This window comes from Nostoc sp. DedSLP03 (assembly GCF_034530815.1).
In the GTDB taxonomy this organism is placed as follows: Bacteria; Cyanobacteriota; Cyanobacteriia; order Cyanobacteriales; family Nostocaceae; genus Nostoc.
In genome coordinates this window covers 1-57,671 of sequence record NZ_JAVRCK010000025.1, presented here as the reverse complement: position 1 = coordinate 57,671, position 57,671 = coordinate 1, and the positions used below count along the sequence as shown (strand labels likewise).

41 protein-coding genes and 1 pseudogene (1 of these 42 running past the window's edge) are annotated in these 57,671 nt (G+C 42.0%); 26 read left to right on the top strand and 16 right to left on the bottom strand.

Features of this window, described 5'->3' with window-relative positions:
• From RM368_RS14310 to RM368_RS14275, 8 genes are all read right to left on the bottom strand, one after another.
• Positions 1-186: the start of a GUN4 domain-containing protein gene (locus tag RM368_RS14310; RefSeq protein ID WP_322694671.1), read on the bottom strand. The gene continues 372 nt to the left of window position 1, outside the view; 186 of the gene's 558 nt are visible here — the first part of the coding sequence; its start codon is at positions 184-186; its stop codon lies beyond the left edge, outside the window.
• A 12-nt stretch (positions 187-198) separates the two neighbouring features.
• The gene (locus tag RM368_RS14305) at positions 199-1,497 is read right to left on the bottom strand and encodes a WD40 repeat domain-containing protein (protein WP_322694670.1); all 1,299 of its coding nucleotides are present in this window, start codon (positions 1,495-1,497) and stop codon (positions 199-201) included.
• 37 nt (positions 1,498-1,534) lie between these two features.
• Entirely contained in the window at positions 1,535-2,323 is a 789-nt protein-coding gene (locus RM368_RS14300) for a GUN4 domain-containing protein (RefSeq protein ID WP_322694669.1), read from the bottom strand.
• Positions 2,324-2,331: 8 nt separating this feature from the next.
• The gene (locus tag RM368_RS14295; protein WP_322694668.1) at positions 2,332-2,934 is read right to left on the bottom strand and encodes a hypothetical protein; all 603 of its coding nucleotides are present in this window, start codon (positions 2,932-2,934) and stop codon (positions 2,332-2,334) included.
• 74 nt (positions 2,935-3,008) lie between these two features.
• Complete coding sequence (locus RM368_RS14290) at positions 3,009-5,162, bottom strand: hypothetical protein (RefSeq protein WP_322694667.1); 2,154 nt, start codon at positions 5,160-5,162, stop codon at positions 3,009-3,011.
• 67 nt (positions 5,163-5,229) lie between these two features.
• Entirely contained in the window at positions 5,230-6,789 is a 1,560-nt protein-coding gene (locus RM368_RS14285; protein WP_322694666.1) for an Hsp70 family protein, read from the bottom strand.
• A gap of 119 nt (positions 6,790-6,908) precedes the next feature.
• Positions 6,909-7,568, bottom strand: a complete 660-nt coding sequence (locus RM368_RS14280; RefSeq protein WP_322694665.1) for a hypothetical protein — start codon at positions 7,566-7,568, stop codon at positions 6,909-6,911.
• Between the two features lie 11 nt (positions 7,569-7,579).
• A complete protein-coding gene (locus RM368_RS14275; RefSeq protein WP_322694664.1) occupies positions 7,580-7,792 on the bottom strand; it encodes a DUF2997 domain-containing protein in 213 nt (70 codons plus the stop codon).
• Between the two features lie 295 nt (positions 7,793-8,087).
• Between RM368_RS14275 and RM368_RS14270 the strand changes: the two genes are divergently transcribed.
• The 10 genes from RM368_RS14270 (at position 8,088) to RM368_RS14225 (ending at position 19,606) form a co-directional block, all read left to right on the top strand.
• On the top strand, positions 8,088-9,356 hold the full coding sequence (locus tag RM368_RS14270) for an STM4015 family protein (protein WP_322694663.1): 1,269 nt from the start codon (positions 8,088-8,090) through the stop codon (positions 9,354-9,356).
• Positions 9,357-9,419: 63 nt separating this feature from the next.
• On the top strand, positions 9,420-10,649 hold the full coding sequence (locus tag RM368_RS14265; RefSeq protein WP_322694662.1) for a hypothetical protein: 1,230 nt from the start codon (positions 9,420-9,422) through the stop codon (positions 10,647-10,649).
• 74 nt (positions 10,650-10,723) lie between these two features.
• Positions 10,724-11,953, top strand: a complete 1,230-nt coding sequence (locus RM368_RS14260; RefSeq protein ID WP_322694661.1) for a WD40 repeat domain-containing protein — start codon at positions 10,724-10,726, stop codon at positions 11,951-11,953.
• A complete protein-coding gene (locus RM368_RS14255) occupies positions 11,953-12,906 on the top strand; it encodes a HEAT repeat domain-containing protein (RefSeq protein ID WP_322694660.1) in 954 nt (317 codons plus the stop codon). Before RM368_RS14260 ends, RM368_RS14255 begins: the two co-directional genes overlap by 1 nt.
• 61 nt (positions 12,907-12,967) lie before the next feature.
• Positions 12,968-14,143 (top strand): STM4014 family protein, encoded by a 1,176-nt coding sequence (locus tag RM368_RS14250; RefSeq protein ID WP_322694659.1) that lies wholly within the window; start codon positions 12,968-12,970, stop codon positions 14,141-14,143.
• Position 14,144: 1 nt separating this feature from the next.
• A complete protein-coding gene (locus RM368_RS14245; RefSeq protein ID WP_322694658.1) occupies positions 14,145-14,945 on the top strand; it encodes an STM4013/SEN3800 family hydrolase in 801 nt (266 codons plus the stop codon).
• A gap of 111 nt (positions 14,946-15,056) precedes the next feature.
• The gene (locus RM368_RS14240; protein ID WP_322694657.1) at positions 15,057-16,454 is read left to right on the top strand and encodes an STM4012 family radical SAM protein; all 1,398 of its coding nucleotides are present in this window, start codon (positions 15,057-15,059) and stop codon (positions 16,452-16,454) included.
• An 81-nt stretch (positions 16,455-16,535) separates the two neighbouring features.
• Positions 16,536-17,810 (top strand): hypothetical protein, encoded by a 1,275-nt coding sequence (locus RM368_RS14235; RefSeq protein ID WP_322694656.1) that lies wholly within the window; start codon positions 16,536-16,538, stop codon positions 17,808-17,810.
• A gap of 35 nt (positions 17,811-17,845) precedes the next feature.
• Entirely contained in the window at positions 17,846-18,709 is an 864-nt protein-coding gene (locus RM368_RS14230; protein ID WP_322694655.1) for an STM4011 family radical SAM protein, read from the top strand.
• A gap of 138 nt (positions 18,710-18,847) precedes the next feature.
• Positions 18,848-19,606, top strand: a complete 759-nt coding sequence (locus tag RM368_RS14225) for a hypothetical protein (RefSeq protein ID WP_322694654.1) — start codon at positions 18,848-18,850, stop codon at positions 19,604-19,606.
• On the opposite strand, the pseudogene RM368_RS14220 reads toward RM368_RS14225, so the two are convergent.
• Positions 19,597-20,024 (bottom strand): annotated as a pseudogene (locus tag RM368_RS14220) (ISKra4 family transposase); the annotation flags it as partial. The gene RM368_RS14225 and the pseudogene RM368_RS14220 sit on opposite strands and share 10 nt — an antisense overlap.
• A 550-nt stretch (positions 20,025-20,574) precedes the next feature.
• Here RM368_RS14220 and RM368_RS14215 point away from each other — a divergent pair.
• Together RM368_RS14215 and RM368_RS14210 are read left to right on the top strand one after the other, a co-directional pair.
• Positions 20,575-21,990 (top strand): sensor histidine kinase, encoded by a 1,416-nt coding sequence (locus RM368_RS14215; protein WP_322694653.1) that lies wholly within the window; start codon positions 20,575-20,577, stop codon positions 21,988-21,990.
• Positions 21,991-22,066: 76 nt separating this feature from the next.
• Positions 22,067-22,858, top strand: a complete 792-nt coding sequence (locus tag RM368_RS14210; RefSeq protein ID WP_322694652.1) for a response regulator — start codon at positions 22,067-22,069, stop codon at positions 22,856-22,858.
• 88 nt (positions 22,859-22,946) lie between these two features.
• Here the strand turns inward: RM368_RS14210 and RM368_RS14205 are convergent, their stop codons facing one another.
• Both RM368_RS14205 and RM368_RS14200 read right to left on the bottom strand, forming a co-directional pair.
• Positions 22,947-24,146 (bottom strand): S8 family peptidase, encoded by a 1,200-nt coding sequence (locus tag RM368_RS14205; RefSeq protein ID WP_322694651.1) that lies wholly within the window; start codon positions 24,144-24,146, stop codon positions 22,947-22,949.
• 227 nt (positions 24,147-24,373) lie between these two features.
• Positions 24,374-24,760 (bottom strand): Nif11-like leader peptide family natural product precursor, encoded by a 387-nt coding sequence (locus tag RM368_RS14200; RefSeq protein ID WP_322694650.1) that lies wholly within the window; start codon positions 24,758-24,760, stop codon positions 24,374-24,376.
• A gap of 433 nt (positions 24,761-25,193) precedes the next feature.
• On the opposite strand from RM368_RS14200, the gene RM368_RS14195 reads away from it, so the two are divergent.
• The 8 genes from RM368_RS14195 (at position 25,194) to RM368_RS14160 (ending at position 37,973) form a co-directional block, all read left to right on the top strand.
• Positions 25,194-25,400: a bacteriocin gene (locus tag RM368_RS14195; RefSeq protein ID WP_322694649.1), complete on the top strand. Its 207-nt coding sequence runs from the start codon at positions 25,194-25,196 to the stop codon at positions 25,398-25,400.
• A 240-nt stretch (positions 25,401-25,640) separates the two neighbouring features.
• Positions 25,641-27,209 (top strand): cache domain-containing protein, encoded by a 1,569-nt coding sequence (locus RM368_RS14190; RefSeq protein WP_322694648.1) that lies wholly within the window; start codon positions 25,641-25,643, stop codon positions 27,207-27,209.
• Between the two features lie 49 nt (positions 27,210-27,258).
• Entirely contained in the window at positions 27,259-28,071 is an 813-nt protein-coding gene (locus RM368_RS14185; protein WP_322694647.1) for a MinD/ParA family protein, read from the top strand.
• Positions 28,068-29,237 carry a DUF7005 family protein gene (locus RM368_RS14180; protein ID WP_322694646.1) on the top strand — a complete coding sequence of 390 codons (1,170 nt, stop codon included), beginning with the start codon at positions 28,068-28,070 and terminating at the stop codon, positions 29,235-29,237. The genes RM368_RS14185 and RM368_RS14180 overlap by 4 nt, the downstream gene beginning before the upstream one ends.
• A 36-nt stretch (positions 29,238-29,273) precedes the next feature.
• Positions 29,274-30,350 carry a cyclic nucleotide-binding domain-containing protein gene (locus RM368_RS14175; RefSeq protein WP_322694645.1) on the top strand — a complete coding sequence of 359 codons (1,077 nt, stop codon included), beginning with the start codon at positions 29,274-29,276 and terminating at the stop codon, positions 30,348-30,350.
• 1,011 nt (positions 30,351-31,361) lie between these two features.
• On the top strand, positions 31,362-32,807 hold the full coding sequence (locus RM368_RS14170) for an NHLP bacteriocin system secretion protein (RefSeq protein ID WP_322694644.1): 1,446 nt from the start codon (positions 31,362-31,364) through the stop codon (positions 32,805-32,807).
• Complete coding sequence (locus tag RM368_RS14165) at positions 32,794-35,055, top strand: NHLP family bacteriocin export ABC transporter peptidase/permease/ATPase subunit (RefSeq protein ID WP_322694643.1); 2,262 nt, start codon at positions 32,794-32,796, stop codon at positions 35,053-35,055. The genes RM368_RS14170 and RM368_RS14165 overlap by 14 nt, the downstream gene beginning before the upstream one ends.
• Before the next feature lie 2 nt (positions 35,056-35,057).
• Complete coding sequence (locus RM368_RS14160) at positions 35,058-37,973, top strand: NHLP bacteriocin export ABC transporter permease/ATPase subunit (protein WP_322694642.1); 2,916 nt, start codon at positions 35,058-35,060, stop codon at positions 37,971-37,973.
• A 363-nt stretch (positions 37,974-38,336) separates the two neighbouring features.
• On the opposite strand, the gene RM368_RS14155 is transcribed toward RM368_RS14160, so the two are convergent.
• Together RM368_RS14155 and RM368_RS14150 are read right to left on the bottom strand one after the other, a co-directional pair.
• Positions 38,337-38,612 (bottom strand): hypothetical protein, encoded by a 276-nt coding sequence (locus tag RM368_RS14155; protein WP_322694641.1) that lies wholly within the window; start codon positions 38,610-38,612, stop codon positions 38,337-38,339.
• A gap of 365 nt (positions 38,613-38,977) precedes the next feature.
• Positions 38,978-39,223 (bottom strand): hypothetical protein, encoded by a 246-nt coding sequence (locus RM368_RS14150; RefSeq protein WP_322694640.1) that lies wholly within the window; start codon positions 39,221-39,223, stop codon positions 38,978-38,980.
• 522 nt (positions 39,224-39,745) lie between these two features.
• Here RM368_RS14150 and RM368_RS14145 point away from each other — a divergent pair.
• Positions 39,746-40,498, top strand: a complete 753-nt coding sequence (locus RM368_RS14145; protein ID WP_322694639.1) for an SDR family NAD(P)-dependent oxidoreductase — start codon at positions 39,746-39,748, stop codon at positions 40,496-40,498.
• Between the two features lie 278 nt (positions 40,499-40,776).
• On the opposite strand, the gene RM368_RS14140 is transcribed toward RM368_RS14145, so the two are convergent.
• Complete coding sequence (locus tag RM368_RS14140) at positions 40,777-41,109, bottom strand: VOC family protein (protein ID WP_322694708.1); 333 nt, start codon at positions 41,107-41,109, stop codon at positions 40,777-40,779.
• A 534-nt stretch (positions 41,110-41,643) separates the two neighbouring features.
• Here RM368_RS14140 and RM368_RS14135 point away from each other — a divergent pair.
• The 5 genes from RM368_RS14135 to RM368_RS14115 all read left to right on the top strand — a co-directional run bounded on the left by RM368_RS14135 (position 41,644) and on the right by RM368_RS14115 (position 53,686).
• Positions 41,644-48,483 (top strand): PAS domain-containing protein, encoded by a 6,840-nt coding sequence (locus RM368_RS14135; RefSeq protein ID WP_322694638.1) that lies wholly within the window; start codon positions 41,644-41,646, stop codon positions 48,481-48,483.
• 6 nt (positions 48,484-48,489) lie between these two features.
• Positions 48,490-49,119: a response regulator transcription factor gene (locus RM368_RS14130; protein WP_322694637.1), complete on the top strand. Its 630-nt coding sequence runs from the start codon at positions 48,490-48,492 to the stop codon at positions 49,117-49,119.
• A 250-nt stretch (positions 49,120-49,369) separates the two neighbouring features.
• The gene (locus RM368_RS14125) at positions 49,370-49,975 is read left to right on the top strand and encodes a DsbA family protein (RefSeq protein ID WP_322694636.1); all 606 of its coding nucleotides are present in this window, start codon (positions 49,370-49,372) and stop codon (positions 49,973-49,975) included.
• A 294-nt stretch (positions 49,976-50,269) separates the two neighbouring features.
• A complete protein-coding gene (locus RM368_RS14120) occupies positions 50,270-53,044 on the top strand; it encodes a PAS domain-containing protein (RefSeq protein ID WP_322694635.1) in 2,775 nt (924 codons plus the stop codon).
• 12 nt (positions 53,045-53,056) lie between these two features.
• Positions 53,057-53,686: a response regulator transcription factor gene (locus tag RM368_RS14115; protein WP_322694634.1), complete on the top strand. Its 630-nt coding sequence runs from the start codon at positions 53,057-53,059 to the stop codon at positions 53,684-53,686.
• A 205-nt stretch (positions 53,687-53,891) separates the two neighbouring features.
• On the opposite strand, the gene RM368_RS14110 is transcribed toward RM368_RS14115, so the two are convergent.
• Together RM368_RS14110 and RM368_RS14105 are read right to left on the bottom strand one after the other, a co-directional pair.
• The gene (locus RM368_RS14110) at positions 53,892-56,708 is read right to left on the bottom strand and encodes a hypothetical protein (protein WP_322694633.1); all 2,817 of its coding nucleotides are present in this window, start codon (positions 56,706-56,708) and stop codon (positions 53,892-53,894) included.
• Position 56,709: 1 nt separating this feature from the next.
• Positions 56,710-57,597, bottom strand: coding sequence for a hypothetical protein (locus tag RM368_RS14105; protein WP_322694632.1), 888 nt, complete (start codon positions 57,595-57,597; stop codon positions 56,710-56,712).
• Between the last annotated feature and the right edge of the window lie 74 nt (positions 57,598-57,671).

Here is a 57,671-nt window from a genome sequence, read left to right as displayed (position 1 = left end):
AAGACGACGCTTCACACCTTCGATTCCACCTAAAACTAACCCATCTACAAGAGGTGGTGATTGTCCTCCAAGTACAGCATCATATTCTCGCGGGTGATTGGGATTATCTGGTATCATTTTCTTCCTCGACGCTAATACCAGTGTGCCCATTTTAGGACATGCGATCGCACTTATTTGGAATCGCACCTATCCTTGATTCTATGGAACTCGCCATACTTGAATGAATTTCCCAACGTAACTGACAATAGTCTGTCCATCTGGACTAATAGTAACACTTGTGGCATCAGGAAGTTTAGCAAGTAATTCTTGTGTCTGCAAATTCCAGATATTAATATCACCGCCACAACTAACAAATATTTTTCCATCTGCACTCAAAGTAAAACATCTCAATGGATCGGTATTACTAAATAATTTATGAATTTCTTTACCAGTTATCAAGTCCCATATTCTGATGAGTTTTGGCATATGATGGTCGCTAGTTATTAAAGTTCTTCCATTCGGACTAATTGTCAACAATACACGATTAGAATTATAGTCAAAAGTATCCTCTCCTACCAATGTGTAAATTTCACTTCCAGTTCTAAAATCCCAGATTTTTATAGGTTTATCATAACTAGCGCTTGCGAGGATGTTTGTATCTGCATTAATAGCGACAGAAGTTATACGTTGTAAATGTCCTTTGGTAATGTCAATATTTTGTTTATTTTCTAAATCCCAGACAATAATATTACCAGCTTCATTACCGCTAGCTAAGATTTTGCCATCAGAACTGAGAGCAATAGCGGTAATAGTATTACGCCTTCGAGTTCCAGAGTCCCACAATGGTTGTCCGCTAATAACATGACTTAATTGCTCAGTATTGATATTCCAAATTTCAGTTCTAATGGTCTTGTCATGTTGATAACCAACTATCGCCAACGTTTGAGCATCGGAACTGAAAGTTAAATATTCTGGGTATTCCCTCATTCTTGTACCAAAGGTTTTATTGATGGTGCGAAGACTTTTTCCTGTTTTCAAATCCCACTTTTTAAAATCTAGATAAGTCCCACCAACAATACTGCCATCTCTTTGAGGTTCTTCAAAAGAACTACCGCCAGCATCGCAACATACTAGGGTTTTACCATCGGGATGAATGGCGATCGCTGCATCATAATACTTATTAAGTTCAATTGTATAAACACACCCAAAAAACCGATAGGGATTAAATTCTAAGATTGCCTGTTTTACTTTTAATTCTGAGATATCCCGCAATAATTTATATGCTGCTAGCTGTACCTTTTTTGATGGGTCTTTTAAAGCCTGAATTACTAAATCCCAGCCTTCTTGTCTATAGTTAATGAGTTGCGAAAGCGCTAAAACGCGGTAATTTTCATCACTGTTAGCGAAACTTCGTTTTGCGCCTTCCAATCCGCCTAAAACTACACCATCGACTGGCGCAAAATTTTGCCCGCCAAGCACTGCATCATATTCTCCGGGTTGTTTGGTATTATCTGGCATCGCTTTTTACCTGTTGCTAATACCAGTGTTCCCAAATTTAAGCTATTTTGCACTTCGCTAATTTCTCTGCAAGCGCAGACAGGGTTCTGCAACCTGTCCAAAAGTCACCTAACCCCCAACCTATAAATGCACCGCCACGGGGTAGGTTTCCCACCGGCGCACTCAAATCGAATTTCAAATCATTCCAATACCGCCAACCACCTTGAGAAAACCATCCTACACCTTTACCAAACCGACACCATGCTTCCCAGTCGGGATTTGATGTACCGCCAACGATTTGCCAGATATGGGTTTGGACAACAAAGCCAAAGCGTCCCTTGCTATATTTTTGCCAGAGAGTTTCAATGGTGCTTAAGTCTGCACAAGGGAATTTTTCGATGTCTGATGGATCTAATAATCCTTGTGATTGGCGATCGCACACGCCGAGCATTATACTAGCAGTCTCTTGGTCTGCATCTTTCCAGTTTCCGGAAGCGAGCAAATTTTGCAAACGACTGTAGTTGAAATCAACCGCAGAGATTAATGGTATTTCAGTGTCTAGATGGGACTGCACTTTTGCTAATGCTTGTTGTCCCAGGAGTGACGATATTGTAGATTGCAACTTTTCCGAGTCAGTATTTACAATCTCAAACACCAACTTGGTACCGGCTTCGCCATACTTTAAGGCTTCTGCAACGGCGAGAATTTGTTGTTGTGGAGATGTGGCGCTGCTTAAACGTCGTTTAACACCTTCAATACCTCCTAAAACTACGCCATCTTTTGGAGGTGGTACTTGTCCGCCAAGCACAGCATCATATTCTCTTGGTTGATTGAGATTTTCTGACATTGCTGTTTTTATTTAGAAAATGCTTGCAATTTATCAATACAGCCTTGGTTTACTGCTTCTTTTAAAATATTTTTTGCTCCCCGTCGTTTAAAATAAAGTGCTGCATAATTACGTTGTATCTGCGTACCGTTGAACAGGTAATGTTGAATTCGGTCTTGACCTTGAGAAGTATCAACTAAGCCCAGTGTAAAGTCAACTAACTTGTAGGTGGCGCTAGTGCGGTCATTTTCTAGATTCTCCATTAGTGTATCGATATCGGACACTCCGCCAGCACGCGCCATCGCTACGAAAGCATCATATCTATCAATTTTATGACTATAGTCCTGAAGTATTTCTTGTACTATAGGTTCTGGTCGAGAAGCTAGTAGTGAATAAGCTGCTTGGCGTACTTTCCATAATTTATCGTCTAACGCCCAGATTACCAATTCCAAACCTGCTTCGCCATACTTGAGTGCTTCTTCTAATGCAGCGATTCTTTGTTCAATTACCGGATTTGCCAAGCGTCTTTTAACACCTTCTAGTCCTCCTAATACTACAGCACCAGGAGGCGCTTTTTCTTGACCGCCAAGGACAGCATCATAAACTCTTGGGCGATTGGTATTTTCTTTCATCAGGTTTTTAATGTTGAGCTTACTACTTAGTATTCCCAATCACTGAGGTGAGGCGATCGCACTTTTTTCTACCCTTATGGCATTCTCCAGATTTTAATAGTCCCATCTACACTACCGCTAACAAGAGTTTGCCCATCAGTGCTAATAGCGACAGAACTAACCGCATCTGTATGTCCGTTGAAAATGGCTTTTCCCCGTCCTGTCTGTAAGTCCCATACTTTGATTGTGCAATCCCCGCAACTACTAATCAAATTCTGCCCATCTGGACTGATAGCAACACAAGAAATTCTACCAGAATGGGCATTTATGGTAAATTTTTCTTCTCCTGTACGCAAAACCCAAACTTTAATAATGCTGTCGCTATCGCCACTAACCAAAGTTTCTCCATCTGGGCTAATTGCAATGGAGTTAACACGCTGAGAATGCGCTTTTAGGGTACGCATTAGTTCTCCTGTCTCCAAATTCCATATATCAATGCGATTGACATCATTAGCATCTACAAGAATTTGTTTATTTGGTGTAATAGCGAGACAATGACTATGGGTACTATGATGAGGTTTTTTCAGGGTACGCAGTTCCTGTTGTGTTTGTAAGTCGCAGACTAAAATCATTCGTTGTTTAGTAATGCTACAAGCCAGCAAGTGACCATCAGGACTAATAGCAAAGCTAGCAGTTGCTGACATAGGAGGCAAAAGGTTGATTTCGGAGGAAGAATCAGCATCGTTTTTATGAGTAGCAAAAGAGAGAATATCTTTTTGTGTACCTGTCTGCAAATTCCACAATTTGATTGTTTCTCGGCAACTAGTAAAAACGCTTTGCCCATCAGGACTGAAAACAACGGACTGAATATAGTCTGAATGCCCAACGAGATTTTTTATGAGATAACCTGTTCTTAAATCCCAAAGTTTTGTGACTTCACCGTTTTTCTTTACAAGATCACTACTACCCCCACTACAAAATGTTTGCCCATCAGGACTAATGGCGATAGATTTAACTTTAGAACGATGCCCCTCGTAACTATGAACTTGCTTTCCTGTCTGAATATTCCATACCCTGACGGTCTTATCATGACTACCACTAACTAATATTTGCCCATCAGGACTAATAGCAACATCTTTAACCCATCCTTGATGTCCTTCAAAGGTATAGATTTCTTGTTTAGTCTGTAAATCCCATACTTTAATAGTCTTGTCAGCACTACCACTAATAAGAGTTTGTTCATCCGGGCTGAAGGTAAGAGATTTAACCCAGTCTGAATGTCCTGACAAAATGGCAACTTCTTGTTTTGTTGACCAATTCCACAGCTTTATTGTTTCATTACAAGCACTAACTAAGGTCTGTCCATCGGGGCTAAAAGTTAAAGATTTACTCCCACTTGAACACCCAGTAGGGAGGGTGTAAAGTTCCTGTCCTGTCTGAAAACACCATAGCTTGAGAGTTACATCAGCACTTTTACTAACAATAGTTTGTCCATCAGGGTGAAAAGTAACAGCATAAACACAATCTGAATGACCATATAAAGTACGAAGTAAATTTCCCGTCTGCAAATCCCATACCTTAACAGTATTGTCTGCACAACCACCGATCAAAGTTCGGCCATCTGGACTAATAGCTATCGCCTGAACTCCACCAGAGTGTGCTGTGAGTGTACGGAGTTCCTGTTTTGTCTGGACATCCCAAAGTTTAATCGTCTGATCGTAACTACCACTTGCAAGAATCCGCCCATTAGGATGAATAGCAATAGAATTTACGCCTCTGGAATGTCCTTGCAAAGTATAGATTTCCTTTCTTTGTGATAAACTCCATAGTCTAATTGTGTTGTCAACACTGCAACTAAAAATAGTTTCTCCATCGGGACTGATGACTACGTTATTAACAACATTTGTGTGTCCACTGATTGTTTGCAGACATTCAAAAAGTAGCCAAGGATTATACTCGCGCAGTGCTTGTTTTACTCTTGGTTTTGTGCGATGCGGGAAAAGCAAATTTTCAGCAGTTTGCTGTACTTCTGGTGATACATCTGTCAAGGACTGAATTAGTAATTCTAAAGCTGCTTCTCCATACTTGAGTGCATTTTCTAGCGCTGTAATTCTTTGTTCAAAAGATACACTAGCTAAACGCTGTTTAACAGCATCTATCCCACCTAAAACAACGCCAGCAACAGGTGGTGTAACTTGGCCACCTAACACAGCATCATATTCTCTAGGTAGATTCTGATTTTCTGGCATTGCAATTTACCAAATTACGGTAATTTTTTTAACGAACCGCCGAGGCGCAGAGGACGCAGAGAGAAGATTATTTGAGTTTGGCGATCGCCCCCCTTTCTACTAACATTTTCCCCGTCACTAAATCTTTTACAGTTACTACTAATACCCGTTGTTCGTTGACTTCAAATTGTGCTTGTATTCTGTCTACTCCTGTTTGTCCTGGCGGTTCGAGATGGGCGACACATACTTGTTGATGATGAGTTTCTAATGAACGATAGCTATCTTGTTTTATTAACTGGCTACTCGTCATTCTGCCTTGAACATCGTAAGAAACTTCTGCTTGCGAAACTTCTGCAACTTCGCCAATATCAAGGCGAATTTCTCGCTGTCCTTCGGTGGCTACTTGCAAAGTTAAAGCTTCAGAACGCGCCCCTGGATACTTTGCTCCTTTTTCAATCAAGGTAAAATAAGAATAAGTTTTGCTGTGGGGTTCCCAAAGCCGAATCGCGTAACTGTGGCGCAGGTAATCATCAACTGCTGTCATTTCGCTTAATGCTAATGCGCCATGTGCCACAGCTTCAAAGGGTTTATCTAATTTAACTTTTTGTTTGCCGAAATAGGAAATTACTAGTTGTTGAATCGCCGGAATTTGACAAGTACCGCCGACTAATAAAACCTGTTCGATGGCAGATTTAGCGATACCTTTGGAAAGGGCGATCGCTAATACTTCATCTATCGCTTGTCTTAACTGTTCTAATAATTGTTGATTTTCTAAAATTTCGCCTAAATCGTCCCGATGTAACTGCAATTCATGGGACATAAAATTTTCATCATCAAACCAAGCTTCTTTAGCCTCATCTGTTGTCGAAAGTTGAATTTTTACCCTTTCTGCTACTTCCAATAAATTCATAAAACCGATTTCTCCTACTTCAGCGCGGGAGGAACCGATTTTTTGCAGATAATGTTCAACAATCCAATTATCGATATCTACACCGCCAATAAAAGCATCAGATTTAGCAAGAACTTCAGCGCGTACTGCTTGCTGTTCGGAAGCGACGCTGACAGTCCGTACTAAACTTAAATCCAACGTTCCGCCACCAAAATCGATTACCAAAACCACAGTACCAGGACGCTTAATGGCATAACCAAGGGCGGCGGCTGTTGATTCATCGACAATTTGCACTGCGGGAATATTTAGCTTATCGGCTAAATTGCGAAACCAATCAAGATATCGCTCAAATGCACCTACAGGAACGGTAAAGATTACGTGGCTTGGCTGCAATTGCTGTTCAATTTGTTGCCAAATTTCTAACAAAAACAGTTCGGAAATAATCTCCGCACTATAACTATTACCATCCAAAAGTCGGGGAGGCGGCACAAAATCTGCTGCTAAATCGCGTTTGAAAGCACGAAAACTGCGTTCCGGCTGGGCAAACCCCAAGCGTTTGGCACGTACAGATTCACCAAACAAAATGCTATTTTGCCCTTCCACAAACACCAAACTCGGCACCACGCTAACTTGTTCGCCCCCAACCTCGAACCGCCGCGACATCGAATCAAATCGCAACGTCCGTGGTTTTTGCGTAATCAAATCAGTCGTACAAACAACAGTATTGCTAGTACCAAAATCAATTATTACTGTAGTCATTAGTTATTGGTCATTTGTCATTTGTCATTTGTCATTGGGCATTGGGCATTGGGCATTGGGCATTGGTTATTCTCCCCCTGCCTCCCCTACCTCCCCTGCTTCCCCTGCCCCTCATCTTCCTACTTCCCCCCTCCCGGCAAACTCCGGCTAACCTTAGCAGGGCAAAGAATTCTTCCTTGATGCTGATAGCCAATAAATCGAATGTAAACTAATTCACCTTCGGTAATATCAGCATTGTCTGGTTGATGGAGTTGGGAATTATAAGGGACTTGTTGCCAAGGTTTGCCTATCTGTTCGTAACCCCATTTACTAAGAAGATTATCTAGAGGAGTAAACATCGAAAGCAGATTTTTTACGGGCAATTCTGGTTTAACACTCACCATTTGGTGGATGCTGGGATAGTTTGTTAACAATGTCTGCAATTGCTCAAATGTGGAAGTGCGAAATTCTTCTGTTAGTTGTAGACGTTGCTGTTGCAACTCTTCATGGAGTCGCACACCTTCTTGATGCAATGCGGCTTTTTCAGAAATAAGTTGCTGTATTTTTTGCTCTAATTCTAAGTATTTTTGTTGAGATGCTTGGAGTTCGTCTTCTAATAATTTAATTTGCGATCGCGCCAACTCTAACTTATCAATTCGCTTGTTTAGTTGAGAAGCGATCGCAGCGTTAATTACTGGAATAATCAAAAGTAACGCCAAAAATCCGATTGCGATCGCTAAAATACTTTCCAGAGAAAACATTCCGCTTCCGTGGATGTCTGAGATGATGTCTGCAAGCATTTGTATCTCTCCTATTGTTGTTTGAGAGACTGTTGTTCTGTTCCTGTCACGTTTTCTTCTCCCTCGTAATATTCAGGAAGCAGTTCTTGAGTTTCTACGTCTCCCAATGCATCTTCAATTCCAGATGTTGTGTTGGTACAACTTGTGCCAGAAGCACCAATCACCGTTTCCGTAATTTTTCCATCTTTACCGATGCGATACTCAATTTTTTGATACTCAGCCATAAATAAAATATCTATATTTTCAAGGTTTTCAAGCAATACGCAGTTATTCCGTTGTATCACTTTTGCTAGTTAACTGCAATTACCATCTGGCATTAGCACAAACAAATAAATGTGTAAGGGCTTTACTAATTTAGTAAAACAAATGTACTATTTTTGATGAGATTACACAAGCCTCAAAGAAACGAGTCAAGATTATGAGTGTGTTAATTGTTACAAATTATGGGCGATCGCAACTTGAGCAAGCTTGGAACAAAGTTTTTGGGAACCCTAATTAAGACTTGAAAGGTAAAGCAACATGACTGACAATCAAAATCAACCCAGAGATTATGATGCTGTACTTGGTGGACAATCGCCGCCTCCTATAGATGGAGTTGTTCTTGGAGGAATTGAGGGAATTAAGCGTTGTTTATCAAATCCTGTAGCTAATGTGCGAATTGCTGCACTTAGCGAAGCTTTGAAATATGGTAATGCAGGATTGGATATTTTGATTCAAGCGTTGCAAGATAAATCGAAATTAGTACAGCGTTTTGCTTATCGACTATTAAAACAAAGAGTAGAACCGCAAGTTATACAAGCTTTGCAAACATATAAACCTTGGAATTTGGAAGAAAGATTTAACGAGTATCAAGGGTATAAAGGAAATAATGCTACTCAATTTGCTAATCGGCAAGTTGTAGAACTTGATGCAAATGTAAATATTACTGAACCTAGCAAAAAAGCTTACGCACTTAGATGCGAGCATTATGAATATGATGATGACTTACCCAGTAAAATAAATAAACTTCAGGAACAACATAACGTCCAAAAATTAGAAGTCTTAGTTTTAGGTTTATGGGCAGAAGCAGCTGAAAATGTAGATTCAAGTAACGTTATAGCAGCTTTAGTTAATGCAAGAGAATATTTAACAAGTCTCAAAGCTGTTTTTATCGGTGATATTGCTTCTGATGAATTCGAGATTTCTTGGATTAGACAAAGTGATATAAGTCCTGTTTTACGGGCTTATCCCAAACTCGAAATTTTGCAAGTTCGTGGTGGCGACGGTTTACATTTTAGTCCACCAGTACGGCACAATCGCCTCAAAGCTTTAATTGTAGAAACTGGGGGATTAAGTCGGGATACCGTCGCACAAATTTGTAATATGAATCTGCCAGCATTAGAACATTTAGAATTATGGTTTGGCAGTGAAGATTACGGTGGAGACTGTTGGATTGAAGATATACATCCGATTATTTTTGAAGATAAGTTTCCCAACTTAACTTATTTAGGTTTACGCAATAGTCAATTTACTGATGAAATAGTCAGTGCTATTGTGACTTCTCCAATTATTAATTCTATCAGCGTACTTGACCTGTCGATGGGAACGTTGAGTGATACAGGTGCTGAAGAATTGCTGAATTGTGAGGCTATCAATTATCTTGACATTCTCAATGTTTCAGAAAGCTTTTTGTCTCAGGAAATGATTGAGAAATTATCTGGTTTGGATGTGCGTGTTTTGGCAAGTAATCAGAAAGAGGAAGATGATGATAGCTACATTCATGGTCGCTATTGTTCTGTAGCCGAGTAATTTATCGCTAGGTGTACCGTGTCTAATTTTAAATATGAATCTAATAAATTTAGGAAATCTTAGATGAATAATAATCAAAATCAACCCGGAGAATTTGATGCAGTACTTGGTGGAGAGGCGCAAAATCGAAATTATGCTGTAGTTTTGGGAGGAATTGAGGGAGTAAAAAATCGTCTCAATAACGAAGATTCTGAAATCAGAATTGCAGCCCTTGAAGATGCAGTTAAATATGGTGACGAAGGGGTTAATTTAATTATTAAAGCGTTACATGAACCTTCAGAAGAAATACATAATTGTGCGATTTGGTTACTACGCAAAGCTGGTATTAAAGGCAAACAAGCATTACTAGATTATAACCCTTGGTTAGTTTTAACGACATTTGAAGATTGGAGAGTAAATCATCATGTTAGTATTGATGATCCAATAGGTAGAGCATATCGTGTATATAGTGAATATGAATTATTGCGTTTATTTAGTAATTCACAAGCCAAATATATAGAAGCAATAAAATGTGAAATCAACTACAAACCTAAAAGTTGTCAAACAGCTTTTAAGAAAATTACTAACAGACTTGTTAATGCTAGTGGATTATTGACGAATTTGAAAGCCTTATTAATTGGTGATATCAACAATATCACAAATATGAGATACAGGAATTCAAGCATGATAGTCTGGAGTATTCACCCTCTATTAAAAGCCTATCCTAATTTAGAATTACTTCACATACGCGGACGAATGCTTGAGGAAAATATTCTCAAACATGAACTCAATATCCTACAAGTTCGTAAGCAACAAAATAATTCTCCTATTCCAATTAAGCTTTTAAGACATGAGAGATTAAAAACTTTGATTGTTGATGCGGATGGTATATCTGATGATAATCTTGCGAAAATTTGTAAATTAAATTTACCTTCTCTAGAATACTTTGAATTATGGCTAAGTAGAAGCAATTTAAGCAATATTAATATAGCTAGTTTAACTCCTGTGCTTTTGGGTAATTCTTTCCCTAATTTAGCGTATTTAGCAATCAGGAAATGCGGAAATATGAGCGAGGTTGCTCAGGCTATTGTTAATTCTCCAATTATGAAAAATTTGAGAATACTTGAATTAACAGATGGAAATATAAGTAATGGTGATGTTTTATTAAAGTCTTCAGCAGTTAATTGTCTGTACACTCTCAATGTTTCTGGAAATCGTTTACATAAAAGTGCAATTGAGCAACTTTCAAACTTGAAATGTCGAATAATTGCAGATTCTCAGTTTAGCGATCGCTATTACTCAGTCTGGGAATAAACTAAAGCTAAAATCATCATTTGTCAATCTATCAAAGTAGCGAATATAAAAATATAAACGATATACAATCCAAGATGAACAACAATCGAAATCAACCTAGAGAATATGATGCAGTGCTTGGTGGAGAACTACCTCCTCCTGTTAGCGGTGTGGTTTTGGGAGGACTTGAGGGCGTACAAAATCGGTTGCAAAGTTCGGTGCTTGAGGCGCAAGTTTCGGCACTTTCTGAGGCGTTGAATTATGGCGATGCAGGTTTAGAGATAGTAATTAAAGCCTTACATAATCAATCAGGACAGGTTAGATTATCAGCTTATAATATTTTGCGTAGGCGTAGCCCGTCGCAGACATCGCGTCCTGAAGCATCTGTAAAACAAGCACTGCAAGAGTTTAATATTTATGAGTTTTTTCGGTGCGATCGGACATTACAAGCATATTATCCACAAGTTCATTCTCTAGCTATTAGCCCAGACGGCAAAACTTTAGTATGTAGTGCAGGTGATAACCGCCATCAAAGTATCAATTCGCCAAAGGTTTGGAATTTAGAAACAGGAGAAGAAAAATTTGATTTGCGCTTTAATCATCATCACATTGGGGATATTAATTGGATAGCCATTAGTCCTGATGGAAAAAATATGGTTAGTGCTGGGGCAGATAAAGTTATCATGCTTTGGGATATAAGTAAGGGTAAATATCTGGGTAAATTAAGCAAGCATTCAACTCTAATTTATGCTTTGCCTATACACCCTAATGGAGAAAGCTTTTTTAGTGCAGATGGGAATGGACGTATTAAAGTTTGGGGTTGGAATTGGGGTGAAAAAATTGCTACTTTAGAAGGGCATTATCGCTCAATTTATGCTCTTTGCGTATCTCCTGATGGCAAATTGTTAATCAGTGGAGGCGAAGATAAAGATATTAGAATTTGGGACATAAATTCTAGACGTGAAATTTGGAAAATTCAAGGACATTCACAGTCAATTCGTTCCCTAGCAATTAGTCCAAATGGGCATTATTTGGTTAGTGGTAGTGACCAAAGAATCAAAATTTGGGATATGCAAACCGGAAAACAATTATTTTCTTTTTATGGTCATGCTGACTGGGTGCGTTCTATTGTATTCAGTCCTAACAGTCAAACTTTTTTAACTGCTGGCGACCAAAATATTAAAGTTTGGGATGTAACTTCAGGTAAGAAAATATTTTCATTTTCAGCACATACAGGATTAATTCGTTCATTAGCACTTAGTCCCGATGGGCAAACATTGGTAAGCGGTGGTGTAGATCACAAAGTAAAGGTATGGAGGTTTTAATGTCAGAGAGTTATAATCAATTTTTTATTAAACTAGAAAATTGGAAATACCAAGAATTTAATCCTCAAGTTGGTATTACAGACCCTATAAGTTATGCGTATGCGATTCAGTTTCAAACAGAAAATCGCAGCCAAAGTATAAATTTAGAACCTTTTAATAGGCTCTTGCAAGATACTCAAATTATTCAACTTCAAGCTTTGATTTGCAAAATAGGATATAGTTACTCTAATGATAATACTTCATTTGGAATTGTCTTAGAAGCCATCTGTGATGCTTGCGAACAACTGCCAAATCTGCAAGCATTATTTATCGGAGACACAGAACAACACGAATATCGCAAATCCAAACTCGCAATTTTTGATATTCGTCCGATTTTAGAAGCATTTCCTAACTTGCAATTACTAAAAGTCCGAGGTCAATTTTATCAGTACCTCTTAGAATGCGAATCTTTCAAGCATGAAAATCTCAAAACACTAATTATAGAAACAGCAGATATTAATTCTGACAATTTTGCTCAAATTTGCGCTTTGGAATTACCAAATTTAGAATACCTAGAATTATGGTTTGGTAGACAGCTATATCACTCAACATTTGTTATGGATGTATTAACGCCAATTTTAGGTGGTGAAAAATTTTCCAAGTTGGCTTATTTGGGACTTCGTAGCAGTGAATTTTCTGATCTGCTTGCAGAGACAATAGTGCAGTCACCAATTATTGAACGTCTTTTAGTGCTTGATTTATCAAAGGGAAATTTAAGCGATTATGGAGCAAAAGTTTTGTTAAATTGTCCAGCGATAAATCAACTTCATACCCTCAACATTTCTAACAATTGCGTATCAGCAAGTATGGTTCAGCAATTGTTACAGCTTAATTGTCAGGTGATTGCAGACGATCAAGAGGATGAAATCGAGAGAGGATGTGGAGGATCGCGATACTCTGCTTTGCATGAGTAATGAAGAATCTGAATTTGCCGATCGCTATTCTGCACTCCACGAATAAAGAATATATCATAAAATGCTAAACTTCATCCTCATCGCCAACCCTGAAAATCGCCGTGTCGGTTTCCTCCAACAAGCACTAACTCATTTCAACTTACCACCAGCTACCGTAATAGATTACGCAGACTTAATTTCCGGTAAACAAACCCTCGAACAATTCAACGCACCCAACACCATTATCCGCTTCGATTCTCCAGAAAAGAACTTTGATATCGATAAAGCCATCATCGCCGCAGGTTTCAATGTATCAGATAACGGACAACATCAACGTATCAGTCCTAGCAAAGCTATAGAATTAGAATTCGATAAAGGACGCATCCTTTACCCGCGACAGTGGTATTTAGGCTGGCGATATCTCTTGCAAAAATGGGAATCTCAACTTACTCCTCTTTTGGGTGACTTCATGAACCATCCGCAAGATATTGCTGTGATGTTTGACAAACCAGCCTGTCACGAAAGATTCAGCCATCATAATATCCCTGTTCCTCGTTCTCTAGGTAAAATTCACAACTACGAACATTTGCGCGAACAAATGCAAACCCAGGGAATAGAACGAGTATTCGTCAAACTTTCCCACGGTTCCGCCGCTTCTGGAGTTGTTGCTTATCGCGCAAATTCCCGTTTTGAATCAGCCATTACCACCGTAGAACGAGTGCGAGAAAATGGCGAAACTCTGCTTTACAACTCCCGAAAAATTAGCCACTACACCCGCCGCGAAGAAATCGCCGATATCATCAATATCTTGACAGCAGAAGGCGTACAAGTTGAAGAATGGCTACCCAAAGCGCATTTACAAGGATGCGGTTTTGATGTGCGTGTCGTGGTTATCAATGGGAAAGCACAGCATATCGTTGTTCGCCTTGGTAAAAGTCCGATGACAAATTTACATTTAGGGAATGAACGAGGAGATACAGAGGAATTTTTAGCAAAAGTTGGTGCAGAAAATTGGGAGATGATGAAGCGAACTTGCGAACAAGCAGCAGCGTTATTTCCTAATAGTTTGTATTGCGGAGTTGATTTATTGATTTTACCAGATTGGAAAAATCATGCGATTTTAGAGATTAATGCTTTTGGGGATTTATTACCAGGGATTTTATGGAATGGAATGGATACTTATACGAGTGAAATTAAGGCAGTTTTGGAACGAACCGCAGAGGCGCAGAGAACACAGAGAATAAAGAGAAATTTTTAATATGTTTAATATGAATCAAATCTTGGGATCTCATGATATCTTATTTATCACTCTAGACACACTGCGTTATGACGTAGCTAAAAATTTACTCATACAAAAACGTACTCCTAATTTAGAAAAAGTACTCTCTAAAACAGGCTGGGAAGAACGGCATTCACCTGGAAATTTCACTTACGCCGCGCATCATGCCTTTTTTGCCGGCTTTTTACCCACACCTATAACGCCAGGAATTCACCCCCGGATTTTTGCATTAGGATTTGAAGGAAGTACCACCACAACTGATAAAACTTGTGTGTTAGATAGTTCAAATATTGTTAGTGGATTAGCTGCTAAGGGATATCATACAGTTTGCATTGGTGGTGTAGGTTTTTTTAACAAACGCAATCCTTTAGGTAACGTAATTCCTTCGATGTTTGCTGAAAGTTACTGGAGTCCAGAGTTAGGTGTTACTAACCCAAAATCTACAGAAAATCAGGTAAATCTAGCGCAACAAATTTTAGAAAAAACGCCACATAACCAACGGATATTTTTATTTATCAATATTTCGGCTTTGCATCAACCAAATTACTTTTACCTTCCCAACCCAAAGGATAAAATCGACACCATTGAATCTCACGCCGCAGCTTTGGAATATGTAGATGGTCAATTAGCCAAACTCTGGAATATTATACGCCAAAGACATTCTACTTTTTGCATTCTGTGTTCCGACCACGGGACAACTTATGGTGAAGATGGTTACACTGGACATCGACTTAGCCATCCTGCTGTTTGGACTGTTCCCTATGCAGAGTTTATTTTATGAAAACCTCACACAAAGGCGCATACTTCGACTTCGCTCAGTAACCAGAGGCGCAAAGAATTTCTCTGTGTCTCTGCGTCTCTGCGTGAAACTTAATTTTTTCTTTTAAATCCTATGCTAACAATTCAAAATCTCAAATCTAAAATTGCCCAGTCTCCGTATCAAGCATACGTTTATTCTTATCCCCACAAAACAGCTTATCGTCCTTTAACGCCACCGATATATCTCCCGGAACTTTGGACGCAGCAAGATAGACAGGCGCTATTTCTTTACATACACATACCGTTTTGTGAAATGCGTTGTGGTTTCTGCAACTTGTTTACCACAGTCAGCCACAATGAAGATTTTATCAGTCAATATGTCCGCACGTTACAGCGACAGGCGCAACGGATGAAAGCGGTGTTGGGTGATGCGTCATTTGCGAGGTTTGCTATCGGTGGCGGAACTCCAACTCAATTACCCATTGGACACCTCGAAACTGTTCTCGATATCGCTGAAAATACGATGGGTGCGAAATTACAGGAAATTCCCATTTCTGTGGAAGTTTCACCAGAAACCGCAACTGAGGAGAAGTTAAAACTGTTGCGATCGCACTCTATCGATCGTGTTAGCATTGGTGTCCAAAGTTTCATCGAGTCAGAAGTCTTAGCAACCCAGCGCCGTCAATCTAATACTCAAGTAGAAGCAGCTTTGGCAAGGATAAAAGAAGCTGAATTTCCGACTTTGAATATTGACCTAATCTACGGTTTACCCGGTCAAACTATCAATACTTGGTTGCAATCAATACATACTGCTTTGCGCTTTCAACCAGAAGAAATCTATCTGTATCCCTTGTATGTACGGCCGTTAACAGGTTTGGGACGCACAGATAAAGAATGGGACGATATTCGTTTAGCTTGTTACCGCGAAGGGCGATCGCTATTATTGTCACAAGGATATACGCAAGTTTCCATGCGGATGTTTCGACGGGTGGAAGAGGGACAAGGGGGACAAGGTAGACAAGGTAGCAATATCTCTCTCTTGTCTCCCCCCTCTTCCTTGTCTCCCTCATCTCCCCCCTCTCCCGTTTACTGCTGTCAAGCAGACGGGATGATTGGTTTAGGTTGTGGCGCACGTTCCTACACCAATACTTTGCACTACTCCAACGAATATGCAGTGGGAGCAAAGGGAATCAGCGAGATTTTACAAGCATATATTCAAACAGCAGATGAGTCATTTGACTACGCGCACTATGGCTTTCAGCTAAATGCTGAAGAACAACGTCGGCGGTATATTTTGTTATCTTTGCTTTCCGATGAAGGATTAAATTTTGTTAGTTATCGCCAGCAATTTGGTAGTGAAGTTTACGCTGATTTTCCAGAATTTTCAGAACTGCTTGCTTTGAATTTGGCGATAAAAGATGAGGATATTTTGCAGTTAACTGAATTTGGCATTGAGCGTTCTGACACTATTGGCGCGTGGTTATTTTCTGAGAAAGTGCAGGAATTAATGCAGGATTATGAATTGAAATAGTAGGGGTTCAAAAATATTTGTAGAGAAGCGATTAATCACGTTTCTATGCATATTTACATTACATCTACCATTAAGAAAAATATGACAAGCAATCAAAATCAACCCGGAGAATTTGATGCAGTACTCGGAGGAGAAGCACCGCCACCAGTACAAGGTGTTGTTTTAGGTGGGATTGAAGGTGTTAAAAGGCGCTTATCTAGTTCCAATATTGAAGTTGGAATTACATCTGTCAGTGAAGCATTAAACTATGGCGATGCAGGATTATATTTGCTAATTGAAGCTTTAAAAAATAAATCTAGAACAGTTCAAAAAGCAGCATTGAAAATTTTAAAGGATATAGAATACCCGCAAGTAGAATTAGCTTTAAAAAATTACCAATTTTGGAGGAGTTTTGAGAAAGTCTACAGCATTTATTGTGGTTATTCAACTACATTCGCTAACCGGAAAGTGATTGAATTTTATCCTACCACTAAGATTAGTGACACAGTTGATATAGCTTACGCTTTAAGGATTATCCCAGCAGAACGCTATGGAAAACCCGTTATGAGTAGTGTAGACAAGCTACAAATATTGTTGCAAAGTCCTCTTGCTAATCAGATTGAAGCTTTGGTATTCGGATTGTGGTACACAGGTTCTTTAGAAGATTACACTTTCCGTCCTGTTATGGATGCATTACTTAATGCTCATGAACAACTTAGTAACATTAAAGCTTTATTTATAGGAGATGTTAATGATTATGAATTGGGTTACTTGCCACTTGTATACAGTAATTTCAGTTATATTTTGTTAGCTTATCCACAATTAGAAGTATTAAAGATTCGCTGCAATAGTTCTTCGAGGTATTATAAATACTTAACCGGGCTACAATTCATTCCAGTTAAACATGAAAATTTAAAAGCAATTATTATCGAATCATATGGATTTTACCATTATGATGTGCTTGATGAAATTTGCCAACTAGAATTACCAGCCTTGGAATACCTTGAATTATGGCTTGACTCAAGTAATTGGGTGTATGACTTTGTTATTAAATTCATCACAGATTGTCATCATATATTTCCAAAACTTAAATATTTAGGATTACGTAATTGTTACTGTTCAGATGAACTTGCTTGTGCTATAGTAGATTCTCAAATTCTTGAAAATTTACTAGAACTAGATATTTCAATTGGAAATTTAGGATATGAGGGTGCAGAATGTTTACTTAATTCTCTATCTGTTCGTCAGCTAGATACTCTTGATATTAGTGATAACTGTTTAACTGGTGATCTTATTGAAAAATTTAATCAATTAAATATTAAAGTTATTGCCGACAGACAAAAAACACCATATAGATATTATTCTGCCACCGAATAATCAAATTTAACTAATATTGAATAATAACTATTACTATGCACCTCACTATCCTCTATCGCGGCCCTTTAATCAGCTGCAACTACGGCTGTGAATATTGCCCCTTTGCCAAACGCCAACAAACAGCCGCCGAATTAGCAATCGATAAACAATCTTTAGAACGGTTTGTCAATTGGATTTCCCAACATCCCCAACATCAATTTTCAATTATTTTTACTCCTTGGGGAGAAGCACTAATCCATTCTTGGTATCAACAAGCGCTGATAAAATTAACGCAATTGCCCAATGTTAATAAAGCTGCAATTCAAACTAATCTCTCTTGTCAGCTAGATTGGGTAGAGGAATGTAACAAAGATAAATTGGCGCTTTGGGCAACTTTTCATTCAGAATGGGTGTCACGCGATCGCTTTTTAGCAAAATGCCTTAACTTAGATTCTAAAAATGTTAAATTTAGCGTTGGAGTTGTCGGTTTTCCCAAGTTTAAAACAGAAATAGCCGCTTTACGCCAGGAGTTACCAAGCCACATTTATTTGTGGATTAATGCTGTGAAAGGTGAACTTCCTAATTTACCGCTAGCAGACAAGGGTTTTTTTCAATCTATCGACCCGTTATATGAATTAAATACTCATCATTATTCTAGCTTTGGGCATTCTTGCCGGGCTGGGAAATCAGCGATTTCTGTTGATGGTGACGGTACAATGCGTCGCTGTCATTTTATTAAGGAACCAATTGGCAATATTTATGATAGTGAATGGCAAACAGCTTTGTTGAATCGAGCTTGTAGCAACCAAACTTGTCACTGTTATATTGGTTACGTTAATCTAGATTATTTAAAGATGGATGAATTATTTGGTTCTGGTATTTTAGAAAGAATTCCTGATAAATGGCCTATGAAAATGTAAGGATATGAGGTAATTATTTTAGGTTATTGACATGAACAATTGCTATAAGAAGTACACTGTTATTGATTCCTTACAATAAAAAATAAGCCACATTATCATTGAGGGTACTGCCAACCCCAACCCTTTGGAATTGATATTGTGGGTTCCATTGACCGCTGTGAGTGGCAAGCGGTGGACGAAATATTACAGATGCGGGAAAAGCAACTTTACCGTGAAGCTGGTTATAAAACCTTCCAGCAATACTGCCAAGCTGAATTATCCGCCTGGGGTGGCTACCGGAGAATCAACCAACTGCTGGGAGCCAAGAAAGTTAGGGACACAGCCGATGAATTGGGCGAACACATCAAAAACGAACGTCAAGCCCGTTCACTGCTGCGATTGGTTAAGGAACCAGAGAAACTAAAACAAGCTGTTGCGATCGCACTCTCTGAAAACCCCTCCCCCAGCGAATCAGACTTCGCAGCTGCGGCTCAAAAAGTGGTTCCTCGCCTTCCACGCCAGAAAGTCACAGAACCAGTAGTTCCTAAAATTGAAGAACCAATGGTTTCCGAAATTCAGGAACCACTGGTTCCCTCTTCCCCTACAGTCACGGTTACGTCACCAACTCACCACAGGCATGGAGAATCAGGAACCATTGAAGCAGACCCACCCAACTACTGGCAGCAGATTGTTACTTTCGCTGATGGCAGTAAGGAACTGGTTAACAATGCCGATTTAGATGCCTCAAGCGTTCCATACCCCACTGAAAGAACTTACCCCCAAGAATACGTTGAAGCGATCGCCCAACTCAAACAACAGCACCAGAAGGAATTGGAAAGGCTAGAGCAAGAGTTGAGGATTGGGTTACAAACAGAAGCCTCGGCCAGAGCAGAAGAACAAGTACAAGAAACTTTATAAAGGTTTTCGCGCAAATGATACCCCAATCGAGGATCTCTAGTCGCGTTGAGGAACTGCCAATTTCAGTAAATAATTTCCAAACACCATCATGTCCATCCCCCAAGCATACTAATGGGGTGACTAGCCTTTGTGAGTTAACCCAATCCAAAAGGGATTGGGGATCATGAAAAAAAGTGCCATAATAAATTTTGCCTAAGCGTACCGCTTTATAATCGCGCCACTCACATTTTTGTCCTTTTGGTGTTCGCAACCGCACCTTACCCCCGTCCAAACTCACTTCAGAAACCGCTTGCAATGCCGATGGTTGTGGCAGATCCTGTCTGCTCACCAGTCGGTGTAGTGTGCTATGTCCGACTTTCACTCCCGTTAATGCTTCTAGTTCCAATTCGGCATTTTGGTAGGACTCATTGGTCTCTAACTCGAATGGTGATGTATTTTTATACAGGATTGCCGCGATTTCTTTTACTGCTGCTTGTAACCGTTCTTTTTCTTCGGGGGTCATGCCTATGGTTTAAGTAAGTATTGTGTTCTCCCCATACTACACTCATGAATCAGTATTTCTGCAAAAATGGGATGCTCCCGATATAGCCATTGCTTACTACATCTGGCAGTTCATCCCGTCGAACTCACGTTAATCTGTTAAAGCTAAGTAAACTTTTGTAACCAAAATCCGATACTCGCGTAAAAAAAGTTGCAGTAGCAAGAGAAACAAATAGGGGCTGTATCGAAACTACATAGGTTATGAGTATAAAAAACTCCACCCACAAAGGAATAGAGTTTACTGTCGCTTTCGATGAATTCGAGAAAACAAAGCCTGACTTAAAGGATTGAAATGCTTTTATAAGTTTGCAGGAAGCGGTAATTCTGGTTCGGTTTGACAAAAGTCGTATTAAACCAGATGCAACCAGCAGCTTAGTGATAAAAAGTCATTTTGAAAAGTTTATTCAGTAATTGCAGTGACTTGAACTATGGTTATTAGCAACCGCATTTTAGAGCAAAACAACTTTCTAATCAGATTGCTACTAGAAAAAAAATTACAGCATACTAAGTCCGTAATTGTTGATATGGAAGATGCAGTTTTCTGGGTAAAGCCAAATGCAGAGTTTCTCTACGCCAATGATGCAGCGTGCAGTTTGGTGAGATGTTCTCGTGAGGAATTACTCTCTATGACTATGTACGACATCAAACCAGACTTTTCGCCAACAGTCTGGTCAAAGCATTGGAGAACTATTAAAGAGCAAGGCTACCTATACTTTGAATCTTTATATAGAACTAAGGAAGATTGGACCTTTCCCGTAGAAATTACTATTATCTATTTGGAATACAACTCTAGCGAATATGGCTGTATCTCGATCCGCAATATCAGTCAACGCCAGCAGGCGTCTATGGTCTTACAAAAGGTTAATGAAGTATTAGATTGCAAAGTGCACCAGCTTGTAGCTCAATTAAGAGACGCTAATCAGCAATTGTACCGCGAGAAAGTTTTGCGCCAGCAGGTAGAGACAGCTTTAGAACAAGAAAAACTACTCACTGAACACAGAGCGCACTTTTTCTCTATGCTTTCTCATGAATTTCGCACTCCGTTAAATATTATCTCATTGTCCGCTAGTTTACTGAAACGTCATGTTCATCGGTGGACTGAAGAGAAAAAATTACAATACTTGCAACGCTTGGAAATGGCAGTTGAACAAATCAGCCAATTGATGGATGAAATTTTTCTCAACCATAAAACAGAAGCAGAAAAGCTCAAGTTTGAGCCAAAACCATTGAACCCGATCCAATTGTGCAGTGAGATATTGGCAGAAATGAATTTGAACCAAAGCAACGCCACTTGCTTGATGCCGGGAGACTCTTTTGACATTTCCTCCTGGGAAGAATCATGCCAGTTGCTACTACAGAGGGAATCCCCCTCTCCCAAGAGGGAAGTTTCGAGCAAAGAGAGCCTTTGCTCCAACAACTCTGGACAACACAATACCTTCCCAATACCTGCGTCACCGCAGACCCCTGACTACGCAGTCACTTTAATTAGTCAAGGTGATTGTACAGTCTGCGTAGATCAAAAATTGCTACAGCCTATTCTCAGGAATTTGCTCTCAAATGCACTTAAGTATTCTCCAAGTGGTAGCACGATTGATTTAATAGTTTCTTGCCGGGATGAAGAAGTGATTTTCCAGATTAAAGATCGAGGAATTGGAATTTCTGTAGCAGATCAACAACGACTATTTAAGCCATTTCATCGCGGTACGAATGTCGGCAATATCCCCGGTAATGGATTGGGATTAGCACTTGTCAAAAAGCTTGTAGACCTGCATGGTGGTCAAATTTCAGTTGCCAGCGAGGTTGGAGTAGGTACTACATTCACAATTGCCCTGCCAGCGCAGTGACAATCTCTGCAATAAAACAGCCAGAAAGTCTATGAAAATTGATAATTCATCTGACGCTTAACATCAAGGGGACACTATGACTAAAATTCTAGTGATTGAAGATGAGCCAGAAAGCCGAGATATATTTTTAGACAGTTTAGAAGCAGAAGGATTTGAAGCGATCGCTGCGGAAAATGGTCTTGTTGGCATTCAGCAAGCACAAGAACACTTGCCTGATTTGGTACTTTGCGACATTCTGATGCCAGAACTAGATGGTTATGGTGTTTTGAATACGTTGCGCCAAAACCCTTTAACAGCAACAATTCCCTTCATTTTTCTCAGTGCCAAATCTACTAAAACCGAGGTTCGTCAAGGGATGAATTTGGGAGCAGACGACTATCTTACCAAGCCATCAACAGTAGAGGAATTATTGGAAGCGATCGCAACTCGATTAGAAAAACAGGCAACCATGCGCCAGTGCTATGTTGCTCAGTCCCCACCAGTTTCAGAACTCCAAAGTACTGACACAGACACATCAGCAAATTCCCAATCACTCTTGCCTACTTGTCCTCAACTTAAAGAGGTTTTCGACTTTATCGAAGCCAATTATTATCAATCCATTACCCTGTGCGATGTAGCCCAAGCAGTAGGTTACTCCGCAGCTTACTTAACCGATTTAGTACGACGCCAGACAGGAAAACCAGTGAATCATTGGATTGTCGAGCGCCGGATGGCAGCAGTGCGTACCTTACTTTTAGAAACTAACCAATCCGCAAATCAGATTGCTGAGGTTGTGGGCTATCAGAATGAGGGTCATTTCTTTCGTCAGTTTCGCCAGTATCACGGGACTACCCCCAAAGCTTGGCGAAGGGCGCAGCAAATCCAGTAGTTAAAAGCTGAACTAGCGCCTCAGTAATCAGAAAACCCGTTTGTTGCTCAAACTAAAGGCTTTGAAGCCCCACCACTGACTGGGTTCACTATAATCTTGAACTTTTGCTAAGGAGTTTCAGGCGCAAACCAAGAATTAAAACACCGACACCTAGCAAGCCTAAAGTTGCAGAAGGTTCGGGGACTGATTTGGGTTCCACACCCAGTGCGACAATAGCCTTGTCTGCCTGGATCAGTCCGAAGCCAAGTCTGGAGTCGAAGCCTAATGAAGGGCTGTCAGCCGTATCTCTTAGAGCATCATAGATTTCAGTAGGTGTTGCGCTTGGATCGCCCTCTAGTAACAGTGCTGCAACTGCGGCTGTGAAAGGAGCCGATGCCGAGGTACCTAAAAAGGTGTAGAAGTCGGGGTTGGCATTAAGAGGAGAACTTCCACCTAAATTGAAGGAAATTGCTAGCCCATCCGGAGCCACAACATCCGGCTTGAAAGAATCCGGGTTGCCTTCTGAAGAAAATGGTTCTAGCTGACCCTGCTTTACAACAACATCGAACGTTCTGCTTGAGTAGGATTTTGCGTTCCCGTAGTACACTGCTCCAACGGTCAGCGTATTAGGGTTATTTGGATGCCCATATATTGGAATACCAGGCACTCGGCTATCGGGGGGAAGATAATTATTATCGGCACTAGTGAAGTAAGAAATCCCCCGGTTAACTACTGTGTTAATCGCCTGGTTAATTGGCCCGTCTGGAGGCTCCAAATCTAGTAGATTTAAAGGTGCATCAGGAGGAGCGATCGGAGGGTAAAAATAGCCCCAATCATCCACAATTATATCTGCATCGGCAGCCGCTAGAGCCTGAATGCCTTGACCAAAGCTATCCGTGTTGCTCAAGCTTGTGTGAAACGCTAAGTTAGCCCCTGGAGCCACAGCATGGATGATCTGCAATAAAGCGCGACCCTCATCCGTGGTACCAGGTTTAGCATAGTCCTTTAACACGTTAACATTAGATGGTAAGTAGCCATCGGCTATATTTGTAGCATAAGTATCCTGGTTGTTAGAGGTATCGAAGGTCTTTGCTGTGGCGAAGCTATCTGATAGTACACCGATAGTGATTCCAGTACCATCTAGACCGTAGCGATCGCGCAAAACATCAACCCCTGTAGCTTTAGCTGCTGCTTCAATTGGTAGAGTGAAGGTAGCCGCCTGAACCTTGGCAACAAAGCTCCCAAGTGCAGCAGTTGTCACTATCACCCCTGATGTAACGATTGTTTGAAGGAGTTTTAAATCTCTCATGGTGTTTAAGGACTTTCTCAAAATTCACTAGTTTAGAGCAGAAATGATTCGCTTGATATTGTGCCGCCCAAGCTAGGCTGTTACTGATGTTTAAAAACACTTTTTCAAAATTTATATTCAGAGTTAAAAAAGCACCCAAGTAGTTATGCTTGGCTGCTTTTTGGCTTAGTTGTTATTTAAAATCTCTACCGTCTACCAGAGTAGAACTACTTCCTGGAGCGATGGAGTTAGGATGGTCCCTGAGCACCACCTATAGCCCCAGCAGTACCCCAAGCAACCTGATCCTTAAGTATATCCTCTGAGGAAGACCCGTGGAGTTTCCCGGCTATTAACGCGCCAGTAGTACCTCCAAGAGCACCTAAAAGAGCACCTCCTGGTCCTGCTGCTCCTCCGGCAACTGCTTCTAACTCGGCCTCACTCAGACTGTTAGCAATAGCAGCTGCTTCAGTAATTTGATTGAGCAACTGCTGAGATTCTTCTGGAGTGAAATTATATCCTGCCGCTCTTATAGCTACAGCACGTTCCTCATTAGTTTTAGGGTCTTGAAGTTGGCTTCGGAAATTATCATCCGTAACGATCGCATTAAAAAACGCCTTAGCATCTTGGATAGACATATCTTTCTCCTTCAGTAAATAACATTCAGTTTGGTTACAGATTGAGTTGTTAACTCTAAGTTGCATTTTGATCGCTGTTCGTGATTCTCAGCAAACTTTGCTCAGACATTTCATCTTTTTATGCTTTAGCAATCAAGTTAGAAGTGCTGAACCTGTGAAAAGACTAACTGAGTTTTTAAGGTAATTACCATACACTATCTTTTGATGTAACTAATAATTTTTTTGATATCAAGGTAAAAAAAATTGTTAGTCTTACACAAATATTGTGTATTAAATTTAGCTTTTAGATATCTTAATCTATTAGATATTAATTTAACCTTCAGTTCGCTCAAATAAAAAGTTGATGAATTTAATGAAAAATGCAAATAATTAACTTTAGTCACCAATAGTATTTCGATAAAGTAAACTAAAAAATCCAAAAGAAAAATATACCATGATGAACAATTCAATTAATCATAAAAATAAAATTGATGTCCAACAGCAATCTAATGAGTTATCTGATGAAGAGCTTACTTCGGTTTCTGGTGGTATAGAATTAGGCAAAGTAGTAGACCCTGTTAAAGACTTTGTTACTGACGTTTACAAAGAGGGCAAAGACTTAGTTTCTGATATTGGGGAAAACCTTGATAAACATTTATAAAAGAATTTAATTCAATGTTTTAAAACTCAATGGTTGAATCTTTAAAAATCTGATTGTCAAATAAAGCAAAATAACTTTCAGGCATCTTGATTTTGAGGAATTTTTTTACCAAACTCAAGTCGAGTTAATGGTAATTGGTAATTCAAGCTTCTCTTCTATTGAATGAAGCGATCGCATCCAGTGGTCAGATAGCTGGCAGGATGAACCCAAATCTACTTACGCCCTAGCAAGAGGTGTAATATGAGCAAAACAACAAGTAATTCTCCTGCTTCAGAGAAAGAATCACTTCCCAACCAAGGAATCGAGAATGTTTCGGATGCTCAGTCTCCTATCCTACCGGGTTCTGGTTGGCAAAATCGGCAAGCCTTTTTAAAGGTTCTTGTTAAAGCGAAGCAGTCCCTATTTAACCCATCTGCCTGGTCTATCAGAACGAAACTCTCGGTAGCACTTCTCTGTGTTGCTCTTATACCGATGAGCTTCACCACCTATCACAACCTCCAAGAAAGCCTTAAGAGTGCAGAGGACAGCGAATATCGCAAACTGGAACTCTTAGCCACCAGTAACGCTAGTCGCCTCGACCAGTTAATTATCGATATCCAGCGTGTTGCAGTCCAAGTCAGTACTGATAAGGATGTAGTGGGTTTTCTGTCTGCTACTAGTCCTCAGAAGCAAACAGCCTTCCGTTCTTCGATGCAACGAACGCTAAATAATGTCTTTAGCTCTAACCCCGACTATGATGTTGTCTACATTATAGATACAAAGGGGCGCTGTCTTGCTGCCACTGACCCCACATTCATTGCTCAAAACTATGCCTTCCGTGAATACTTCCGCTTTAGCATTCAGGGACGCCCTTACGTTTCCAGCATTATAGTTGGTACAACAAGTGGACGGCCAGGCATCTATTTCTCCAATCCTATACGGTCTGAGGGCGGCAAGATTGTCGGTGTGGCGGTCTTAAAAATCAAGGGAGAAGACATCTGGGCGATTGTAAATGCGTTGCAGGCTGGCTCTCAAAGTTATGCCTTCTTGGTTGACGAGCGTGGCGTAATCATTAGCCATCCTGATAAATCGCTGCTTTATCATAGTCTAGTCCGCTTGCCAGCTAACAAACAACAGCAGGGCGAAACCGATAGGCTTTATGGCGTCGAGCAAATCAAAAGCTTGGAAATTCCAGAGTTAGCAGATGCGATCGTTGGAGCTAAACAGACAAGTCACACTAGCTATTATTCCCCAATTGAGCAGACACGCCAGATGATCGGCTTTGCTCCCTTACAAGAGCAACCTTGGGTGCTAGGGGTGAACAAAGCTCACGCACAATTTGATGCTCCCTTGAATCAACTCATTTGGCAGAACAGCTACAGCTTACTGGCAGTAGGAGCGATCGCAACAATCATCGCCTTGATTTTAGCGCAAAGTATTGCCCAACCGATTCGTGCCCTGACAAAAGCAGCACAATCACTGGTAGAGCAGGATGATTTTGATACTCATCAGTTAGCTAAAGTGTCTGACGCGAATGATGATATTGGTCAACTAGTGCGCGTTTTCCTGCAAATGGCTCGAGAAGTGAAGGCGCGAGAGCAAAAGCTGAAACAGCAAGTGATGGAATTAAACGTTGAAATCGACGAAGCGAAAAAGGCACGTCAGGTAGCTGATATCACACAGACAGATTACTTCCAACAACTGCATCAAAAAGCGCAAAAAATCAAGGGGCGAATGACCAAAAATGATGAAACAGAAACCGATTACTTCCAGCAGTTACACCAAAAAGCACAAAATCTTAAAGGTCACGTTGCAAAAGAAGCTGATTAAAGAAAGACACAAAGTTAAATAAATTTACACATAGCAAGGGTATGCCATTATGTCCAAAATTGTATCTATTCACTCGTTTCGTGGTGGTACGGGAAAATCAAATTTAACTGCTAACTTAGCCGCTACTATTGCACGTCTTGGAAAACGTGTAGGTATTATTGACACCGATATTCAGTCACCAGGGATTCATATTATTTTCGGTCTAGACGAGTCAAAGATGAATCGCTCCCTCAATGATTACTTATGGGGGCGCTGTGTAATTAAAGATGCTGCCTACGATGTCAGTCATACTTTAAATATGGAAGGGGAGACATCTGTAAGCAATGGCAGCCTCTACCTAATTCCTTCCAGTATTAAAGCAGGAGAAATTTCCCGTATCTTGCGCGAGGGTTATGATGTAGGCAAACTCAACGACGGCTTTGAGGATCTAATCCGCTATCTCAACCTAGACTATTTGTTGATTGATACTCACCCTGGTTTGAATGAAGAAACCTTACTAGCGATCGCTATCTCTGATATTTTAATCGTTATCTTACGTCCAGACCACCAAGACTTCCAAGGTACTGCGGTAACGGTGGAGGTGGCGAAAAAATTAAAAGTGGACAAAATGCTGCTGGTAATTAATAAGGTGCTACCAGCAATGGATTTCAACGCTCTGCGAGAACAAATGGAAACAATCTACAACACTCCAGTGGTCGGTATTGTGCCTCTTTCTGAAGAGATAATTCAGTTAGCCAGCAGTGGTTTGTTTTGCTTGCGTTACGCTGATCATCCATTTAGCCAGACGGTGCAAGAAATTGCTCGGCAGATTATGGATAGGGTTGAGTTAAAGAAGGTATTGGTGGGAGGCGATCGCACTTGAACCAACACCAACTTCGTGCTCATGTACTTGCTTCCTATGGCGCTACTGCCTTGGAGACAGAGGAATTACTTGCTTACAATCAAAACATCTTCGATCGCAGCTTTTTAAAACTCCCCGCCAAGTTTCCCCTTCCACCCGAACCTCATGTACTCGCCTGGGAAGAATACGCCACTTTTGCTAAAGAAGTAGGAGTTTTTCAAGCTTTATCAACCAAGTTGGTACAGTTACAGTTCCCCATACTCGAAGGCATCAGCCAAACAGAGGCATACCGCTCTGCTACTCGTAAGGGTGTGACAGTAGATAGTATGGTTGAAGCGACTGGTCTGATTTTGCAGCAACCCGAACAACTCGAGTTGATCCTACATCAAAGCTTGGCTGGAGTCATCCCGGTTTTACTCACCAGGAATCGAGAAGACTTTGTTTCTTTGGTACAAGCGCTAACAATGCGGAATGAACCCAAACCAATTCCTGCTTCTATGGGAGCTTGCATGGTTAGTGGTTTCAACAACTGGGATCGGGTTCGCCAATATCGCCAACAATGGTCAGTTAGAAATTTTGGTAACTGCTCCGAAAGTAGTTGGTTAGAAGAATTTGGGCGACTAATCCCGCAAAAGCAGCTTTATCAAGATCGGTTGATTATTTTGAGTGACGGTTTTTATAGCAATGTTTCAGCCAGCGACATCGGACTTTCGGAAGTAGAATGGCGGCGTATTTCCCTAAATATTCGGCTGGAACATGAATGTACGCACTACTTCACACACCGCTTATTTGGCTCCATGCGGAATAATCTACTCGACGAATTTATTGCTGACTACAGAAGTATTGTGGCGACTATCGGACACTATCGGGCTGATTGGTTTTTGCGTTTTCTGGGGCTGGAGTCATTTCCAGATTACCGAGAAAGAGGGAGATTACAAAATTATCGAGGTCAACCGCCGCTTTCAGAGGGCGCATTTAAGATTCTGCAAGCATTGGTGAAGTCTGCTGCTGAAAATTTGGAACGCTTTGATGCTGAACATGGAAGCGAGTTAAGAACTTTTAATAGTCAACTGATTATGTTAATAGCTTTGACTTATTTGACATTAGAAGAATTGGCTGACTCTCAGGCGAATTCGTATATCCAAAAAATTCTAGACCAATTGCCGACAACTCTCACAAAGGGGTAAGTCGAGTATCCAAATAAAGTTAAATTTATATGAATTATGACAGAAGTTTTACTAAAGGAATTAAGTAATAGTGACATCAATTGGATGATCGCTACGGGTCAAAAAAAGGAAATACTTGCTGGCACTATCCTTGTGCAGCAAGGAAAAACCCTGGATACCCTACACATCATACTGGATGGAACATTCACAATTACTGTTTCGCAAGCTACAAACAATCCTCTAGATCGAGCTTTTGCGGCGATGGAGGATAGCGAAATATTAGGACGAGAGATTGCACGGGTTTCAAGTGGTGAGATAGTAGGAGAAATCCCGTTTATTAATGTCCGCGCAGCTGTTACCACTGTTGAAGCAGCTGAAAATTCATTGGTAATATCGATTTCTCGGCAGCAATTGACCGCAAAATTGCAGCAGGATATTGGTTTTGCATCTCGATTTTATCGAGCGATCGCTATTCTACTAGCAAACAGAATCACTCAACTTGGTCATAGCAAACTTGTTAAGAGCAATACGCTCAGAGATATGCTGTTTATTTTGGAACAATTGCATGATAGTGACATCGATTGGATGATTGCTACAGGTACTAGCCAAAAAATTGCCGCTAACACAGTACTCATTCGTGAGGGAGGGCCTGTGGATGCACTGTATATCCTACTGGATGGAACAATGACAGTTTCTGTTTCTGAGGATGAACGTAATCCTTTAACTCGCGCCTTTGCGGCTTTAGAGGGTGACGAAACTACAAGCAGAGAGATAGCAAGATTATCAAAAGGCGAAATCGTCGGAGAAACAGCTTTTATTGATACCCGTTTGCCTTTTGCAACTGTCAAAACTACTAAAGACTCACTTGTGTTGTCAATTCCTCGACAACAATTAGCAGCAAAATTACAGCAGGATATAGGTTTTGCGTCTCGATTTTATCGGGTAATTGCTACGCTGCTTGTAAATCGATTACAGGAAATGTTCAGTCGGCTTGGTTATGGCAGACGCATTTATAGCAAAGGTCAATCACTAGATGAAAATGTTGAATATGAGGATGAACTAGATTCTCATGTTTTAGATAACATGGCACTGGCTGGAACCAGATTTGATTGGATGTTGAGTCGTTTGAGATAAAATTAAATTTATTATCATAGAGTGTAAAGTGTTAGGTTTTCGCTTAACACCTATTTTTGTATTCATAGTTTTTTTTAAGTTTTCAACATTTATTTCAAAATTTTTATTGTCTAATATAAGAGGTATTATCCTCGTTACTGCAAACTAACTATTTTATATTTAGTATACACAATTCAGCACCTAAAACCAAAAAAAATGTTAGTACAACCGAAAAATAGTTGATTGTAACCTTAATTTTTACTAGATAAGCTTATATCAATAACCTGAATTGAGGTTCTTAAGTGTACTCTCTTTTTACAAGAACTTGTTTTCTTGTAATTACACCTTATAAATTCTCATTCAACGTTATATGTAATAATTTAAATCTAAGGAAATAAGTCACATGACTGAACAAAAGAAAGTCCGTAGAGAACTTGAATCTGAACTGATTGCCAAATAAGTTTCTAAGTGACCTGAAGTATGAAAGCCTTCCTGATGATTTCCAACTATCAACTAATTTAAAAAAAATTAGATTTTGCTACGATTCCTATCTCAATGAGTTAGGTGAAATTATACACAAGGGGAGTAAAACTGCTAAAGAGATTGCTTCTATGTTTGACACCCGTAGTATTTTGCCTGCTTATACATTTCACAATTTTAATCTCATGTTAGAGAAGGGAGTTTTAGAGGATGTCTGAGAAGTATCAAATATTTATTGATCCCCCCTAACCCCCCTTAAAAAAAGGGGGAATAAGAATCTTAAAGTCCCCCTTTTTAAGGGGGATTTAGGGGGATCTCCAAGGGTTAGATGTATATAAAAGAACTTTTCAGACATCCTCTTAGACGATGAGCCGAAACCCAAAGCTTAAAGATAAGAAAATATTGTTAGTCTTCCCTTAAAAATTGTGTATTGAGAGCTGATGTTCCACTCTCTAAGTTACTAAGTACAAATCTCTATTTAGAAAACTTGAAATATTTAAGCTACAGAAAAAGGGAGATTTTTTCGCACAAATGATTGTCGAGGCATCCTAAATGGTTGAACACAAGCAAAACCTATTCCGAAAAGAGTCATTAGAGCGTTTATCTTCACCTGAAAGATTAGACCAATTAATGCAGGTAGTTAGCCCTAAAAGCTGGCTACCTTTAACCGCCTTGGGTTCTTTGGTAGCTGTTGCCGTGGTCTGGAGTATCTATGGACGCATTCCGATTACTGTGGAAGGTCAAGGAGTACTGATTTATCCGCGTACAGTTGTGCCACTACAGTCGAAAAGCGCAGGGCAGTTAGTTGCTTTAAATGTAAATGTTGGGGATGTGGTCAAAAAGGGAGACGTACTGGCAACAGTTGACCAAGTTGACCTGCGTAAGCAATTACAATTAGCACGGGCCAAACTAGCCCAACTAGAGGATCAGGATCGCAACGCTAGTTTGTTACAAGGGCAGCGTCAGCAGCTTGACACAAAGGCAATCCAAGAGCAACGCTTAACTCTTGAGCAAAGACTCAAGATTGTGCAGGATTTGACACCCGTGTTGCGGGAGAAAGGACTAGTGTCAATCGGGCGCGATCGCCTCAACTTACAGCGACGCTTGCAAACACTCAAAGGGCTGCTTCCTACGCATAAAAAGAGGCTAGAAAACCGCCAAAAGCTTTTAAAAGAAGGAGCGATTCCTGATGATGTGGTCTTAGAAGCACGGCAACAATACGACGATGCCCGTGCAAGCATTGATGAAGCACAATCTCAGTTGAAGCAACTAGACCTTAAGGAAGCAGATGCACAACAGCAATATCTCTCAAATCTGAACGAAATCAAAAACATTCAAGCTCAGTTGCAAGAACAGAACAGTAAAGCAGCAACTCTCGCTCAAGAAGACCTGCAAACTGCAACTACCCGCAAAAATGAGATTCAAGAAGTCAGGCGAGAGATTGCCAAACTAGAACAACAATTAGGTAATAACAGCCAGATTATCTCTCAACACTCAGGACGTATTCTTGAAATCACTGTGACAACGGGGCAAGTCATTAATGCTGGAACCCGTTTAGGAAGCATAGATGCAGAAAATCCATCTAGAAAAATGGTTGGCATCACCTATTTTCCAGTTGGAGAGGGCAAAAAAATTCAACCAGGTATGACGCTGCAAATTACACCCCAAACCGTGAAGCGGGAACGCTTTGGCGGTATTGTCGGTAAGATTACCACTGTCTCACCATTTCCGATTACCAGAGAAGCAGCCGCTAGTGTAGTAGGTAATCCTGAAGTGGTTGCAGGTTTGGTGGGGGAAAAGCAGGAGGCAGTTATCCAAGTATTTGCTGATTTGCAGCCAGATTCTACTACTTTTAGCGGTTATAAGTGGTCTTCTTCCGATGGGCCGCATTTAAAAATTTCTTCTGGAACGACTACATCTGTGCGAGTCAAGGTGGAAGAGCGATCGCCAATTACGTTTGTTTTACCTATTCTGAGGTCTGTCAGTGGTATCTACTAATCCATCATTAGTGGCACCGATTAATCCTTTGCACTACCTGCAAAACCTGCTGAAAAATCCTCTCAAGCGGGTAAAGACACCCACGCTTTTGCAAATGGAGGCAGTAGAATGTGGTGCCGCAGCTTTGGGAATTATTTTGGGTTACTATGGTCGGATTGTGCCTTTGCCAGAACTGCGTCGAGAGTGTGGAGTCTCCCGCGATGGCAGTAAAGCTTCCAACGTCCTCAAAGCTGCCAGAAGCTATGGACTCCAAGCAAAAGGCTTTAAGAAGGAACTGGATCAACTTCCAGACCTTAGCCCTCCCTATATTGTGTTTTGGAACTTCAACCACTTCTTGGTAGTAGAGGGATTTAGTTCTAATTGGGTCTATCTTAATGACCCAGCCACTGGGCCGCGAAAGGTGTCTCAACAGGAATTTGACGAGGGGTATACCGGAGTGGTGCTGGTTATGGAACCAGGACCAGAATTTGAAAAAGGGGGTCGTAAACCTAGCCTGATTTTATCGCTGTGGTCACGACTAAAGGGTGCTATTGGTGTCTTAATTTACTGTCTAGTCGCAGGGTTTTTGTTAACACTTGTCGGGCTGGCGGTACCAGTATTTAGTCAAGTGTTTGTAGATGAAATCCTGGTGCAAGGACGGCAGCATTGGCTACGTCCGTTGTTATTGGCAATGGCGATCGCAGCAATCCTACAAGGAGTATTAACACTACTGCGGTTGCGTTATCTGCGCCGTTTGAAAGTCAAGCTGTCTGTGGGAATGTCCAGTCGTTTTCTCTGGCATATCCTGCGTTTACCAGTTGGTTTTTACGCCCAACGGTTTGCAGGTGAAATTAGTAACCGCACTAGTCTCAACGACCAAGTTGCTGATGTGCTTTCAGGGCGATTGGCGACCACAGTCATTGATGCGGTAATGGTAATTTTTTACGCTTTAGTCATGCTCCAATATGACTGGGTACTGACTTTGGTTGTAGCTAGTTTTGCTGCTGTAAATGTCTTAACCTTGCAATGGATCTCCCGTCAGCGCGTCGATGCTAATCAGCGATTAATTCAAGAATATGGGAAAGCGGCTGGCGCATCCATAGCGGCTCTCCAAAGTATAGAAACTCTCAAAGCATCAGGGTTAGAATCAGATTTCTTTTCGCGGTGGTTAGGGTACTACACCAAGGCGATCAATTCTCAGCAAGAACTAGGGGTGACAAACCAGACTTTTTCAGTATTACCTACACTTTTGTCTTCGCTCTCATCAATGGCTTTATTAGTTGTAGGTGGTTTACGAGTGATGGATGGACACCTCAGCATCGGAATGCTGATAGCCTTTCAAGGACTGATGCAGAGCTTTTTGCTCCCTGTTAACAATCTCGTCAATTTCGGCAGTACCCTCCAAGAAATGGAAGGCAATTTGATTCGCTTAGATGATGTGTTGGATAACCCAATTGAGGGAGTAGGGGAGCAGGGGAGCAGGGAGCAGGGAGCAGGGGGAGAAAAAATCTTTTTATCTGACTCATCTTTTCTGCCTAGATTACAGGGGTACGTCGAACTAGAGAATGTCACATTTGGCTATAGCCGCTTAGATCCGCCTCTGATTGAAAACTTTAGCCTCTCGGTCAAGCCTGGAGGGCGAGTAGCTTTAGTAGGCGGGAGCGGGTCTGGCAAATCTACTATTGCCAAACTAGTAAGCGGACTCTACGAACCTTGGGAGGGAGAAATTTGCTTTGATGGTCAACCTAGAAAGCAGATTCCGCAATCGATATTAACTAACTCCGTCGCTTTGGTGGAGCAGGATATTTTGATGTTTGGCGGAACTGTTAGGGATAATTTAACTTTATGGGACACTACAGTACCAGATAAAAATTTAGTGCGAGCTAGTAAGGATGCTGCCATTGATGATGTAATTTTCTCCATGTCTGGCGGATTTGATGCAGAACTAATTGAAGGAGCCGCCAATTTAAGTGGAGGTCAACGACAGCGATTAGAAATAGCCCGCGCCTTAGTTAATAATCCTTCAATCCTGATTATGGATGAAGCTACCAGCGCCCTAGATTCCGAGACGGAAAAAATTATTGACCAAAATCTGCGGCGACGTGGGTGTACCTGCCTAATTGTTGCACACCGATTAAGCACGATCCGCGATTGTGATGAAATCATCGTCCTTGAACGTGGAAAAGTAGTGCAACGAGGTACTCACGAAGAATTATGGCAAGTAGAGGGGGTGTACTCACGGTTAATCAGCAGTGAAGAGGGAGCTTAATTATGGTCATTAACCAAATCAGAGGCAAAGACTTACAGGGGCAACTATACAGCCTAAAAGGCAATGAGCCAATACTGCTAGACGACCCGCAGACCATTTGGGTGGTGCAGTCCGGCTCTGTAGCGTTGTTTGCTGTCACTATTAAAAATGGCATCACCCAAGGAAATCGCCGTTATTTGTTCACTCTTCATCCCGAAGAAGCACTTTTCGGAACGGCTTTTGACTGCATTCATCAGCACCGCCAATTTCTTGCAGTGCCAATGGGAGAAACAGAATTGCTGAAGGTAGACCGAGAATACTTTGAGGAGTTAGTTGTTGATGCGGATACTAGAATAGTTTCTTTGATGGAGGGTTGGGTAGAGCAAATCAACACTACACTTTCCCATATCGCCACTCCAGCAATTCAAGTCCGGGCTGTGGGAGAAGCGCGATTTTCTCTAATTGATGGTCAAACTCTCCAGCCAGAACCAGATGCGATCGCTTGGGTACAAATTCAGCAAGGAAATTTCCACTGGATGGGGCTTGAGGAACTAACTCTAGATCCGACATCGGGAATTTTCCCCCTCAGCGATGGTATCTGGTTACAAGCTGTAGGGGAGGTTCAGCTTGCCACTCAAACCACAAGCGCCATCCGCAATGCAGATATCCTGCTTGAGGGACTTTCCCAGTTTCATACTCAACTGCTGGAATATATCAATTTTCTAGAACAGCAGGAAACCCAAGAAGAACTACAACGCCTGACTGAGCGGGAACGTCTCAATCGTCAGGTGACAGCAGAGGCTTTGGGCGAACTGGCATCTTCTTTAGGAACTCAAGAAGCAAATTTTTTTCTGGAAGGTGCGCCGTTGTTAGCTGTTGCTGGTGCTGTGGGCAGGTCTTTAGGTGTGAAAATTCGCCCCCCAGCTAAGTCAGAGAACCTGAAGCGGGTGAAGGAGCCATTGGAAGCAATTGTTAGAGCTTCGCGGTTAAGGATGCGACAGATTTTATTGCGGGACAACTGGTGGCAAAAGGACTGTGGCCCTTTGGTTGCCTACACCCAAGAGGATAACCGACCAGTGGCACTCCTGCCCGTTTCTGCTACTCGCTATGAAATATTTGATCCAAGCGATGACACTCGTCTGACCGTAGATGCCTTTATTGCTTCTACACTAGCGCCCGTTGCTTATATGTTTTATCGGTCTTTGCCCGATAAAGTTCTTAACGCTAGCGATTTATTTCGGTTCGCGCTTAAGAATCGTGGCAGAGATATACTAATCGTTTTTTTAACTGGGATTGCCACGACACTGCTGGGTATGCTCACACCCCAGGCCACCGCCATTTTAATTGACAACGCCATTCCAGATAGCGATCGCGGATTATTACTACAAGTTGGTTTGGGGTTGCTGGTTGCAGCTTTTGGGACGGCAGTATTTCGGCTGGCTCAAGGACTCGCACTTTTGCGCGTGGAAACGATTTCAGATGCCTCTACTCAAGCTGCTGTGTGGGATCGACTACTAAACCTACCAGTATCCTTTTTTCGCCAGTACACCACAGGGGATCTTCAATCTCGCGTCACATCAATCAGTACAATTCGTCGTTTACTAAGTGGCGCAACCCTGATTACTCTAATTACAGGTCTGTTCTCATTATTAAACTTGTTGCTTTTGTTTTACTACAGCTGGAAATTAGCTTTAGTTGCTGTAGCTGTGGCAATAGTTGTTGTAGCTGTGACTACATTCTCTGGTATGCTCCTCGTCCGCAAAGTTCGCCCACTGCTGGAAATAAAGGGAAATATCTTTGGGCAGACAGTACAACTAATCAACGGCATTTCCAAACTGCGTGTCGCTGGAGCCCAAGAGCGCGGTTTCGCTTCTTGGAGTAAAAACTACAGCCGACAAATAAAACTGGAACTTAGCACCCAGAACGTTGAAGATGGTGTTGCCCTTTTCAATACAGTCATGCCGACGGTAACTTCTGGCATCCTGTTTTGGTTTACTATGCAACAACTTCAGGAAGCTCAGACAACAGGTGCGATCGGACTAACAATTGGGACTTTCCTGGCTTTTAACAGTGCGTTTGGTACTTTTATTAAAGGTGCCACAGATGTAAGTAATACAGTTACAAGCACTTTGCAAGTTGTCCCTCAGTGGAAACGCGCTCAACCAATTTTAGAAACTATACCAGAAGTGGCTCTGAGCAAAGCTGATCCTGGTAAGCTCATAGGCAAAATCGCTGTAGATCGTGTCACATTCCGCTACCGACAAGATGGCCCTCTGATCCTAGATGATGTCAGTCTGTATGCCAAGCCTGGGGAGTTTATTGCACTTGTAGGCGCTTCTGGGAGCGGTAAATCTACTATATTTAGATTGCTATTGGGGTTTGAAGCTCCTGAAGATGGCACTATCTATTATGATGGTCAAGATTTATCCGGGTTGGATGTTGATGCAGTACGCCGACAGTTAGGTGTCGTTCTGCAAAATGGCCGGATTATGTCGGCTTCTATTTTCGACAATATTGCTAGCGGCGCTCAGATTACACTTGATGAAGCTTGGGAAGCAGCGCAAATGTCTGGGTTTGCTGACGATGTTGCAGCTATGCCAATGCAAATGCATACTGTGATTAGTGAAGGAGGTGGCAATCTCTCTGGAGGACAACGACAACGGTTATTGATTGCCCGTGCTTTAGCATTAAAACCGCGCATTTTATTATTCGATGAAGCTACCAGTGCGCTAGATAACAGAACCCAGGCGATTGTCAGCGAAAGCTTGGATAAGTTACAAGTTACCAGAATAGCGATCGCTCATCGACTGAGCACCATCCGCAACGCTCACCGTATTTATGTACTGCAAGCAGGCCGGGTTGTACAGCAGGGAAATTTTCAAGAACTAGCTACTGTTGAAGGTCTATTTGCCCAGTTAATGGCTCGGCAAATGGCGTAGTTATTTGAGATTTATGAATAATATGAATACATGGTTTCCCTTACACCCCCACCAATCAATCGCATACCACAGACCTACACCCGCTCCCAAACTCGGCTTTATCATTCAACGCACGGCACTTTTGAAGAGTATTGTTAGGACTTACGCACTATACAAATCAACCAAAACGTGTATTACGGTATTTAGTCTTTTCAGAGGTTTCAGATAACCCTGATTTATTCCGACATTTGCGTAGGCGTAGCCCGTCGTAGACATCGCTGGATGCAAAACATGGCTAAAATACCCAAATTGTGTTTAGTACTTATGTAAGATGCGTAAGTCCTAGAGACTATTGTCTCAAAATTCAAGTTCAATTTTTGGTGGTTAATTGACACTAAATACCAGAGGCAGCACTTGCTCGGAATGCAACAACCTGCGACCCGATATCACAAACCTGGATGTCACGACGAGAGACAATTTGCAACTCGTGAGGGTAACGCGGACGCGGATCGGATCGTTCACCAACCAGATTGGAGGAACCATCGTGGTTTCATAGTAATCAATCTGATGCAAAACCCCAGGATTATTCTTGAGTTCTACCACTGTCCCAGGCAAATACTCAAATATTTCATCCCAATCAATAGCCGAATCGACGTTCATCACACTCAACCTGTTTAATACCTGAATTACTTACTTGCCCATACCAGCCAGACCTTGACCAAACAATTCGCAATTCGCAGTGACGCTCCTTCTCTGCGAGACGCTACGCGAACGTCGCTAACGCTGCGCTAACGCAATTCGCAATTATGGATGTAATTGAAAATTGGTTCATTCAGGGTGCAAGCCCCCAACTTCAGTTGTGGGGTTCTTAAAAAGCGAATTGCTCTCTTCTCTACGAGACGCTGCGCGAACGGAGCGGGGCGTTAGCCCATTGCGACTTGCGAATTGGAGATGACCTTACATTGTTCACCTGGCAAATAAAACATTAGCGAAATAGCTGGTGGGTATATCAACCGTGCTTTTGATTAGCAATAGAAATCACTGCGATCGAGTAGCACTTCACCGTAATCTGGCACCCAGGCAACCCAGGTCATTGGGGATTCCTGGCAGAGCAACTTGGCTTCCTCAAAGGCATAGTCACTGGGTGGTTGGAGCAACTTTACCCAGGTATCTCGGTTGTACGTGATGTGGCAGACGGGGTTCCAACCTGAAGCGATCTGGTTTGCCAGAGTCGGGGCAGTCGAATTAACCGAAACTATTTGATGGGGCATAGGCTTTGTGTGTCTGTAATCTATTAAAACTTGCAAGCATTACTCTCTCCAACTAGACCAGAAAGAATAAACCAAATAATTTCTGTATCTATATTTACAAAATTGGGGGTAAATAGCTCAATCATCCTGAATAAATTAACAAATCCTGACATAAGAGATAATAAGTCCTGATTTATTGCTTCTGATGCTGTTCAAAATTCTGGTTATGCTGCATACTTTGGGAGCCACCGTCTGGACGGGTGGGCATTTGGTGCTTGCCGTTACGCCCCATCGTTGATATCTCGGCTCAAACACGACCAGCCAAATTTTGGTTTCAGACTGCTTTATTGCTTAATAAGCTCAAATATAATTGCATTAAGCTATATTTGTTGATAGCAGCTTAGGCGTTAGCCTAGCCTGCCGCAGGCATTGCTTTAAGGCTTGAAAAATAAATCAAACGAGAAATACTAACTTTTTCTTTGGTTTTTATGGTTGGCCGCGAGCAAGAGTAATTTAGATGCGTTTGCTCTGGGGGATAAGCCAGTGACCGAGTTCGCAAACAAGATAGCTATTGTCACTGGTGCAGCTAGAGGTCTTGGCGAAGCCATTGCCGTCAACCTGTACGAAAACGGTGCGCGGGTCGTTCTGGCAGACATCAATGCCGAAGGAGCGCAGGAAGTAGCTAGGCGGTTAGATTCATCTGGCAAGCGGACACACGTTATTGAAACTGATGTGTCTGACCATCGCGCTGTGGAGGCAATGGTAGCCGAAACGGTGGAGCGATTTGGCGGGTTGAACTTAGCAGTCAATAATGCTGGCTTTACCGGGCCGCATGGGATTAATACCGCCGATTATGAGATTGAATGGTGGCATCGTGTGATTGCGACTAATCTTAATGGCATTTTCTTTGGACTGAAATACGAAATTCCAGCCATGATCCAAAGTGGTGGTGGGGCAATTGTGAATATGTCATCTGCCGCGGGTGCGGTCGGAGTGGCGGGTATTGCTCCCTATGTCACTGCCAAGCACGGCATTATCGGTCTGACAAAGGCGGCAGCATTGGAATATGCAAACCAGGGCATCCGGGTGACTGCAATCGGGCCAGGTTATGTTGATACACCCCAGATGCAAGAGTTGCCAGAGTCAGCGCGAAAGCAGATGGCTGACTTGCACCCTTTAGGTCGCCTTGCACGAACCGAGGAAGTCGCGGACATGGTTAGCTTCCTCTTGTCGAAGCAAGCCTCTTTCGTCACTGGCAGCTTCCACCTGATAGATGGTGGTTACACTGCTGTGTGACTACTAATCAATCGACTTGCGTGCGATCGCAATACATAATTTTTTCTTCTGCGATCTATTTCTCTAACTGCCTATTTTTAGCCCAATACAGTTCAGTTAAGCTTTTTTCTCTCCCCCTGCTCCCGAAGCCTCCCCTGCTCCCCCTGCCTGCCTTAACAGATAAATTTGCTTAACCCAAGCGTATTGCACCATAGATGAATTGCTTTACCACTAGCAATTCAATCACTGCAAAGTTGTAGCAATTACTGTTGTTCAGACAGTGTGGGCAATGGTAGGGACTAAACTTTATTAGGGTTATGAAACTCACTATTGGGCAATGTTTGCAGAGGATTAAGAAATTCTTTTAATTCGTCCCACCGGAACTCCAATGCTTGACGGACAGATGTTTTGGCGACGATTTCCAGTCTGATTCCGTCTGGATCATCAAAAAATATTGCGTAATACTCAGGATGGTATTCGGGATACCGTTTGGGTTGGCTGACTTTGATTCCTACTGATCTGAGTTTCTCAGAGCATAAGTCTACGTCAGTCATTGTCTTTACCTGAAAGTAGAGATGATGCAAACCAGGAGCATAGGGATCGTGTTTTTGTGCTGACCTTGCAGGTCGAATCGTTAACTAAAATTGCGGCCCGAAGTAATGAGCGTGTGGTTCTTCAGCAATAACTTTATCCCCCTTGTGTTGTCCGAGTTCTCGCATTACCAAGTTGTAGAATTAATTGTTTGCAATTATCTATATCATTGGGAAATCCTTTTTAATTTTTATTAGGAAATAAGATGCGTTTTTCCTGAAGCAATAGATGCCTTGAGAACGGCTATGACAAGATTGATTTTTCGATTGGTTAACACTGAATCGTGATTTGTGTGCCTCTTACAAAGCCAGTTTTGGCTACATTTGACTTAATTTTTGTTTAAGCCCCGCTAATGAAAGTGCATTCGAGAAACTTTTATCCAAATATCATTTCTTGTGGGTCAGATCCTAGAGGGCATTTCAAGAAATTATTTCGAGAAATTAATGAATGTTAACCATACCCCGCTCCCAGTAGTAATTATAATAAACATGAAATAGCGGTAGGCGTTCGCTATGACGATGTGAGTTTGGCTACTTGTTAGACCTAAGGCATGACCCGATCGGGAGAGAATTTAAATGATTGCCCTGCCTGGAGTTGCGATTCAACGCAAAATCTACGAGAGTTCGGCATCTTTGGTGTATCGGGGCATCACAGAAAAAGATGGCAAAGCGATCGTCATCAAGCTACTGAAGCAAGATTATCCTTCTCCTCAAGAGTTAAGGCGCTACAGACAGGAATATGCGATTACCCGTTTTCTGAATCTGGAAGGCGTAATCAAAGCTTACAGCCAGCAAGACTATCAGCGCACGCTCGTGATTCTGCTTGAAGATTTTGGGGGGGAGTCTTTGGATTACTGGATGCGGCAGCAACTAGACTTCTGTCCCATGCCCTTAACTATTTTTCTAAGACTTGCCATCGACCTGACAGATATTCTGGGCAAAATCCATGCCGCCAACATCATTCACAAGGATATTAATCCTGGCAACATTGTTCTTAATCCCGATACGGGCGTTGTCAAAATCATTGACTTCGGCATTGCCACTCAGTTCAACCGCACCAGTCCGACGTTCAAAAGTCCGCATGTTTTAGAAGGTACTCTCGCCTATCTCTCTCCAGAGCAAACCGGGCGGATGAACCGGGCGCTCGACTACCGCAGCGATTTTTACTCGCTGGGTGTGACATTCTACGAACTGCTGACTGGACAACTGCCGTTTTCCACTACAGATATCCTTGAACTCGTCCATTGCCATATTGCAAAGCCACCCATACCACCACAGAAATTGAATGCAGCAATCCCCAAAGCCGTTTCAGATATCATTCTGAAATTGATGGCGAAGAATGCAGAAGATCGCTATCAGAGTGCCTGGGGAATCAAAGCAGATTTGGAACTGTGTGCTGAACAACTAGCAGCAAGCGGTCAAATTGGTTACGTTCAACTGGGTCGGCAAGATGTCGCAGAGCACTTTCAAATTCCCCAAAAACTATATGGACGGGACGCAGAGATCGCAGCATTATTAGCGGCCTTTGACCAAGTGGTAAGAACGGGGAATAGAGAAAATTCTCACAATGTCGAAATGATGTTGGTTGCTGGCTATGCTGGTGTTGGCAAATCAGCCTTGGTGCAGGAACTCTATAAACCTGTTACTGCAAAGCGCGGCTATTTTATCTCAGGTAAATTCGATCGACTTCAGCGCAATATTCCCTATAGCGCGCTCGTGGACGCACTGCGAAAATTGTTGCGGCAACTGCTGGGCGAACCCAATGAGCAAGTGCAACAGTGGCGATCGCGTTTGCTCGCTGCGTTGGGCAACAACGGACAACTTATAATTGATGTCATCCCTGAAGTGGAATTGATTGTGGGCAAGCAGCCGCCTGTCCCAGAAGTGGAAGCTGCGGAAGCTCAGAATCGTTTCAATCGCGTCTTTGAGCAGTTTATCCGAGTGTTTTGTTCCAAGGAGCATCCGCTAGCAATTTTCCTAGATGATTTACAGTGGATTGACTCCGCGACGCTAAAGTTAATCGAGTTGATGCTGCTGGATGAGCAAAACCAATTCCTGTTTTTGATTGGAGCCTATCGAGACAATGAAGTGACTCCAACGCATCCACTGCTCTTAACGCTAGAGAGGCTGCGGAAAAAAGGGGCAGTGGTTCAAGAGATGATCCTGACACCTTTAAAGCTGGAACCGTTGAGTCAGTTGATTGCCGAAACACTACATCGGGATGTAGACACTGTTCGTTCCCTTGGTGAGTTGGTGCTGCGTAAAACTCAGGGCAATCCTTTTTTTGTCAGTGAATTTTTGAGGATGCTGTATAGCGAAAATCTGCTGACCTTTGATAGGTCACACTTAAGCTGGCAATGGAATATTGCTCAACTTCAAACCCAAAATATCACTAATAATGTTGTGGAGTTGCTGCTCTTGAAGTTGAAGAAACTACCAGAAGAAACCCAGCAAATTCTCCGCTTAGCCGCTTGTATCGGAGCTGAATTTGATTTAGAGACGTTAGCGATCGTGTGTGGCAAATCACCCAAAACGGTTTTTCAGGATTTATTACCAGCGATACAAGAAGGATTCATTCAAACCCTGTCTGAATTAGACGAAGACTTGTTAGTTCAAGAGTATAAATTCTTGCATGACCGAGTACAGCAAGCCGCCTATGCTTTGATTTCTGAGGATCGAAAGCAAGTAACGCACTACTGCATTGGACAACTCCTGCTGAACAAGCTCTCTGAGGTCGAACAAAGTGAAAGGCTTTTTGATATTGTCAACCACATCAACTATGGTCAATCCCTTTTGACACAGAAAGATGAAAAAGAGAAACTAGCACGACTCAACTTGGCTGCCGCTCAAAAAGCCATCACCTCTACTGCCTATGAAGCTGCGATTCGGTATCTTGAGACTGGCATTGGCTTGCTCAAAGAGGAGGCTTGGATGAGTCAGTACGACTTGATGTTCCACCTGTATCGGACTCTCTGCACAGCACAGTTGAGCAATGCTAGCTATGAGCAATTAAGCGCCACAACCAAGGTTGCTTTAGAGCACATTTCTTCTGCTGTCGATCGCGCAGATATTCGTGTATTTCAAATCACTCAATATACCTTACAAGGCGAATGTGAGAAAGCAGTTCAAACAGGTCTGATCGGATTGCACGAGCTGGGGATTGAAATTAAGGGCAAAAATTTAACAGAATTAGTCCGTGAAGAGTTTGCTGCTGTTGCCAAAAGCTTAGAAAATCGCTCAATTTCCTCACTTTTAACTTTACCAACTGCGAGCGATCCGGTCATCCAAGCAGTGATTAAATTGGTCGTTGTAGATATATCACTCTACCATACGGCTAATATTGAACTTTTCAGCTTTGTCAGTTTAAGAGTAGTTCGTCTTTCCATTGAACATGGAAATATTGCTGAGTCGATTAAGGCTTATGCAAACTATGGTCTTCTTCTAAGTTTGATGGAAGGGCAACACCAACGAGGCTATGAGTTTGCAGATTTAGCAGTGCAACTTAGCTACAAGCTAAACAGTAAATCTCAGCAGTGTAAGGCACAGATGTTGTTTGGAGGCTGGATTCACGTTTGGTCAAAACCTATAACAGGGGCAGCTACGATCAATTACAAAGGTTTTCTGGCAGGCATGAAGTCGGGAAATGTTCAATTTGCATCCTATAACTTGTTGGGTAACATTTTTAATCGTTTATTTCAAGGAGAAAATTTAATAACCGTTGCAGAAGACAACGAAAAATATCAGTTGGTGGTAGAGCAGATTCAGGACGAGCGTTCGAGGGTGGCACTGGCTGGAGCTAAATTTTTTATCGCAAAACTTGCTTTAGGGCAAGCGTCACAGGAGAGCGATCGCTCGCTCAGGGAGACAAAAAAAATAGTCGATCGGGGTGAAACCTCACAAATACGGTCTTCAATTTGTCTTTATTACATCCTCAGAATGCATCTTTCCTGTTTAACAGCAGATTTTGAGCAAGGCTGCCATTATTTCGTTGAAGCGGGGAAGATCCTAAATTCTATCGTAGGGTTTACAACCTATAGTGGTTATTTCTACTATGGTTCTCTGATTCTACTCAACCTGTATTCCAGTCTATCTCAAGCAGAACAAAGTCATACTTTGGAACAGATCCGATTAAATCAGGAGCGTTTGAAGGCATGGTCGGATAGCTGTTCAGAAAATTTTTTACACAAGTTTCATCTCGTTGAGGCAGAGAAAGCACGAGTCTTAGGGCAAGTTCTTGAAGCCGAGGAGTTCTATGAACAAGCCATTCAAGGAGCCAAGGACAACGAGTATCTGCAAGAAGAAGCATTAGCCTATGAATTAGCCGCCAAACATTACTTAGCTCGTGGGAGAAAAAAGTTTGCCCAAACCTACATGAAGGAGGCTCACTATTGCTATAAACGCTGGGGAGCAATGGCAAAGGTTAAAGATTTAGAAACTCGTTATCGTCAACTATTTCCTCAGTCGTCTAACGTAGTTTATACACCAGTTCGCACCACGGCTGGAACCGCCTCAAATACCTCACATACTGCTCTCGACTTAGCAACGGTGATGAAAGCAGCTCAAGCAATTTCAAGTGAGATTGAATTGGAGCGATTGCTGAGTTCTCTAATGCAAATTTTAATTGAAAACGCGGGGGCACAAACTGGATGCCTGCTTTTGGAGAACGCAGGCGAATGGGCGATCGAAGCGGCTTGCGAACTCAATGAGGGCGAGCAGGTCTATGCGACGCAAGTGCTGCAATCGATTCCAATGACAAATCGCGTACCTAAATCCATTATTCAATATGCGATCCGAACTCATGAATCTGTGATTTTAAGTGATGCAACTCGTGAAGGGAATTTTATCAACGATCCCTACATCCGACAAAACCAAACACAATCCCTGCTCTGTTTGCCGCTGTTGAAACAAAGTAAGCTGGTTGGTGTGTTGTATCTGGAGAATCAAATAGCAACTGGGGCATTTACACCAGAACGATTCTCCGAAGGAGACGCTACGCGAATGCAAGTGTTACATCTGTTATCCACTCAAGCAGCGATCGCGATCGAAAATGCCAAACTCTACTCGAAACTACGCGCTAGCGAAAGTCAGATAAATCAATTCCTAGAAGCGGTTCCAGTGGGAATTGGGGTCTTGGATGCAACCGGTCGCCCTTGCTATGTCAATCAGCAGGGAATTGAGCTGATGGGTAAAGGCGTCGATCCTACCGTGACACCAGATCGTCTTGCAGAGGTTTATCAAGTTTACCTGGCTGGAACGGATCGAAACTGTTCCCCTGAGGACATGCCAATCGTCCGAGCGTTAAAAGGCGAACCTACAAGAACGGATGATTTAGAGATTCACCAAGGCGAGACTATTATTCCCATTGAGGCATGGGGAACGCCAGTCTTTGATGAACAGGGTAAGGTAGCTTATGCGATTGTAGCCTTTCAAGACATCACCGAGCGCAGACAAGCCGAGCGACTGCTAGCCGATTACAACCGTACCTTGGAACAACAGGTCGCAGAACGAACAGCAGCGTTACAAGAAAGCGAAGCAGCACTACGCTACAAAGAACAGGAATTACGACTGATCGCTGACGCTCTCCCCGTTTGTATCAGCTACGTGGATGCCGATCGACGCTATTGCTTTGTCAACCGCACTCATGAGGTCTGGTTTAGCCGTAGTCGAGAGCAAATTCTGGGCAAGCATATCCGTGAGATTCTGGGTGAAAGGGCTTATCAACTGGTTGAACCGTATATCGCTCAAGCGTTTGCAGGGCAAACTGCAACTCTAGAGGTAGAAATGTCCTTGCCAACTGGCAAGCGATATATTAGTGTTACCTTAATCCCCGATTTAGATGGCAATCTTCAAGTCAGAGGATTCTATGCTCTAAACACAGATATTAGCGATCGCAAACAAGCAGAAGAGGTGTTGCGCCAGTCCGAGGCTCAGTTTCGGGAACAGGCAATTCTCTCCGCTTTTCGCGCCGATGTGGACAGTGCCCTTGCTCAAAGTGATAGTTTGCCCTTGATGCTACATCGCTGTGCCCAAGCCGTTGTTGAACACTTTAATGCGGCATTTGCTCGTATTTGGACGCTAAATAAAGACAACAATGTTTTGGAGTTACAAGCCAGTGCGGGGATGTATACCCGTCTTGACGGCACGTACAGTCGAATTACTGTAGGTAGTTTCAAAGTTGGACGAATTGGTCAGGATCGCTGTCCGCTGTTGACCAACAATGTGTTTGATGAACCAGCCATCGATCGAGAATGGGCAAAACGAGAAGGCATGGTGGCATTTGCGGGCTATCCCATACTGCTGGATGAGCAGCTTATTGGCGTTATCGCGATGTTTACTCGACATCCCATTCCGTCGTCCAACTTTAAGGCGTTGGAGTTTGCAGCTCGCGAGATGGCATTGGGAATTAAACGCAAACAGGCAGAAGTAGCGTTGCAAGCCTCTGAAGCAGAACTGCGGGCGCTCTTTTCAGCAATGCCCGATCCTCTCTTGGTAGTGGATGCAGAAGGGCGTATTTTGAGAGCAATCCTCATCGAGTCAGAGAAATTATATAAACCGATTGACGAACAGGTGGGTCGAACATTACACGAAATTTTTGAGCGATCGCAAGCCGATACATTTCTTGACTATATTCAGCAAGCATTGAGCACTCAGCAGCTGCTAACGATTGAGTATAGCTTGATGATGGGAGGGTGGAAAACCTGGTTTGCGACTCGCATTTCACCTATCTCAGAACATTCTGTCATTTGGCTGGCAAGAGATATCACCGATCGCAAACGTGCCGAAGAAGCCTCCATTCTAGAAGAGCGCACCCACATGGCACGGGAAATTCACGACACTTTAGCCCAAGCGTTTACAGGTATTATCATTCATGCTCGCTCTGCCTCCCATGAGGTAACGGCAGAGCCAGAAAAAGCGCAAACTCTCCTCACCCAGCTCCTCGACTTAGCTCGTTCTGGGCTGGCGGAGGCACGTCGTTCAGTAGAGGCACTACACCGCCCATATCTTTTGGAGAGTAATAACTTACAGGATGCCTTCAGCAGTCTTGTTGCTCAATTAGATTCTTCGATCGCAACCCAAATCGTCTACGAAGTCATTGGTACAACCTATACCCTATCCTCCGATCTAGAAAATAATCTGTTTCGGATTGGGCAGGAGGCTTTGACAAATGCAATCAAATATGCTAAAGCACATGAAATCCGCATTGAACTGGTCTATGAACTGACCCAATGCATCTTACGAATAAAAGACGATGGGCAGGGATTTAATGTAGAAAACCAGGCGATGAGGAATGGCTTTGGTCTACTGGGGATGGCACAACGGGCTGAACGCATTAGAGCTGAATTAAAGATTCAAAGCCATTTAGGGCAAGGCACAGAGATCGTGGTATCTATCGATCGGGAGATTAATCGGGGGTAAGTCAGCATGAATCAGGCCAGTAGCATTCGCGTTCTGGTTGTGGACGATCATCCCGTCGTCCGCCAGGGTTTGATCGGAATGTTAGAGAAGGCTCAAGATATCGTCATTGTTGGTCAGGGGCGAAATGGGCAGGAAGCGATCGCAGTTTTTCAGCAACAGCAACCTGATGTGGCTTTGATGGATTTACGGATGCCTGAGATGGGAGGTGTTCAGGCGATTACGGTTATTTGCAATCAGTTTCCCAATGCTCGAATTATTGTGCTGACCACGTATGACACCGATGAAGAGATTTATCAAGGATTACGAGCCGGGGCAAGGGGGTATTTACTGAAGGACTCTGAGCCAGAGGAACTATTGACAGCAATTCGGACAGTGACCAGGGGACAACAGTATATTCCCCCCAACGTAGCTGCCAAGCTAGTCCAACGGATGACTTCTCCAGAACTGAGCGATCGTGAGTTAGAAGTTCTCCAGTTAGTCGGACAGGGCATGAACAACCAAGAAATTAGCACTGCTCTCAATATTAGTGAAAGTACAGTGAAGACTCATATCAACCGAATTTTAAGCAAGCTAGATGTCAAAGATCGCACTCAGGCAGCCATTATTGCGTTGAAACGTGGAATTGCTAGCTTGTAAAAGCAAAGTTGGTACTTCTGCCTGGGTTAACATCATATTTTCGTCTGTGAGGCAATCAAACCTGAGTTTGATTCGTTCTACTCCCTCAAATTGACTCATCCTCAATCATTTTGTTGATTAAAATACAGACCCTGAATTGACGACAAGCCTAAGCAAGTCTCATACATTAAACTCATACAAACGATTATAGGCTTGAAGGGAAGAAATTTCAGAGCGCACGCGATGAATCTCTTTTCCTCAAAGATTTAGAATGAGCGATGTTATTCCTAACGACACACCTGGCGCCTCTTGCGGTAACTGCGAAGCAGAGCGCAATCAATTAGTTGTATTTCCTTCTGAGCAAGACCATCGACAAGGATCGTTGAATGCTCGCGTTGTGCTTGTTGAGTATGGGGATTATCAGTGTCCCCAATGTAATAAACTTTATACCTCAATTCAGGCAATTCAACGCCAGCTTGAGGCGACCTTATTCGGGAGAGATTCTCTATGCTTTGTATTCCGACATTTTCCTCAACCTCAAATCCATCCTCAATCTCAAAAGGCAGCAGCAGCGACAGAAGCAGCAGCAACACAAGGGCAGTTTTGGCAGATGCATGAGATGCTATTGAAGCATCAGCAAGAGCTAGAAGATGGGTATTTAGCAGAATATGCTGACAAATTAGGGCTTGATGTAACTCAGTTTATTCGAGACATTGCCCAAAAAGTATATGTCGATCGCATCAATCAAGACATTGCCAGCGGAATGGATAGTGGGGTGGTTAGCACTCCAGCTTTATTTATCAATGGTGTGCGTTATAGAGACGCTTTAGAGCTTGAGTCACTACTTGAAGCGATCGTTGGAGTTTCTCATGGCTAGTAGTTCGCTTTCGTAACTTGGCGGGGTAAAGGGGCAAGGGGAAAGGGAAAAAGTGTTATTAGACTTCTTGGCAAAAGTCGGGAAAAGGGGGAAAGGTTTGTTATTTTCCCTTTCCCCTTTAACCTTTACCCTTTTCCCCTCTCTTGCAAAAAGCACTTTTGCCAAGAAGTCTATTCCTTTACCCTTTAACCTTTACCCAATTCCTGCGCCCTCACCTAACAATTTTGGTTTGGCAGACTATTGTCAATAAATGGACTAACCTGCGCGAACTGCCGTAAATGAGGAATCTGATTGATGAGCAGTCTTCTCAAGCAAGTTGTAGCTCAAGTTTCCAGAACGGTGCCATTGCAGACGGTTTTGATTGTGCCGTTTGTGTTGCAAACTTTGGTGACAGTCGGCTTAGTGGGGTATTTTTCCTTCCAAAATAGACAGGAAGCCATCAACGATCTCGCCAGTCAACTGCGGCGCGAACTGACGAACCGGATCGAAGGCAAACTACAAACCTATACCGAGATACCCCATAACATCAATCGGCTCAATGCCAGCACCTTCGCTCAGGGAAAAATTGACCCTAGCGCAGTCAAAGGTGAGTTTCCACTCTGGCAGCAAATTCAGATTTATCCAATGGTGAGTGATATCTACTGTGGCGATCGCAAAGGTTCTCTTCTAGGAGTGCGACGTAGCCCTGCCGATCGCTCAATTGAACTGCGGTCGAGTAATGTTGCTACAGATCGTAAACTCTACGGCTACAGCGTCGATCGCAATGGTCAGCGAGACCAGTTAATCAGTCAAGGCAACAAAGCCTTCGATGCGCGGGTTCGTCCCTGGTATAAAGCAGCAGTGACGGCAGGCGAACCAATCTGGAGTGGAATTTATGCCGACTTTGCTAGCCAGTTGCCAACGATCACCGCCAGTACGCCTGTCTATAGCACTGCCGATCGCTCGCTGTTGGGAGTCTGTGCCACCGATGTATTTCTGCCTAATGAGATGAGCCGTTTTTTGGCTAGTCTGCAAATTGGCAAGACAGGCATCGCCTTTATTCTAGAGCGATCGGGGCAACTGGTTGCCACCTCCACTGGAGAGGCGATCATAAGTGGTGGGGCGGCAGCAAATCGATTGTCCGCAGTTGAGAGCCGTAACCCTACCGTGCGAGCTACTGCTGCCTATTTGCGCGAGCATTTCAGCGATTTGTGGCAAATTCAGACTACGGAACAGCTTGATTTTAATTTCGATGGTAGGCGGCAATTGCTTCAGGTAGTGCCATTCAAAGATAATCGTGGGCTGGATTGGCTGATTGTCACGGTGTTGCCTGAATCCGATTTTATGGCAAAGATTAATCAGAGCATTCAGACGACGATTCTGCTTTGTATTGCGGCTTTTCTGCTTGGCATTGCGATCTGCATTTTGATTGCCCAATGGATCGCTAAACCGATTGTCAGCGTCAGTCAATCGGCAAAAGCGCTAGCAGACGGTGCATGGAATCAGACGGTAGAAATTGAGCGATCGGGCGATTTGGGCGAACTGGCTCGATCGTTTAACCAGATGGCACAGCAGCTTCAAATCGCATTTGCCAAAATGCAGTCTTTAAACCAAACCCTCGCCCAAAGTGAAACCCGCCTCCAGAAAATTTTAGAGTCTGTTCCGGTAGGAATTGTAGTTATGGACGCAACAGGTCGCCCTTATTACGCCAATCAGAAGGCAATCCAACTCTTGGGCAAGAGCGTACAGCCGTCTGTCACCCCAGAGCAAATTGCCGAGGTCTATCAACTCTATGTGGCAGGAACCGATCGCCCCTACCCAACCGAACAACTGATGATTAGGCGAGTGCTAAACGGCGAACAGGGCAGTGTGGATGATATCGAAATTCACCAGGGGAATCGCATCATTCCGATCGAAAGTTGGGGAACTCCAATTTTTGATGAGTCTGGCAACATTCTGTATGCGATCGCAGCCTTTCAAGACATCACCGAACGCAAACAAGCAGAGAAGCTGTTAGCAGAATACAATCGCACCCTAGAGCAACAAGTTGCCCAACGAACGACAGCATTGCAGGCAAACGAAGCAGAGCTACGCGGTGTCTACGAGGAGCTTCGCTTACAGGAGCAGGAATTACGACTGATTGCCGACGCTCTACCCGTTCTGATTAGCTACGTCGATGCCAATTGCTGCTTTCAATTTATCAACCGTACTTATGAGGTTTGGTTCAACCGTAGCCGCGATCAAATTTTGGGCAACTCTGTTCGTCAACTGCTCGGTGAGGCGGTTTATCAACGGGTTGAGCCGTATATCGATCGGGTGTTTGCAGGGCAAACTGTCCCTCTAGAAGCAGAAATCCCTTTTCCGGATCGTAAGCGGTGCATCAGCGCCACCTTTATTCCTGATTTCGATGACAATGCTCAGATAAGAGGTTTCTACAGTCTCATGACAGACATTAGCGATCGTAAACGAGCTGAACACACTTCTATCTTAGAAGAACGCAACCGAATGGCGCGAGAAATTCATGATACACTAGCTCAATCCTTCACGGGTATTCTGCTTCAGGTTGGAGCAGCAACACAAGTGCTGGCAGATGACCCGGAAGCAACTCAAGTACATCTGGAAATGATTGAGGAACTAGCACGCGCTGGGCTGGCAGGGGCAAGGCGCTCCGTATCAGCACTCCGTCCGCGGCTGCTAGAAGAAGGTAATTTAGAGAGTGCCTTGCATCGTATAGTGGCTCAAATGCGAGCAACGACTGACACGGCTCTGATTTGCGAAACTCAGGGTATAGCCTATTCCTTATCAACCGAAGTGGAGAATAACTTACTTAGAATTGGGCAGGAAGCATTAACCAATGCGATTAAATACGCTTGTGCTGGCGAAATTCGGGTTGAGTTAGTGTACAACGAAACACAGTGTATCCTACGGGTTAAAGACGATGGCAGGGGCTTTGGAGTAGGTAGCACTCCTTTGAGCGGTGGATTTGGCTTATTAGGAATGAGCGAACGGGCAGAGCGCATTGGCGCACAACTAACAATTCAAAGCCAACCAGGTCAAGGAACAGAAATTATTGTCACTATCAACCCTTGAGTGAGAATTACAATGAGCCAATCCACTAAGATTCGAGTGCTAATTGTTGATGACCATGCCATAGTCAGAAAAGGTCTAGCAACCATTATTAATCGCGATCCAGAAATGACAGCGATCGCTCAAGCTGAAGATGGGCAGCAAGCGATCGCCGCGTTTCGAGAATACCAACCTGATATCACGCTAATGGATTTACGAATGCCCAAAATGGGAGGAGTGGAAGCCATTATGGCGATTTGTGCCGAATTTAAACAGGCTCGAATCGCGGTACTCACGACCTACGATAGTGATGAAGACATCTATCGCGGCTTGCAGGCGGGCGCTCAAGGCTATCTGCTGAAAGATGCTAAACCTAGCGAGCTTTTGAATGCGATTCGCGCCATTCATAATGGTCAGAAATACATTCCGCCAGAAGTGGGCGCAAAATTATTGCAGCGAATCAGCAATCCAGAACTGAGCGAACGAGAGTTGGAAGTGCTGCGTTTGATGGCACAAGGAATGGGTAATCAAGAAATTGCGACTGTTTTGAGTATTGGTGAAAGTACCGTCAAATCTCATGTAAATCGGATTTTAAGCAAACTGGGCGTGAGCGATCGTACACAAGCCGTGATTACTGCTGTTAAGCGTGGAATTGTCAGTTTGTAAGTGGGGGAAAAAGGCAGGGGCATAACCTTTTTGTGAATCTTGTTAGTGTATAATTTTTACACTAGCCAAAAAATATTTTAATAAAGTTTTATCTTTTGTAGAATTTTTCTATAAAAGTTAGTTTATCACTCTCTTATTTGGTAGGTAGAGCTAATCAACTATTTAAATGGCTAATTGTATAGATAATATTTACATCTTAAAACTATTACTTCTTTTCTAGTTTCTGTCGAAGTACGCCTGCCAAAGGTATACCTGCATCAACTAATTGATATACAAGTTCAGAATATTTATTTAAAATAGCATTATTACTCCGTATCTGATTTTCAAAATTGTTCCACATCTTTTGAAGTAATTCGGTAGTTCTTTCTCCATTTCTCCGTTCTTGCCAAAAGTTATTTATTGTAGGGTTTACACACTGACTTAACCATTCAAGTGCTTGCTCAGGTACAAACTGCCAACCTAAACCATTTAACATAGTAACTAAATGACCATAAGCATCAGGATTATGCCCTATTACCTTAACCCACTTGTTAATAATATTAGAGAAAAGATGGGCGTGCGGCCACTCATCTATTAAACGAGAAGTAGAATATCTACTAAATAGTATTAGTTGTACTACATCTTCCATTTCATTACTAAGCCAAGAAGAATTCGCATATTTAGCAAGTTCTGGACTATCAAGTACCCAATTACAAATTTCTGACCATCCTAACTGCGCCTCTTCGGTTAAAGGTTCAAGATACCCAATTTGAAAACTTATATAGCCATTCAATAATTCAGCTGTCATCTCTGGCGTTTCTGACCAACATTTTTGAATAGGAATAAGGATATGATTACGTATTTCATCAAAAGACAGATTTTGTGCTAATTGTGATAAACCTCTAATGAAAAATCGATTCCATTCAGATGGTTTTTGGGAATTAGAAAAATGTCTCTCATCTTCAACAGGTGTATTCTTATTAACTGTCAAACTCATCAGGTCATCAGTAATTTTAAGTATTCTTTCTTTATTTACAGGATTTGGTACTAATTTTGAAAAAGGCAGAGCATGAAGAACGCGCTCTGCTAAATTATAATCAAATATTATTTCATCTTCTATTGATGGTATGCCTGGAATATCAGGAATTATGTTTGTATTTAAATTTGTCAAATATTTATTCAATAACTCTTCTTTCCATTCGACTGTTTTTACTGAATTGTCTTCCTCAGTCCAGTGAAAACGACTAATATTTTTAGGAAATAAACAAAGTGATAGTCCAAGACTAAGAGCATTCCAACATAAAACTTCATCAATTGTCCATCCTTCAAAAAGTCCACGAAAAACAGCTTCAACTACTTGTATTTGAGAATCTGTAATCAGTCTTAAAAGTTGTTGGCGTATATCTATATTTGCTACACTATTAACAACTAATACTCCGAGTCCACGTCCGGCAGATACTTTAGGGTCGAAAGGAAAGTTATTATATTCGTAACCTTGATAAGGCATACGAGCAGCAGCAAATAAAATTTCACTACTCCACTTAATTAAATCGTGAGCTTTTGTCCATTCAAAATCTGCAATTAAAATTGCTGCTGCTACGCCTGCAATTGCTTGTAATCGTTTATTATCTTGATAATACCAAGTTTCATTATTGTCATAAAAATCATCAGGTTTTTGAAGCTGTTTAACAGAATCAACTGCTTCTTCAAGCGTCATTACTTCGCATACTTTACCTTGTTCTATAGTTTTTACTGCCCACATAGCTATCTTAAACCAGTGTTGCCACACGAAGTTAGGTGCTAACTTTTCATCATTACGCTTTCTAATATCTTCAGGTGGTTCAGCCCAAATTGCTAACTGTTCTTTATTAACTCTTCTATATCGATAATTATCTCGATTACCCCAAATTTGATAGTTTTCCATTTTTTCTTGAATAGCAGCAACAGCAGCAGAGTCTTCTTGCTCTTCTTTATATTTGAAAGGCAAATTCTCCGTAAATTTAGAAACTGATTCTTGGAACGGAATACTAAATGAGTTATCATCTGAGAATAGATAATAATAACTAAGATTGCGAATGTCTAATTTTCTATGCGGCTTCTGATTATGTTCTTCAATAATTTTATGAACTAATTTTTCTCTTTCCCAAGGTAATCTAGATAAATTTGACGATTCATGAGCCAACCGGAAAATATCCATTTGCCACACATTAGGTGAAGTAATAATAGGTAATGCGGCTTTTAAACATTTATTGGGATAAGCCAAAGTCATACTAACGCAAATACCTAAAACTGCTACACAATCACTTTCTTGTAACACCTTCTCGAAAAGCTCTTTTGCACTTCTGCCAGCTTCAATTTGTCTTTCCATCCAGACTTCAAGTGCCATTAGTGCGGAAATAATAAAATATGAAGTAACCACTGTGTCTCTGTACCAGCAGTAAACTTCTTCATCTCCCCAAAATTCTTTCGTTCCAGATGATAAATTGATTATAACTGGCAAAGGAGTTAAACCTTGTTTACTCTCTCGCCATTTGATGACTGCTGAATTAACAAGTGTTTGTATTAATCTTAATCCCTCACTTTCGTGTTTATTGAGTATATAAAGAAATGGCCCATGAATATAAGTAGGGGGAGAAAAGGCATTATAATCCACAATTTTAAAATCTTCAAAAATTTCACTATCCTCAGAGTCTCCTATTTGCGTAAATAATAAGTGAATTTCTTCTTCTTCGATATTGAAGGCTTGCTTTAGTCTTTCTATTTCTTCTGGTGATAATTCAATATCATCAGTATCATCAATTGAATTATGATTTTGCTTTTTAATCAAAAAGTCAAGGACACAATCTACAAAATCTATAGGAATATAATCCACCAGCAGTCTATAAGTATTAGCCTCGGTTAAAATTTGCTTTTTTACTTTATGGAATTTATAGGAATCAGATGCTGCAATCGTTTTTAGATACTTAGCAACCCTATTAGGTAATACATCTGCTGAATTGCATACTATTCTGTGTAATTGAGATATATAATCATTGCTAACCATGTTATTCATCCCTTTCTGCTTCGTGTAGCCAAGATAGCGCAATTTCTCCAATATCCTTTCGGAAAATTGAGTTAACAGGCGTTTTTAATTGCCATATTTCCATAAGCTTCGCTGCTTCTGTCCTGACAGTGATAGGCAAGATACTCAATTTGGGAATAAACCATCTCATAAAAGGTAGCCATATTTGCCATTTAGGCACTGGGTCACTCAGTAAAACAGCCATAATTTGCTCAATCGGTTGGTTAGGATCTTCTAAATAAGGCAAAAGCTCTAGATTCGGGTTTACCTCTACCGTTCGTAGAGCAATTAACAGCTTAATAAGACGCTTTGCATCATCAGCAAACAAAAAATATTCGGTCTTGTTCAGTAATTCAGGCGCACGAGGTGAAATCAGAGGAGCAGTGAGAATAGCTTGATACCACCTAGAAGAGAGATTGGTAGCTTTTTCAACTTGTTCTATAAGCTGAATCCATTCATTAGCAGTTTCATACCTTTCTAATAGGAAAGCACCAAGTAGCTGAACTGTTCTGAAAAGTCCAAAGGGTTGACCAAGTTCTTGAAGATAGGAGGCTAAATCTTCACGATTTTGGTTGAGAACGCGACAGAGAACCCAATCTTCTAATAAATCGTGACTGAATCGGTGTACATCTGCATTTGGATCTCGCAAAAGAATACGGTCTGATTCAAGGGATATAAGGGCTTCTGAAGATATATCTTCACTTAAAAGACGACGACCAGGCGATTTAATCACCTGCTTACCAAGTTTAAGAAGAGACTGCTGTCGAGTACGACCTTCAACACTATTTCTCCCAACAAGGTTCTCCCACCACACTTGACTCACTTCTATTTCCGTAGCAATAGAAGGTAATGATTCTACATCAGGAATCATTTTTTGATCTTCAAGTAAGCTTAGGGCGTGTCATCAATTAGGTAAACTGGAATCAGAACTGCTGAAAAAGAATA

Bases quoted from the DNA above. Each gene is read 5' to 3' on its own strand.
- RM368_RS14245 (WP_322694658.1), top strand. From the start codon at position 14,145: ATGTTTAATATGAATCAAATCTTGGGATCTCATGATATCTTATTTATC.
- RM368_RS14185 (WP_322694647.1), top strand. From the start codon at position 27,259: ATGTCCAAAATTGTATCTATTCACTCGTTTCGTGGTGGTACGGGAAAA.
- RM368_RS14280 (WP_322694665.1), bottom strand. From the start codon at position 7,568: ATGCTTGCAGACATCATCTCAGACATCCACGGAAGCGGAATGTTTTCT.
- RM368_RS14290 (WP_322694667.1), bottom strand. From the start codon at position 5,162: ATGCCAGAAAATCAGAATCTACCTAGAGAATATGATGCTGTGTTAGGT.
- RM368_RS14215 (WP_322694653.1), top strand. From the start codon at position 20,575: ATGGTTATTAGCAACCGCATTTTAGAGCAAAACAACTTTCTAATCAGA.
- RM368_RS14265 (WP_322694662.1), top strand. From the start codon at position 9,420: ATGAATAATAATCAAAATCAACCCGGAGAATTTGATGCAGTACTTGGT.
- RM368_RS14190 (WP_322694648.1), top strand. From the start codon at position 25,641: ATGAGCAAAACAACAAGTAATTCTCCTGCTTCAGAGAAAGAATCACTT.
- RM368_RS14205 (WP_322694651.1), bottom strand. From the start codon at position 24,146: ATGAGAGATTTAAAACTCCTTCAAACAATCGTTACATCAGGGGTGATA.
- RM368_RS14235 (WP_322694656.1), top strand. From the start codon at position 16,536: ATGACAAGCAATCAAAATCAACCCGGAGAATTTGATGCAGTACTCGGA.
- RM368_RS14255 (WP_322694660.1), top strand. From the start codon at position 11,953: ATGTCAGAGAGTTATAATCAATTTTTTATTAAACTAGAAAATTGGAAA.
- RM368_RS14275 (WP_322694664.1), bottom strand. From the start codon at position 7,792: ATGGCTGAGTATCAAAAAATTGAGTATCGCATCGGTAAAGATGGAAAA.
- RM368_RS14105 (WP_322694632.1), bottom strand. From the start codon at position 57,597: ATGATTCCTGATGTAGAATCATTACCTTCTATTGCTACGGAAATAGAA.
- RM368_RS14125 (WP_322694636.1), top strand. From the start codon at position 49,370: ATGAGCGATGTTATTCCTAACGACACACCTGGCGCCTCTTGCGGTAAC.
- RM368_RS14175 (WP_322694645.1), top strand. From the start codon at position 29,274: ATGACAGAAGTTTTACTAAAGGAATTAAGTAATAGTGACATCAATTGG.
- RM368_RS14130 (WP_322694637.1), top strand. From the start codon at position 48,490: ATGAATCAGGCCAGTAGCATTCGCGTTCTGGTTGTGGACGATCATCCC.
- RM368_RS14200 (WP_322694650.1), bottom strand. From the start codon at position 24,760: ATGTCTATCCAAGATGCTAAGGCGTTTTTTAATGCGATCGTTACGGAT.
- RM368_RS14305 (WP_322694670.1), bottom strand. From the start codon at position 1,497: ATGCCAGATAATACCAAACAACCCGGAGAATATGATGCAGTGCTTGGC.
- RM368_RS14160 (WP_322694642.1), top strand. From the start codon at position 35,058: ATGGTCATTAACCAAATCAGAGGCAAAGACTTACAGGGGCAACTATAC.
- RM368_RS14210 (WP_322694652.1), top strand. From the start codon at position 22,067: ATGACTAAAATTCTAGTGATTGAAGATGAGCCAGAAAGCCGAGATATA.
- RM368_RS14295 (WP_322694668.1), bottom strand. From the start codon at position 2,934: ATGAAAGAAAATACCAATCGCCCAAGAGTTTATGATGCTGTCCTTGGC.
- RM368_RS14120 (WP_322694635.1), top strand. From the start codon at position 50,270: ATGAGCAGTCTTCTCAAGCAAGTTGTAGCTCAAGTTTCCAGAACGGTG.
- RM368_RS14170 (WP_322694644.1), top strand. From the start codon at position 31,362: ATGGTTGAACACAAGCAAAACCTATTCCGAAAAGAGTCATTAGAGCGT.
- RM368_RS14155 (WP_322694641.1), bottom strand. From the start codon at position 38,612: ATGAACGTCGATTCGGCTATTGATTGGGATGAAATATTTGAGTATTTG.
- RM368_RS14230 (WP_322694655.1), top strand. From the start codon at position 17,846: ATGCACCTCACTATCCTCTATCGCGGCCCTTTAATCAGCTGCAACTAC.
- RM368_RS14270 (WP_322694663.1), top strand. From the start codon at position 8,088: ATGACTGACAATCAAAATCAACCCAGAGATTATGATGCTGTACTTGGT.
- RM368_RS14250 (WP_322694659.1), top strand. From the start codon at position 12,968: ATGCTAAACTTCATCCTCATCGCCAACCCTGAAAATCGCCGTGTCGGT.
- RM368_RS14135 (WP_322694638.1), top strand. From the start codon at position 41,644: ATGATTGCCCTGCCTGGAGTTGCGATTCAACGCAAAATCTACGAGAGT.
- RM368_RS14110 (WP_322694633.1), bottom strand. From the start codon at position 56,708: ATGGTTAGCAATGATTATATATCTCAATTACACAGAATAGTATGCAAT.
- RM368_RS14240 (WP_322694657.1), top strand. From the start codon at position 15,057: ATGCTAACAATTCAAAATCTCAAATCTAAAATTGCCCAGTCTCCGTAT.
- RM368_RS14115 (WP_322694634.1), top strand. From the start codon at position 53,057: ATGAGCCAATCCACTAAGATTCGAGTGCTAATTGTTGATGACCATGCC.
- RM368_RS14195 (WP_322694649.1), top strand. From the start codon at position 25,194: ATGATGAACAATTCAATTAATCATAAAAATAAAATTGATGTCCAACAG.
- RM368_RS14300 (WP_322694669.1), bottom strand. From the start codon at position 2,323: ATGTCAGAAAATCTCAATCAACCAAGAGAATATGATGCTGTGCTTGGC.
- RM368_RS14285 (WP_322694666.1), bottom strand. From the start codon at position 6,789: ATGACTACAGTAATAATTGATTTTGGTACTAGCAATACTGTTGTTTGT.
- RM368_RS14260 (WP_322694661.1), top strand. From the start codon at position 10,724: ATGAACAACAATCGAAATCAACCTAGAGAATATGATGCAGTGCTTGGT.
- RM368_RS14150 (WP_322694640.1), bottom strand. From the start codon at position 39,223: ATGCCCCATCAAATAGTTTCGGTTAATTCGACTGCCCCGACTCTGGCA.